Raw genomic sequence first — 57,134 nt, 5'->3', positions numbered from 1 at the left:
TCGCCCCAAGCCACTGGCGTAGTCCAGACCGACACCTTCGGCGGCGCCGCGTACCAGCCCGTTGGCCAATTGCGCCAGCAAAACCCCCACCAACAACACCAGCGCGCCACCGAAAACCTTCGGTAAGTACAGCGCCAACATGTCGAGCGTAGCTGAAACTCGCTCAAGTCCAAGGGATTGCGCCGCAGAAACCAGAAAAATCAGCAGAACGAACCAATAAACAATCTTTCCGATCAAGGTAGAGATCGGCACTTTAAGGCCAACACGACCCAGTAGCTTGGTCAGGCCGGTCCCACCCATGATGCGATCAAGACCCAGCTTGGCCAGCAGCTTGGACAACAAGGTGTCGAGCAACTTGGCCACGACAAAACCCAACAGCACCAGCACCAACGCCCCGAACAGGTTGGGAATGAAATTCGCCACCTTGGTCCACAACGCCGTCATGGCAGTGACCAGACTCTGGGTCCAGAGATCAAGTTCCATATTCAATCAGCCTTATCAGCAGAGCGAGCAATAGGTTTACGACGAGAAACCGGCGAAACGTGAGCCGAACCGTTGTTCACGGCGATCATCAGTGCCGGCAGCCAGCGTCCGAGCAAGCCGAACAGGTCCCCCGCACCGACCTGGCGGTTAGCGGTTTTCAATACGCGGCCCAGGCAAGCATCGTCATCCCGGTTGGATGGCGAAGCATTCAGCATGTCACGTAGCGACTGTTCAAACGGATCGTGCATAGGGACCTCTCGCAAGTGAATTAAAAGACGAGGGCAAAATTCTTTGGGTCACATGACCTTCACGCCCATTCAGGTCATATTCAGGTCAGACCCAGCGTAAACGTCTGAACAACCACCATTGCCCCAGCGCCACCGATATCATTAACAGGCAGGCAATCGCGAACCCGTAGGGGCTTTCAGAAAAAGGAATTCCCCCGACGTTGATCCCCAGAAGTCCCGTGAGAAAACTCATCGGCAGAAAGATCCCGGTAATGATCCCGAAGCGGTACATAGTGCGATTCATGCGTACGCTCAAGCGCCGGTCTTCGGCCTCAAGCACAAGCCCCACGCGCTCGCGAGCCAACTCCAGCTCTTCCAGGTAACGAGTCAGGCTGTTGTTCAATTCGTTCCAATAGTCGGCATCGTCATCGACGAACCAAGGCAATTTTATGCGGGTCAGTTGAGCAAAAATATCACGCTGCGGTGCCAGGAAACGCTTGAGCGCAGCGGCTCGCCGACGGATCTGCAAAACACTGCCGTGCTCTGGAGTATACCGTTCGTCGGCATCCAGTTTTTCTTCTTCAATATCGACGATTTCAGACAGGTCGCTGACCAGGTCCTGCACTTTATTAGTCAGGTACTGAGCCATGTAGAGGATCAGTTCCGAGGCGGTTTTGGGGCCTTTGCCCTCCGCCAACCGCACCAGCAATTCATCAGTGGCGCGCAATGGCCGCAAACGCAGGGAAATGACCCGATCGGCTACAGCGAAGATACGTACCGAGACCATATCTTCCGGTTCAGCGCCGGGATTGAGGTTGATCCCGCGCAAAAACAGCAGCAATTCGGCATCCGCCAACGGCAGCAGGCGTGGACGGGTGTTCTCCTCCAGCAGCAAGTCACAGGCGAACTCGCTCAAACCGCTGGATTTGCGCAACCAGGTCTGGGTCTGGGGATGACTGCGATCCCAATGCAGCCAGAGGCTTTCATGTGGCTGCATCTGCAAGTCGTCAAGCTCAGTCCGGGCAATGGAACGCGCGCCGCCTTTACCGTCCAGCACCAGGGCATGCACCAGCCCCCACTGCGCGTTTTCTTCCTCGAACATCCTCACCCCTGTCGATCAACTGCTGTTATTCGGGCATTTTCAAAGGGCTTGGCGAAACGACAATGCCGTTATTGTCGGCATACACGTACTCACCCGGGCGAAAAGTCACACCGGCAAACGTCACGGGTACGCTCACATCACCAATACCACGCCGCACGCTCTTCAATGGATGGCTGGCCAGGGCCTGTACGCCCAGGTCGGTTTGGGCGAGGACATCCACGTCACGGATACAACCGTAGATCACTATCCCTTCCCAGCCATTTTTCGCGGCTTTCTCGGCGATCATGTCACCCAGCAAGGCGTGACGCAGGGAGCCGCCACCGTCCACTACCATCACTTTGCCGGTGCCATTGAGCTCAGCCTGCTCCTTGACCCGAGAGTTGTCCTCAAAGCACTTGATGGTAACGATTTCACCACCGAAGGAGTCCCGGCCACCGAAATTGCTGAACATAGGTTCGAGTACCTGTACCAGCTCCGGGTAGGCATCGCACAGGTCGGGGGTCACGTAATGGTTCATCGAAAAACTCCTGTCAGTGAAAGAAGGTGTCGAACATCCACGGCTAAGTCTGGAAACGCATCACAACGGACATTATTTAATTCCTGCCCGCTGCGCACCGCAATGATCAGATTCCGATGCGAGCAACGCAATAGCCACTGCGCGACTGAATATGACCAGAACAGCACCATGCGTCATATCTTAGCCGCAACTGACATTAAGCGAAACGCTCTGGCTGGGCCCTTCTCAATCGGTGGCAAGCACTTGCGGATGCGCGCCTGTCACAGGGGTCAGCGGGTCTCTCAACCAACGCTTTACCAACGGCCATACTTCGGCTTGGGCCGCCTTGCTGACCAGCATCTCGACATGCCCGAAATCTCCCGCGAACCCTTGCCGACGGCCCAGGCACAGGTATTGGCGGTGCTCGGAACCCACCTGTTCAAACAGCTTGCGGCAGGCCCAATCCGGGTCTTGGCGATCACCGGCCGCACTCACCGCCAACAACGGTACAGCGACATCGGCCAAACCTTTCCACCAGTCACGCTCGGCATCGCCAAAACGCCCGAACAAGCCATGCCAGCGCATGCTTTCCAGGACCAGGCCGACGGGTTCGTCTTCTGGGCCGCGCTTGAGACGTGCCCCGGAAAGTTGAGCAAAGCGTTTCAAGATGAATCGCCCTCCCCACGCCACCGGTGGGATTTTCAATGGCCAGTAGGTACGGCTGACCTGGCAACCAAACAGTGCCGCGGAAGCGACCGTTGGCCCTGCCAGATATTGGCCACCCAATGCCGCCGCGAGGGTCGTACCGCCCAGAGAGTGGCCGATCCAGTGAGGAACTTGCCCGCTTTGCTCACCCACGAAGGCGGCAATCGCCGGTAGATCGTAACGCACGTAGTCAGCTACGCAGTTGCGGGCGTAATCCTGGTTACGTCGGGAAAGCCCGTGACCACGCATTTCAGGGATCCACACATCAAAGCCCTGGCGTGCCAGATAGGCTCCCAGGCCAATACCTTCAGGCGAGTACCAGAAGCGCCGGTTGGAAAAGCTGCCATGCAACAGGACCACCGGCACGCCCCGGGTTTGCTGGACATCGGCCAGCCCCAGGCGCGTCACTGCCAGCTCAACCGTACCGTCCGGGCTGTTGCCAGGCTTGAGGCGATAGACATCTTCACTCAGGTCGCCACGACGCTCGGCACTGGTCAAGGCGACGGGAAATAAACTGCTGCTGCTTTGCATAGTGTTCTTGCACAAAAAAGGGCGGTGTCCAGATGGAGTTCCGCCCTGTACAGAATGAGAAATGTCGGCCCACCATAGCAGTGGACCGACAAATGGCGTTTACGCCGAGGCTTGACCTTCAGCCAGGAAGAACCAGGTTTCCAGCACGGAATCAGGGTTCAGCGAAACGCTTTCGATACCCTGCTCCATCAGCCACTTGGCCAGGTCCGGGTGATCGGAAGGTCCTTGACCGCAGATACCGATGTACTTGCCCGCCTTGTTGCAAGCCTGGATGGCGTTGGCCAGCAGCTTCTTGACCGCAGGATTACGCTCATCGAACAGATGGGCGATGATCCCCGAATCCCGGTCCAGGCCCAGGGTCAACTGAGTCAGGTCGTTGGAGCCAATCGAGAAGCCGTCGAAGAACTCCAGGAACTCCTCGGCGAGAATCGCATTGGAAGGCAGCTCGCACATCATGATGACGCGAAGACCGTTTTCGCCACGGGACAGACCATTTTCTGCCAGCAGGTCGACAACCTGGCTCGCTTCGCCCAGGGTACGCACGAACGGCACCATGATCTCGACATTGGTCAGGCCCATCTCGTTGCGTACGCGCTTGAGAGCACGACACTCAAGCTCGAAGCAGTCACGGAACGCTTCGCTGATGTAGCGCGACGCGCCACGGAAACCCAGCATCGGGTTTTCCTCTTCCGGCTCGTACAGCTTGCCGCCGATCAGGTTGGCGTATTCGTTGGACTTGAAGTCCGACAGACGCACGATGACCTTTTTCGGGTAGAACGCGGCAGCCAGGGTGCTAATGCCTTCCACCAGTTTCTCGACGTAGAAACCTACCGGATCGTTGTAGCCGGCAATGCGCTTGTCGACGCTTTCCTTGATATCCAGCGGCAGGCCGTCATAGTTCAACAGGGCCTTGGGGTGCACGCCGATCATGCGGTTGATGATGAACTCCAGGCGGGCCAGGCCCACCCCGGCGTTCGGCAACTGTGCAAAATCGAAGGCGCGGTCCGGGTTACCGACGTTCATCATGATCTTGAACGGCAGGTCCGGCATGGCGTCAATGGAGTTTTGCTTGATGTCGAAGCCCAGTTCACCTTCGAAGATGAAGCCGGTGTCGCCTTCGGCGCACGACACGGTCACGCCCTGGCCGTCTTTCAACAGCTGGGTGGCGTTACCGCAACCCACGACCGCTGGAATGCCCAGCTCACGGGCAATGATCGCCGCGTGGCAGGTACGCCCACCACGGTTGGTGACGATGGCACTGGCGCGCTTCATCACCGGCTCCCAATCCGGGTCGGTCATGTCGGAGACCAGTACGTCACCTGGCTGGACCTTGTCCATCTCGGACACGTCCTTGATGATCCGCACCTTGCCGGCGCCGATGCGCTGGCCGATCGCACGGCCTTCCACCAGCACGGTACCGGTTTCTTTCAGCAGGTAGCGTTCCATCACATTGGCCGAAGTACGGCTTTTCACGGTTTCCGGACGAGCCTGCACGATGTACAGCTTGCCGTCGTCACCGTCCTTGGCCCACTCGATGTCCATCGGACACTTGTAGTGCTTCTCGATGATCATCGCTTGTTTGGCCAACTCGCTGACCTCGGCGTCGCTCAGGCAGAAACGCGCGCGCTCGGCCTTGTCGACATCCACGGTTTTCACCGAGCGACCGGCCTTGGCCTCGTCGCCGTAGATCATCTTGATGGCCTTGCTGCCCAGGTTACGACGCAGGATCGCCGGGCGACCAGCTGCAAGGGTGTGTTTGTGCACGTAGAATTCGTCCGGGTTGACCGCACCCTGTACGACAGTTTCGCCAAGACCGTAGGCGCCGGTGATAAACACCACGTCGCGAAAGCCTGACTCCGTATCCAGAGTGAACATCACGCCGGCCGTACCGGTTTCCGAGCGCACCATGCGCTGCACTCCGGCAGACAGAGCCACCAGCTTGTGGTCAAACCCTTGGTGTACGCGATAGGAAATAGCACGGTCGTTGAACAACGAGGCGAACACTTCCTTGGCCGCGCGGATCACGTTTTCCACGCCGCGGATGTTGAGGAAGGTCTCTTGCTGACCGGCGAAGGATGCGTCCGGCAAGTCTTCGGCGGTGGCCGAGGAGCGCACGGCGACGGCCATATCCGGGTTACCGGCGGACAACGTGGCGAAGGCAGTACGAATTTCTTCGTTGAGCTTCTCGGGGAACTCGGCTTCCATGATCCATTGGCGGATCTGGGCGCCGGTCTTGGCCAGGGCGTTGACGTCATCGACGTCCAGGGCGTCCAGCGCGGCGTGGATCTGGGCGTTGAGGCCGCTCAGTTCGAGGAAGTCACGGTAAGCCTGGGCCGTAGTGGCGAAGCCACCGGGTACCGAGACACCGGCGCCTGCAAGATTACTGATCATCTCGCCGAGGGATGCGTTCTTGCCCCCCACATGCTCTACATCATGGACGCCGAGCTTATCGAGGGAAACTACGTACTCTACCAAGGTGATCTCTCCACTAACTGTGTTGGAAAAGCTCAGGACGCCGGCCGCTCAGTAGGAGCGTTAACCGGCGTTTGTGGCCTGGACCTGGAAAATAAGTGAGAATGCGGCCCACTGTGGGACGGCAAAATCGCGCCTATCATATCCAAGATTCGTCATCAGCTTAAGGCCCAAGGCTCAAATGAAACGATCTGCTTTCTTTATTTCCGATGGCACCGGCATCACTGCCGAAACCCTGGGTCAAAGCCTGTTGGCGCAGTTCGAAAATATTACCTTCGCCAAATTCACGCGACCCTATATCGATAGCGTGGATAAAGCGCGGGCCATGGTACAACAAATCAATCTGGCCGCCGAAAAAGACGGTTTCCGCCCGATCATTTTCGACACCATTGTCAATCAGGACATTCGTGAGATCCTTGCAACTTCCAATGGTTTCATGATCGACATCTTCTCGACCTTTCTCGCGCCCCTGGAGCAGGAATTGAGTGAACACTCCTCATACTCTGTGGGCAAGTCCCATTCCATTGGCCACAACTCCAACTATATGGAGCGGATCGAGGCGGTAAACTTCGCGCTGGACAACGACGATGGGGCCCGCACCCATTATTACGACAAGGCTGACCTGATCCTGGTGGGTGTGTCCCGTTGCGGCAAGACGCCGACATGCCTTTATATGGCAATGCAGTTCGGTATTCGCGCAGCCAACTATCCGTTGACCGAAGACGATATGGAGCACTTGACGCTACCGGCCGCCCTACGCTCGCACCAGCACAAGTTGTTCGGCCTGACCATCGACCCGGACCGTCTCACCGCCATCCGCAATGAGCGCAAGCCCAACAGCCGGTATTCCAGCTATGCCCAATGCGAATTCGAAGTACGTGAAGTAGAAAATCTGTTCCGCCGGGAAAATATTGCGCACATCAATTCCACGCATTTTTCGGTGGAGGAAATTTCGGCGAAAATCCTGGTGGAGAAAGGTGTCGAACGGCGGTTTAAGTGAGGCAGCCTCAAGTCTCAAGCTATTAGCGACAAGCTAGAGACACTCGCCTTGAAGCTTGCGGCTTGCAACTTGCGGCTGCAACGCTGCACGCTACAACTGAAACCGCCCCCCGCCCTGCCCCAGCGCGCTGGCCAGCGCGTCAAAACCCTCGCGCAACAATTGATCGTCCCCCGACGTATTGCAGATACTCGCCCGGATAAACTGTGGCACCGCCGTTTGCCCAACGGCAAACGCCTCAGCGGTGGCGATCAGGTAATTGTTCTGCTTGAGTTCGGCCTCGATTTCCGAGGCCCGCCAAGGCTCCGGCACTTCAATCCAGAAATGCGGACTGTTGAGGTGCGTACGGTACTCAAGACCGATCAACAAGTCTTCGACCAGCATTTTGCGCCGGCTGATCTCGTTTATCTGCTGGTGCAGCAAGTACTCCGCCGTACCGTTCTCGATCCATTGCGTGGCCAGCTCCAGCGTGACCGGCGTCGCCATCCAGCAAGTGGAGCGCAATGCTGCCGAAATGCGACTGACCAAGGCCGGCGGCGCATGCACGTAACCGACTCGCAACCCTGCCGACACGGCTTTGCTCAGGCTGCTGATCAAGATGGTACGTTCCGGGGCAAAATGGCTCAAGGGTGGCGGACGATCCGCCACCAGTACGCCGTGGGCTTCATCTTCGAGAATCAGCAAGTTGTGCTCACGACAGACACGCACCAACGCCTCGCGTCGCGTAACGGACAGGACCGACGTCGTCGGGTTCTGGATGGTCGGCGTGCAATAGAGAGCCGACACCCGATGATTGCGACAGACCTCCTCCAACGCCCCCGGCAGGAGCCCCTCGTCATCCATCTCCAGGCCGATCAAGCGGATGCCCAGCATGCGTGCGGCGGTGATCAGCCCCGGGTAGGTCAACTGTTCAGTGACCACGGTATCGCCAGCACGTAATAACGCCATCAGGGCACAGAGCAGCCCATGCTGACCGCCGTTAACGCAGATGACCTGCTCGGGAGTGGGGTGAAAATCCCGTTGGACCAGCCACTGGGCGCCCGCTTCTCGATAGCGGGGCAAACCGGCGTCCGGTGTGTACGCGCTGATCTCCTGCAAAAACTTGGCGTTATTGGCCAGGGTCTGGAAGCTCTGGGCCAGGAATGTCGTTTCCTGCCCCGGAATGTGCATATTGCGGCTCATATCGAAGTACTGACGAGGCTCATCGCTGAAGTTGCGAAAACCTTCGTCACGCTGGCGTTCCATTCCACGCTTGCGCACAAACGTTCCGTCACCGACCCGTGCCACCACCAATCCCAAGCGTTCCAGCTCGCCATAGGCCCGGCTGATGGTACCGATGGTCACCCCCAGGTTGTCGGAAAGAACCCGATGAGGCGGCAGTTTTCGCCCCGGCTCTATCAGGCCTTCCAGGATGCCTCGCTCCATGACATCCGACAGGCGTTTGTACTTCACGCCCTGTCCGCTGGAGAGCCCCTCTCGCATAATTGACACCATGTCAATAATTGTTTTGACAGCCATCATTCGCCCTAATAGTGTGCTTAAACGGGTTCAATCACCGGGTAAAACCTCTAATGACACATTCAATATAGAGTTCAATTCCGGCTCAGGGAAGCAATAAACGATGCCAATGTCTGCCGTTCTCCAAAACGCCGAAAAAACAAAAACACGTAAGCAGTGGTTGGCAGGGCTGATTACCAGTGTGATGTTTCTCATTGTGTGCCTGAGCTGGGGGACGACCTGGCTGGGGATCAAGATCGCGGTGGAAAGCGTTCCGCCGCTGACCTCCGCCGGCCTGCGCTTCCTGATCGCGTTTCCGTTGTTCCTGTGTTTTGCATTGGTGCGTCGCGAGCCGATCCTGTTTCCCCGGGAAAGTCGCTGGTTTTTTGTGTTCGTGACCCTTTCCTACTTCAGCGTTCCTTATTACTTGCTCAATTACGGAGAAATGCATGTCTCCTCCGGCCTCACAGCTTTGCTGTTCAGTTGCATGCCGGTGTTCATCCTGATTTTTTCCGCGCTGTTCCTGCGTGAGCGCATCTACTTTTCCCAGGTGGTCGGTATCGGCATCGGTTTCGGCAGCCTGTACATGATCATCAGGAGCCAGGGCCTGCACCTGGACCATGCCGAGTTCTTTGGGGTGCTGGCCATTTTGACCGCCGCGATCATGCATGCCTTGTGCTACGTCATCACCAAGCAAAAGGGCAGCGCCATCAGTGTCATCACCTACAACACCCTGCCTATCGGCATCGCCGGGCTGATGCTGTTCGTGGCCGGCCTGTGGTTCGAGTCCCCGACCTTCGAAGCGATTACCCTGCGCTCGTGGAGCGCCCTGTTCTACCTGGGGCTGGTGGCTTCGGTCGGCGGTTTCATTGTGTATTTCATGCTGCTCAAGCGCCTGAGCCCGATCATCCTGTCCTTCGTCTTCATCATTTTCCCGGTGTTCGCCGTGATCATCGGCGCCTGGTATGAAGGCCTCGAATTGTCCAGGGACCTGATGCTCTATTCCGCGATCCTGCTGGTTGGGTTCGCAATCACCAAGTTGCCGATCGAAAAACTGCTGGCCAAGACCAATTGACCTTTTTACCCACTGACGCGAGAGAAACATGGACGTGCTCCGCCCTAACGCCCTCAAAGAGATCTACGCCCACGCCAGCCGCAGCTATCCCGAGGAATGCTGTGGCTTCGTCTTCGCCGACGGCAGCGTGTATCTGGGCAGCAATATCCAGAATGAGCTGCACCGCAAGAACCCACAGATGTATCCGCGCCGCGCGGCCAATGGCTACACCTTTTCGGTGGCCGACACACTGATGATGAACAAGGCATTTCGCAGCGATAACCCGGTGACGGTGATCTACCACTCACACCCGGATGTCGGCGCCTATTTCAGCGACGAGGATCAAGACAAGGCCCTGTACATGGGCGAGCCGATCTATCCCGTCAGCTACCTGGTGGTGGACGTCCGCCAGGGCAAGGCCCTTGGGTCAAAACTGTTTGCCTGGGATGGCACGCACTTCGCCCTCAAACCATTCAACGACCTGCAAACGGAGTTGTACATGAACGATGTCTCTTTCCCCGAGATTCTGGTCCGCGTGGCCAAGTTGCCTGCTTCGACCCTCAAGGGTGCCGGAACGACATTGCGCGAAGTCATTGAAAACCTCTGTACCCATCACCCGCAATTGCAAGCGCACTTGTTCCACCAGAACAACCAGCTCAAGGAACACTTCCTGTTCACGGTCGGTGAAGAACAGGTCAACGCCGATGAACCGTTGCCGGAAAAGGCCCGGATAGAAGTGTTGCTCGCCACCTCCGGCGGCATGGATATCGACGCCCTGAGCAACGAGGAAGTGCAGCGCTATGTGCGCCACATCACCCTGCCTGGCGTCGGTCGTGAAGGTCAATTGAACCTGAAAAAAGCCAAGGTATTGATCATCGGCACCGGTGGCCTGGGCTCCCCCATCAGCCTGTACCTGGCTGCGGCCGGCATCGGCACCCTGGGGTTGGTGGATTTCGATGTGGTGGAAAGCAGCAACCTGCAACGCCAGATCGTCCACGGCAACAGCACCCTGGGCATGTCCAAGGTCGAGTCCGCCAAACAACGCCTGCAAGACCTGAACAACCATATCCAGATCAACGCTCACGAGACTGCGCTGAATGCCGACAACGCGCTGGATCTGGTCGGCGCCTACGATCTGGTGATCGATGGTACCGATAATTTTGAAACCCGCTATCTGGTCAACGACGCCTGCGTGCAGCTTGGTAGACCTTTGGTATACGGCGCCATCTACCGTTTTGACGGCCAGATCAGCGTGTTCAACTACAAAGGTGGACCTTGCTATCGCTGCCTGTTCCCCCATGCGCCACCGGCTGAACTGGCGCCCAACTGCAGTGCCGGCGGTGTGATTGGCGTACTGCCCGGCGTAGTCGGCATGATCCAGGCTACCGAGGCGATCAAACTGCTGATTGGCCTCGGCGAATCGTTGTCTGGCCGACTGATGCGCTTCGATGCGCTGGCTATGAAATTCAGTGAGATCCGCTTCAAACGCCGTGCCGATTGCCCGTGCTGCTCCGAGCTACGCGATGAGCAACAACCCGCGGCAGCGGTGTGTGCAGACACGGTGCCCGCCGCTCCGAAACTGGCCAAGGAGCGCTACATCAAGCCGCGCGTTCTCAAGCAATTGCTGGAGCAACAGCGCAGTGCCGACATCCTGCTGGATGTGCGTGACGCCAGCGAACTGGAAGTCTGCAAGCTTCCCGGTGTGGTTCACATCCCGCTGGCCGAACTCGACGAGCAACTCGACACCCTCAGCCGCGACAACACTCACTACCTGATCTGCTACGCCGGTATCCGCGCCGAGCAAGCCGCCAGCACTTTACTGGCAGCCGGTTTTGCCAACACCCGCGTCCTCGAAGGCGGGATGAAACACTGGGTTCGCGACGTCGAACCTGACATGCCTTTGTACTGATCACCGGCCAGGGGTATTTGCTTGATGCTACATAACTCGATACTCGACACGATTGGCCAGACGCCCATCGTACGCCTGGAACAATTCTCCGAAGACCTCGGCATCGAGGTCTTCGCCAAGCTTGAATCGCTGAACCCGGGCGGCAGCCATAAGGCACGCATCGCTCTGGGGATGATCCTCGACGCCGAGCGCCGGGGCATCCTGATTCGTGGCTCAGGGCAAACCATCATCGAGCCCAGCGGGGGCAACACCGGCATTGGCCTGGTGATGGCCGGCAATGTGCTGGGCTACAAGGTGGTGCTGGTGATCCCGGACAACTACAGCCCCGAGAAGCAAAAACTGCTGCGTCTGTACGGTGCCAAAGTAGTGCTTTCGGACAGTTGCCTGGGCAACAATTCCCATGGCGAAAAGTGCATGGAACTGCAACTGGAAAACCCCAGCTACGTCATGCTCAACCAGCAGCGCAACAGCGCCAACCCACAAACCCACCGCGACACTACCGCCCCGGAAATCATCCGTGCGTTTGGCGAGCGCCAGGTGGATTACTTCGTCAGCGGCATCGGCACCGGTGGCCATATCACCGGCATCGGTGAAACCCTCAAGGCGAAATGGCCGCAGATACGCGTGATGGGTGTAGAGCCCGAGGAATGCGACCTGCTTAATGACCGGCACGCCCCGCATCATATCCAAGGCCTGTCCATTGGTCTGATCCCGAGCATTCTCAACCTGAATGTGCTCGACGGCATGCTCAAGGTCTCGCGCCTGGAGTGCCTGGAAATGATGAAACGCATCATGCGTACCGACGCCGTAAGCCTGGGGCTGTCGTCGGCCGCCAATATGGTGGCCATCGCCAGACTTGCACCGGAGCTACCCACCGACACGGTGGTACTGACGATGGTTTATGACAGCGCCGACAGCTATCTGCCGTGCTTCGAATAATGCCAATTGCGGGAGCACCTTCCATGGGCGGCTTTATCGACATGCATCAGCTGCATGAGGAGTTACTGGCGCACCTTGTCAAAACCCTCGCCCCAGCGCAGATGCAACAGTTGCAGGTACACCTGGCCTCGTTGATCCAGGAGGCTGCGCAGGACGTGGCAGAAGATCTGCTCGCCTATGCCTGTCGCGACCCGGCGTCCCGTGGCCGCGGCAAGCTGATCCTGGAGTCCTACGCCTCATTCAAGGCGGTGCTGTATTACCGCCTGGCACATCGGGTCTGGAATTTCTCCGAGCCCTCCAACGGCGTGTTTCCCAGCATCGCCCTGACACTGAGCAACCAGGGCAAACTGCTCTCAGGTGCCGAGATTCATCCCGCCGCACGAATCGGCCGGCGCTTTGTGCTGGATCATGGCTACGGCACGGTGATCGGTGAAACCTGCGAGATCGGCAACGACTGCTACATCCTTTGCGGCGTGACCCTGGGTGCTCGAGGTATCGCCAATAATCCCGATGGCAAGCGCCATCCACGCCTGGGTAACAATGTCGAAGTCGGCGCCGGTGCCAGGGTGCTCGGCTATGTGCAGATCGGCGACAACGTATTTATCAGCCCGTCCTGCGTGATCACCCAGGACGTACCGGCGGGCACCAAGGTCAAGGTAGTCAACCAGATCCAACTGCAGAAAAACGATGAATCGGATCAGAGCAACTATCTCGGTGCCTTCGCCCTTGATGAGCGACTGCACGTGGTGGGTGAGGTCAACGCCAGCCACCGAGTCACGGTGCTCGATGCCGACTTTCACCCATTACCGGGGTTGATGCTCGAACCCACGGTGAAGGAGCGTCACCACTTGCAGTTTCGCCTACACCGCATCGAGTCGGATGAGCGCCTGCCGCGCCTGCCACTGAACCTGAAGGTCAGCGGCCCGGAGTTTGAAATCACCCTGCTCTCCCCCCCTGGCCTGAGCGCGATGGTGCGTCACCTGCTGCAAGCCAGCCCACTGATTGTCGGAGGTTGAACATGTCCGTACACACCATGGAAACCCTGGCGCTGTTCGATAGCGCGCCCTACCAGAACGCCTTCAGCGCCAGGGTGATCGCAGTCAGCGAACACGGCATCGCCCTGGAGCATACGCTGTTCTACCCCACCGGCGGCGGTCAACCGGGGGACACCGGTTACTTCACCTTGCCCGACGATACCCGGATCAACGTGACCGGAACCGTGCGCGACCCGGTGTTGCGCTCGATCATTTGGCATCAGGTTGACCATTACCCCGTGCAACTGAGCGCCGGAGTACAGGTGGACGCGGGCCTTGACTGGGAGCGGCGTTATCAACACATGAAAATGCACACCTGCCTGCACCTGCTGTGTTCAATCATCGACGCCCCCGTGACCGGCTGCAGTATCAGCGCCGACAAGGGGCGCCTGGATTTCGACCTGCCAGAAATGACCCTCGACAAGGAAAGCATCACCCGCGACCTCAATGCGCTGATCAAGCAAGCCCATGAAGTCAAATCCCTATCGATGCCGGCGTCGGAATATTCCACCCTGCTGCAGATCACCCGTACCCAGGCCGTCGCCCCGCCAGTGATCCAGGGCGCAGTGCGCGTGATTGAAATTACCGGCATCGATATCCAGCCATGCGGCGGCACGCACGTGATCAATACCGAGGAAATCGGCCGGGTGTTCTGCGAAAAGATCGAAAAGAAAAGCAAGCACAACCGCAGGGTGATCCTGCGGTTCAAGTGATTGCTTGGGATCAGATCACGAACAGGTCGACAAAGCGGTTTACCGGCGTCGCTTCCAGCCGCGCTTGGTCCTTGCATAGAGCAAAGATTTCGGCGCTGCGCTGGGTGGTAAAGCGCGTGGCGAGGTTGGCCTTGAACTTGTCTTCCAGCAATGGAATGCCCTCTGCGCGACGGCGACGGTGACCAATCGGGTACTCCACCGCTACCTGATCGGTGTGAGTGCCATCCTTGAAGTACACCTGCACGGCATTGGCAATCGAGCGCTTGTCGGCCTCCAGGTATTGCTGGCTGTAACGCGGGTCTTCGAGGATTTCCATCTTGTCGCGCAACTCGTCGATGATCGGGTGAGCGGCGTGGAATTTATCTTCGTAGTGCTCGGCCACCAGGTTTCCAAACGCCAGGGGTACGGCAGTCATGTACTGCAGGCAGTGATCGCGGTCAGCGGCATTGGCCAATGGGCCGACCTTGGAGATGATGCGAATGGCCGACTCGTGGGTGGTGACAACGATTCTTTGAATCTCATGCAGGCGGTTTTTAACCTGCGGATGCAAGGCCACCGCCGCTTCGCACGCCGTCTGCGCATGAAACTCGGCCGGGAAACTGATCTTGAACAGCACGTTCTCCATGACATAGGTGCCATAGCGCTGGGACAAGCTGAACGCCCGCTGGTCCTCGGGCTTGAGGGCCAGATCCTTGTTGGTATGACTGAACAGCACGTCATAGAAGCCCCACTGTGGCGCGCTCAACACTCCTGGGACGCCCATTTCGCCGCGCATCGCGATGTCTGCCAGGCGTACACCACGACTCGAAGCATCACCCGCCGCCCAGGACTTGCGCGACCCGGCGTTGGGCGCATGGCGATAAGTACGCAATGCCTGGCCATCTACAAACGCATGGGACAAGGCCGCCAACATTTGCTCGCGATTGGCGCCCATCAACTTGGCAGTGACGGCGGTGGAGGCGACTTTTACCAGCAGCACATGATCAAGGCCGACGCGGTTGAAGGAGTTTTCCAGGGCAATCACGCCCTGGATCTCATGGGCCATGATCATTGCTTCCAACACCTCGCGCACGGTCAACGGCAGCTCGCCGCTGGCCACGCGTTTTTGCGAAAGATGATCCGCAACAGCAAGGATGGCGCCGAGATTATCGGACGGATGCCCCCATTCCGCGGCGAGCCAAGTGTCGTTGTAATCGAGCCAGCGGACGATGCAACCGATATCCCACGCGGCCTTGACCGGGTCCAGGCGAAACGAGGTGCCGGGAACCCGAGCGCCGAATGGCACCACCGTACCCTCGACGATGGGCCCCAGGTGCTTGGTGCATTCGGGAAAGCGCAAGGCCAGCAGGCCACAGCCAAGGGTATCCATCAGGCAGTTGCGAGCGGTGTCGAGGGCGTCCCGGGATTCGACGCTGAAATTCAGGACGTAGTCAGCGATGTCCTGCAAAACCTGGTCGTAGTCGGGACGGTTGTTTTGGTCGACGTTGCTGGTCATGGCGTTACTCCGCAGTGGGTTGGATTTTTTCCCTCGGGGTCACGGTTTTTTTCAAAAGCAGATCTTGGGTGTCTGCTGGGTTCTGTTTCAGCCCAAGGGCGCCCTCAAACTAAAAAGCGTCTCCGGGTACCCGCACAAACCCTTCCATCAGCACGCGTGCACTGCGGCTCATAATGGCTTTCCTGACGACCCATTCACCGTTGACCTGGCTCGCTTCAGCCCCCACGCGCAACGTACCCGAAGGATGCCCGAACCGCACCGCATTGCGCTCCACACCACCTGCCGCCAGGTTTACCAGCGTCCCGGAAATTGCAGCCGCAGTACCGATCGCCACGGCCGCCGTCCCCATCATCGCGTGGTGCAACTTGCCCATGGACAGCGCTCGCACCAGCAGGTCGATATCCCCTGCCTGGATTGCCTTGCCGCTAGATGCAATGTAATCCGCCGGCCGCGCCACAAATGCGACTTTCGGCGTGTGCTGGCGCTGGGCGGCTTGATCCAGATGCTGGATCAAGCCCATGCGCAACGCGCCGTGGGCACGAATGGTTTCAAACATTGCCAACGCTTTCGGATCGCTATTGATCGCACCTTGCAGTTCGGTGCCGGTGTAGCCCAGGTCTTGAGCATTGATGAAGATCGTCGGGATACCCGCATTGATCAACGTCGCCTTGAAGGTACCAACACCCGGCACATCCAGATCGTCGATCAGCTTACCCGTGGGGAACATCGATCCGCCGCCGCCCTCTTCTTCTGCTGCCGGGTCCATGAATTCCAGTTGCACTTCGGCCGCCGGGAATGTCACACCGTCCAGTTCGAAGTCGCCGGTCTCCTGCACTGCGCCGTTCGTAATGGGCACATGGGCAATGATGGTCTTACCGATATTTGCCTGCCAGACACGCACCACGGCGACGCCGTCGCGGGGAATGCGCGCAGCATCCACCAGCCCGTTGCTTACAGCAAAGGAGCCAACGGCTGCCGACAGGTTGCCGCAGTTGCCGCTCCAATCGACAAAGGGTTTGTCGATGGCGACCTGGCCGAACAGGTAATCCACATCGTGATCGGCGCGGGTGCTTTTGGCCAGGATCACGGTTTTGCTGGTACTGGACGTCGCACCGCCCATGCCGTCGATTTGCTTGTCGTAGGGATCAGGGCTACCGATCACCCGCAGCAACAAGGCATCACGCGCAGCACCTGGAACCTGGGCCGGCCCGGGCAGGTCCTGAAGGCTGAAAAACACCCCCTTACTGGTGCCGCCACGCATATAGGTAGCGGGAATCTTGATTTGCGGTACGTGTGCCATGGTTGTCCTCGTCAGGCGCAGGGAATTCGAGATCCCCTGCGCAAGTTATGTCAGGCGATCGCCGCCGACTCCAGGAAGTCCTGGGCAAAGCGCTGCAACACGCCGCCCGCCTCGTAGATCGACACTTCTTCAGCGGTGTCGAGACGGCATGTCACCGGCACCTCTACGCACTCGCCGTTTTTGCGATGGATCACCAGCGTCAATGTGGCACGCGGGGTGCGCTCGCCGAGCACGTCATAGGTTTCACTGCCATCGATCTGCAACGTCTTGCGGTCAGTACCCGGCAGGAACTCCAGGGGCAACACGCCCATGCCCACCAGGTTGGTACGGTGAATGCGTTCGAAGCCTTCAGCGGCAATCGCTTCCACGCCGGCCAGGCGCACGCCCTTGGCAGCCCAGTCACGGGATGAGCCCTGGCCGTAGTCGGCGCCGGCAATGATGATCAGCGGTTGCTTGCGCTCCATGTAGGTTTCGATGGCTTCCCACATCCGCGTAACCTGCCCTTCCGGCTCGAGACGTGCCAGCGAACCCTGCTTGACCTTGCCGTTTTCGACCACCATTTCATTGAACAGCTTGGGGTTGGCAAAGGTTGCGCGCTGGGCCGTCAAATGGTCGCCGCGATGGGTTGCGTAGGAGTTGAAGTCAACTTCCGGCAAGCCCATTTTCGCCAAGTACTCACCCGCGGCGCTGTCGAGCATGATCGCGTTGGACGGCGACAAGTGGTCGGTGGTGATGTTGTCCGGCAGTACCGCCAGCGGGCGCATGCCCTTGAGCGGACGCGCGCCGGCAAGCGCGCCTTCCCAGTAAGGTGGACGACGGATATAAGTGCTCTGCGGGCGCCAGTCATACAACGGCGCAACTTTCGGGCCGGTGTCTTCATGGATCGCAAACATCGGAATGTACACTTGCCGGAACTGCTCCGGCTTGACCGACGCCTTGACCACCGCGTCGATTTCCTCGTCGCTCGGCCAGATGTCTTTCAGGCGGATTTCCTTGCCACTGGCGTCCAGACCCAGTACGTCCTTTTCGATATCGAAGCGGATAGTGCCGGCTATCGCGTAGGCCACCACCAACGGCGGCGAAGCGAGGAATGCCTGCTTGGCGTACGGATGAATGCGCCCGTCGAAATTGCGGTTACCCGAAAGTACGGCGGTGGCGTACAGGTCGCGGTCGATGATCTCTTGCTGGATCACCGGGTCGAGGGCGCCAGACATGCCGTTGCAGGTGGTGCAGGCGAACGCCACCACGCCAAAACCGAGCTTTTCCAGCTCATGGCCCAGCCCGGCCTCTTCCAGGTACATCGCCACGGTTTTCGAGCCGGGCGCCAGGGACGATTTGACCCATGGCTTGCGTACCAGGCCCAGCTTGTTGGCGTTGCGCGCGAGCAGGCCGGCGGCAATCACGTTGCGCGGGTTGCTGGTGTTGGTGCAACTGGTGATGGCGGCGATGATGACTGCGCCATCGGGCATTTGCCCCGGTACTTCATCCCATTGCCCGGAAATACCTTTGGCCGCCAGGTCGCTGGTGGCGACGCGGGCGTGAGGGTTGCTCGGGCCGGCCATATTGCGCACCACGCTCGACAGATCAAAACTCAGGCCACGCTCGTACTGCGCGCCCTTGAGATCATCGGCCCACAGACCGGCCTGCCGGGCGTACTGCTCGACCAGCGCGACTTGTTCATCTTCGCGCCCGGTAAGCTTGAGGTAGGCGATGGTCTGCGCGTCAATGTAGAACATTGCTGCCGTGGCGCCGTATTCCGGAGCCATGTTGGAAATGGTCGCGCGGTCGCCAAGCGTCAATGCCGAGGCGCCTTCACCAAAGAACTCCAGCCAGGCTCCGACGACTTTCTGTTGGCGCAGGAACTCGGTCAACGCCAGCACCATGTCGGTAGCGGTGATGCCCGGTTGCAGCTTGCCGGTCAACTCCACACCAACGCTTTCCGGCAGGCGCATCCATGAGGCGCGGCCAAGCATCACGCTCTCGGCTTCCAGACCACCAACGCCGATGGCGATCACGCCCAGTGCATCGACATGCGGGGTGTGGCTGTCAGTGCCAACGCAGGTGTCGGGAAACGCCACGCCGTCACGCACCTGGATCACCGGAGACATTTTCTCCAGGTTGATCTGGTGCATGATGCCGTTGCCGGGCGGGATCACGTCGACGTTCTTGAATGCTTTTTTAGTCCACTCGATAAAGTGAAACCGGTCTTCGTTGCGCCGATCTTCAATGGCGCGGTTTTTTTCGAAGGCTTGCGGGTCGGACCCACCGGCTTCGACGGCCAGGGAATGGTCGACGATCAATTGCGTCGGCACCACCGGATTGACCTGGGCCGGATCGCCGCCTTGCAGGGCGATGGCGTCGCGCAAGCCGGCAAGGTCCACCAGCGCGGTCTGGCCGAGAATGTCATGGCACACCACGCGCGCTGGGAACCACGGGAAATCGAGGTCACGCTTGCGCTCGATCAACTGGCTCAGGGAAGCGTTGAGGGTCGCCGGGTCGCAACGGCGCACCAGGTTTTCGGCCAGTACACGAGAGGTGTACGGCAAAGTGGCGTAGGCACCGGGAGTGATTGCCTCGACAGCCGCACGGGCGTCGTAGAAATCCAGGCGGCTGCCGGGGAGCGGTTTACGAAATTCAGTGTTCATCGTCAGGACTCGGTCACGGAAGTTATGAAAGGAAAACCGACGCTGATCCTGCGGTTGATACCCAATCCAGATGTGGGAGCGGGCTTGCTCGCGATTGCGGTGTGTCATGCAACGCACAAGGGGCTGTTACACCGCTATCGCGAGCAAGCCCGCGCCCACATTTTTGATCGAGTTTCCAATCAGAGGATCGCCGGTTTCCCCAGTCAGCGGCGTTCGATTGGCACGAACTTGCGCTGATCAACGCCGGTGTACTCGGCGCTTGGACGGATGATGCGGTTGTTGGCACGCTGCTCGAAAACGTGGGCAGCCCAGCCAGTCAGGCGCGAGCAGACAAAAATCGGCGTGAACAACTTGGTCGGGATACCCATGAAGTGATAGGCCGAGGCATGGTAGAAGTCGGCATTGGGAAAGAGTTTTTTCTGTTCCCACATGGTCTTGTCGATGGCCTCGGATACCGGGAACAGCACAGTGTCGCCCACTTCATCGGCGAGTTTTCTCGACCAGCCCTTGATCACTTCATTACGCGGATCGTTGTCCTTATAGATAGCGTGGCCGAAGCCCATGATCTTGTCCTTGCGCGCCAGCATACCCAGGGTGCCCTCGACGGCCTCCTCGGCCGAAGTGAAGCGCTCGATCATTTCCATCGCCGCCTCGTTGGCACCACCGTGCAACGGACCGCGCAAAGAGCCGATGGCAGCGGTGACACAGGAGTACAGGTCCGAAAGGGTCGAGGCACACACCCTGGCGGTGAAGGTCGAAGCATTGAATTCGTGTTCGGCGTAGAGAATCAGCGACACGTTCATGACTTTGACGTGCAGCTCGCTCGGTTTCCTGTCGTGCAAAAGATGCAGGAAGTGACCACCGATGGAAGGCTCGTCGGTCACGCAATTGATGCGCTGGCCGTCGTGACTGAAGCGGTACCAGTAGCACATGATCGCCGGGAAGGCGGCGAGCAGGCGGTCGGTGATGTCGCGCTGGACGCTGAAATCCTTCTCCGGCTCGATATTCCCCAAAAACGAACAACCGGTACGCATCACGTCCATCGGATGGGCATCGGCAGGGATGCGTTCCAGTACTTCCTTGAGCGCCTGAGGCAGATCACGCAGCTTGCTCAGTTTGGTGCTGTAGGCATCCAGTTCGGCTTTGCTTGGCAGTTCGCCGTACAACAGCAGGTAGGCAACTTCTTCAAATTGCGCATCAGCGGCCAGTTCGCGCACATCGTAGCCACGATAGGTCAGCCCGGCGCCTTCCTGGCCCACGGTGGACAACGCAGTCTGCCCGGCAACCTGGCCACGCAGGCCAGCGCCACTCAATACTTTTGCTTCAGCCATGTCTGTTCTCCAATTTTGTATTTATCAGGGAGGCGCTGCGCTTACTTCTTGGCGGCGAACAGCGCGTCGAGCTTTTGCTCGAAGGTGTGATAGTCAATGCGATCGTAAAGCTCCATGCGGGTTTGCATGGTGTCGATCACGTTCTGCTGGGTACCGTCACGACGAATCGCGGTATAGACATTTTCCGCAGCCTTGTTCATGGCCCGGAATGCCGACAGCGGGTACAGCACCAGTGCAACATCGGCAGATTTCAACTGTTCGACGGTATACAGCGGGGTCGCACCGAACTCGGTAATGTTGGCAAGAATCGGGGCTTTCACGCGTGCCGCGAACAGCTTGTACATGTCCAGCTCGGTGATGGCTTCCGGGAACACCATGTCGGCACCGGCCTCGATACAAGCAGCGGCGCGCTCCAGCGCAGACTCCAGGCCTTCGACCGCCAGGGCATCGGTGCGGGCCATGATCACGAAACTGTCGTCGGTACGCGCATCAACTGCCGCCTTGATGCGGTCAACCATTTCCTGCTGGGACACGATCTCTTTGTTCGGACGATGACCGCAACGCTTGGCGCCCACCTGGTCTTCAATATGGATCGCCGCCGCGCCGAACTTGATCATCGATTTGACGGTACGTGCCACATTGAAGGCCGAGGAGCCGAAACCGGTATCCACATCCACCAGCAGCGGCAAGTCGCAGACGTCGGTGATACGGCGCACGTCAGTCAGCACGTCGTCCAGGCCGGTGATGCCCAGGTCCGGCACACCCAGGGAGCCGGCAGCGACGCCGCCACCGGACAGGTAGATCGCCTTGAAGCCTGCCCGCTTGGCCAGCAATGCGTGATTGGCATTGATCGCGCCAACGACCTGCAGTGGCTGTTCACTGGCCACTGCATCGCGAAAACGTTGGCCTGGAGTGCTGTTGTTATGGGAACTCATGACTCACCTCGTGGAGTGGTTGTCTGGGGTGCGCCATCCTGGAAATGGCGGGCGATATTGCGCTTTGATGCGCCGATATGACGGCGCATCAACAACTCGGCCAGCTCACCGTCGCGATCGGCAATCGCGTCGAGAATCCGGTGATGCTCGGCAAAAGCCTGGCGTGGACGATTGGGAGTGGCAGAGAACTGGATGCGGTACATGCGCACCAATTGATACAACTCACCGCACAACATTTGAGTCAGGGTGCGGTTACGGGCACCTTGAATAATCCGGTAATGAAAGTCGAAGTCGCCTTCTTGTTGGTAGTAACCCACACCGGCCTGGAACGCCGCATCACGCTCATGAGTGTGCAGCACCTGGCGCAACTCTTCGATTTCCTCTTCAGTCATGCGCTCGGCGGCCAGACGGCAGGCCATCCCTTCAAGAGATTCACGGATCTCATAGAGTTCCACCAGCTCAGCCTGGTTCAGGGACACCACCCGGGCGCCCACGTGGGGCACGCGCACCAGCAGGCGCTGGCCTTCCAGGCGGTGGATCGCCTCACGCAGCGGCCCCCGGCTGATACCGTAGGTGCGCGCCAGCTCCGGCTCGGAAATCTTGCTGCCAGGGGCGATCTCACCCTTGACGATAGCGGCCTGGATACGTCGGAAGACGTTCTCGGACATTGTTTGGGAATCGTCCTGCCCAACCACCGGAGTTTCCAGTTGACCCAGCATATTGTCGACACCTTTAAAAGCAATGCGGCAAAAACTAGCCAATTACACCGTAACAGTCAAAGAATAAATGAATATTGTCGACAATCGTCTAATAACCCTCGTCATATCCCTGGAGGATATGGCCGGCTGCCAGCGCTGGCGCCAGAGAACCTTCATGCTAGAATGCCCGTCGCATTTGCCTGACATCGCTTGATGAAAAGGCGCACGAGGGAGCTTGCGCAGCAATGCCAGTCGCCTTGAACCAAACATCGCACTGCACCGCCTCAGGACTTATGAGACTCAAGCCCTTCCCCCTATTGCTTTGCCTACTCTGTGTACCGGCCCTTGGCGTCGCCGCCGAAAAGACCGTGTATGGCCTCAATGAATACGCCAAACTGGCGGGCATTGACCTTGAAGTTGCCGCCAAGCTCGATACCGGTGCCAAGACGGCGTCCCTAAGCGCCCGGGATATCAAGCGCTTCAAGCGCAACGGTGAATCTTGGGTGCGCTTCTACCTGGCCATCGACACCGCTCACTCCCACCCCATCGAGCGCCCCCTGGCCCGCGTCAGCAAGATCAAGCGCCGCGCCGGGGATTACGACCCTGATGAGGACAAGAACTACACCGCCCGTCCGGTTATCGCCCTGAACATTTGTATGGGCACCGCTTTACGCAGCATCGAAGTGAACCTGACGGACCGCAGCGCTTTCCAATACCCGCTGCTGATCGGCTCCGAAGCTTTGAAACGCTTTGATGCGCTGGTCGACCCCAGTCTTAAATACGCAGCGGGCAAACCTGCCTGCGCCACCGACGCTCACACCGCCGAGTAATTCCAATGCGCTCTCTTACGATACACCTGAAGATTTTGATCGCCGTCCTGGTGGTACTGGGCATTTCGGTCACGGCTTATCAGATTTTCGTCCTGGGGATTCCGGTGACGGAAGACGCCACTGACGACCTGTGGAACATCGACGCCAAGGTGGAGTTCGTCGCCAACGCCAAGGATCCGGTAAAGATCCAGATGTTCGTACCGCCCCTGAGCAGCGACTTCGTCAGCCTCAACGAAAGCTTCATTTCCAATAACTACGGCGTAAGCGTCAATCGCATCGACGGCAACCGCAAGGTCACCTGGTCTGCCCGGCGCGCAAAGGGCAACCAGACGCTCTACTACCGTCTGGTGCTGACCAAGCGTTACGCCGGCGATAAAACCAAGGTCAAGGGCCCGACCTTTCGCGACAGCATCGCCGTGGAAGGTCCGGAAAAAGTAGCTGCCGAAGCCCTGCTTGCGCCAATCCGCCAGCACTCGGCCGACGTCGAGACCTTTATCAGCGAAGCCATCAAGCGCACCAACAACCTCAACGATGACAACGTCAAGCTGCTGTTGGCGGGCGACCCCTCGACACCGCACAAGGCCAAGATCGTCGAGCTTCTGCTGTCTATCGCCCACGTTCCGGTAGAAAAAGTCCACACCCTGCGCCTGGCGGCCGACCTGCCGCAGACGCCGGAGCTATGGCTGCGCAGTTTCAACGGTAACGAGTGGTTGTATTTCAACCCGGAAACCGGCGAACAGGGCCTGCCCTCCGACCGCCTGCTGTGGTGGACCGGTGACGAAAACCTGATCACGGTCGACGGTGGCAAAAAAGCCATGGTGACCTTCAGCCTGAACAACAGCGAAATGAACGCCATTCGCCTGGCCAAGCTGACGGACGAAAACACCGACGCCAACTTCCTCGAGTACTCGCTATACGGCCTGCCACTGCAAACCCAGCAGACCTTCATGATCATGGTGATGATCCCGATCGGCGTACTGGTGATCCTGATCCTGCGCAACCTGATCGGCCTGCAGACTCTGGGTACTTTTACGCCGGTGCTGATCGCCCTGGCATTCCGGGAAACGCAGCTGGGCTTCGGCATCGTGCTGTTTACGGTGATTACCGCACTCGGCCTGTCCCTGAGGTCCTACCTTGAACACTTGAAACTGCAGATGCTGCCAAGACTGTCGGTAGTACTGACGTTTGTCGTGGTGCTGATCGCGGCCATCAGCCTGTTCAGCCATAAACTTGGGCTTGAGCGAGGCCTGTCGGTGGCGCTGTTCCCGATGGTGATCCTGACCATGACCATCGAACGCCTGTCCATTACCTGGGAAGAGCGCGGTGGTGGCCATGCGATGAAGGTAGCGATCGGTACGCTGTTCGCCGCTTCCCTGGCACACCTGATCATGAGCGTGCCAGAACTGATCTACTTCGTGTTCACCTTCCCGGCGATCCTGTTGATCCTGGTGGGCTTCATGCTGGCCATGGGTCGCTATCGCGGCTATCGCCTGACCGAGCTGGTGCGTTTCAAGGCCTTCCTCAAGGCTGATTCGTAATGTTCGGGTTCTGGAAGACCTGGAAAGCCCTGCAGGCGCGGGGAATCATGGGCATCAACCGGCGTAACGCCGACTATGTGCTCAAGTACAACAAGCGCAGCCTGTATCCGATCGTCGATGACAAGATCATCACCAAGGAGCGGGCCATCGCCGCCGGCATCCATGTACCGCAAATGTACGGGATCATTTCCACCGAGAAGGAAATCGACAAGCTCGACGAGATCATCGGCGGGCGCAGCGACTTCGTGATCAAGCCGGCCCAGGGCGCTGGCGGCGATGGCATCCTGGTGATTGCCGACCGCTTTGAAGGGCGCTATCGCACGGTGTCCGGCAAGATCATCAGCCACGAGGAAATCGAACACCAGATTTCCAGCATCCTCACGGGCTTGTACTCCCTGGGTGGCCACCGTGACCGAGCCCTGATCGAATACCGAGTGGTGCCTGACCAGATCTTCAAAAGCATCAGCTACGAAGGCGTGCCGGATATTCGCATCATCGTACTGATGGGCTACCCGGTGATGGCGATGTTGCGCCTGCCTACCCGTCAATCGGGTGGTAAGGCCAACCTGCACCAAGGCGCGATTGGCGTCGGTGTGGACCTGGCCACCGGCCTGACTTTGCGGGGCACCTGGCTGAACAACATCATCACCAAGCACCCGGACACCACCAACGCGGTAGACGGCGTACAACTGCCCAACTGGGACGGCTTCATGAAGCTCGCGGCCAGTTGCTATGAGCTGTGCGGCCTGGGCTACATCGGCGTGGACATGGTGCTGGACCAGGAAAAGGGCCCGCTGATCCTGGAGCTCAATGCACGGCCGGGGCTCAATATCCAGATTGCCAATGACTGCGGCCTGACCTTGCGTACCCACGCAGTGGAGGCGCGCCTGGAAGAGTTGAGGGCTGCCGGCGTGATGGAAACAGCGGAAGAACGCGTGAAATTTGCCCAGGAGATGTTTGGGCATATTCCACCGGTCGAAGGCTGACAGTGCTCTGCTGATCGTTCCGTCACCGCTTAGGAACGATCAGCAACTGCCAATCTCCGACATCCCCACTAGGAGCAAATCCTACAGGGGACTACAATCCATCCCCCGCGCCAATGGCTGATCCACCCCGCATGTTGACCTGCTCCGTTCACCCGCTGCCCTACCGGGAAAACCCGGCCGAGTATTTCACGTCCATTCGCCACGCCCCCGGCGCGGTGTTGCTCGACAGTGGTCGACCGGCTGCCGAGCGCGGCCGCTATGACTTGCTCAGCGCCTGGCCGCAAGCAACGCTGACCGTGTGGCCGGATGAAAGCGGTAGCGACTTCCTGCAACGGTTGCGGGAAAACCTCACACTGCTGGGTGACGCGACCATACCGTCGCCCTATGAGCTGCCATTTGCCGGTGGCTTGATCGGTTACCTGAGCTACGACTTCGGCCGGCACCTGGAACAACTGCCGCAGCAGGCGGTAGACGACCTGCGCCTGCCCGACGCGCGTTTTGGCCTGTACGCCTGGGCGTTGATCAGCGATCACCAGGCGCGTACCAGCCAACTGGTGTTTCACCCAAAACTGGCGCAAAGCGAACGGCAACGACTGACGGCACTGTTCGATCATCCAACACCAGACGCTCGCGCCAGCTTCAAACTGCATACCCCGATGATCCCGGACCTGAGCGCCGGCGCCTATGAACAGGCCATCGTGCGCATTCAAGACTACATTCAGGCCGGTGACTGCTATCAGGTGAATTTTGCCCAACGCTTTCGCGCCGGGTGCAGTGGCGATCCGTGGGCGGCCTACTGCGCCTTGCGTGCCGCCTGCCCGACACCGTTTTCCGGCTTCCAGAGCTTGCCGGACAATGGCGCGGTGTTGAGCTTGTCACCGGAGCGATTTGTCAAAATCAGCCAGCGCCAGGTGGAAACCCGACCGATCAAGGGCACGCGCGCGCGCGGAACAAACCCCGACGAAGACGCGGCCAACGCCGCCGAACTCCTGGCCAGCCCCAAGGATCGCGCGGAAAACCTGATGATTGTCGACCTGCTGCGCAACGATCTCGGCCGCACCTGCCGCACCGGCTCGGTCAAGGTGCCGGAGTTGTTCAGCCTGGAAAGCTACCCAAATGTGCATCACCTGGTCAGCAGCGTTACGGGTGAGCTGGCAGACAACAAGGACGCTCTGGACCTGATCGCCGGCAGCTTCCCGGGGGGCTCGATCACCGGCGCACCGAAAATTCGCGCCATGCAGATCATCGATGAACTGGAGCCGACCCGACGCGGCTTGTACTGCGGCTCGCTGCTGTACCTGGACGTACGCGGCGAGATGGACAGTTCCATCGCTATTCGCAGCCTCCTGGTCAAGGATGGGCACGTCAGTTGCTGGGGCGGCGGTGGGATCGTTGCCGACTCTGAGTGGCAGGCGGAATATCAGGAATCGATGACCAAGGTGCGGGTGCTGCTGGAGACACTGGAAGGCTTGTAAGGCTGTACCGGCCCTATCGCGAGCAAGCCCGCGATAGGGCCATCAGCCTCAATCAATAACCTACAGACTCAACGCCCGATTCGAGGCCTTGATGAACTCTTTCTTCAAGTCCTCAAAGGTATGCACCGCAGGAAACTGCGGAAACTCGCGAATCACGTTTTCCGGCGCGTGGAACAGAATCCCGCGATCCGCCTCGCCGAGCATGGTGGTGTCATTGTAGGAATCGCCGGCGGCGATCACCCGGTAGTACAAGGTCTTGAAGGCCAGCACCGACTGGCGCTTGGGATCTTTCTGGCGCAGTTGATAGCTCACCACCCGGTCATTTTCATCGGTAATCAAACGGTGGCAGAGCAGGGTCGGGAAGCCCAGTTGACGCATCAATGGCTGGGAGAACTCATAGAACGTGTCCGACAGAATCACTACCTGAAACCGCTCGCGCAGCCAGTCGACGAACTCGACAGCGCCGTCCAGTGGCTTGAGGGTGGCGATCACTTCCTGGATATCCGCCAGCTTGAGGCCGTGCTCGTCCAGAATCCGCAGGCGTTGCTTCATCAACACGTCGTAGTCGGGAATGTCCCGGGTGGTGGCCCGCAGGGATTCAATCCCGGTTTTTTCGGCAAAGGCGATCCAGATTTCCGGAACCAATACCCCTTCCAGGTCGAGACAGGCAATTTCCACAAGACACCCCTATTCGTATTATTCAAGTTGAGCGAGCAAAAGGACTGCCGAACTCTAGCGATTCGCGCGGGCCGCCGCAACGCAGGGCGGATTTTGTTACCATCGCCCTCCTATAGAGCGCTCAGCGCCACTGACCTGTAGGAACCGTCCTGATGAACCAAACCTTTGACGTCGTTGAACTCGCCACGACCTATGCCAACAAGTCCGCCCAGGACATCCTCAAACTGGCATTCAGCCAGTTCGGTGATGACCTGTGGATTTCCTTCAGTGGTGCCGAGGACGTGGTGCTGGTGGATATGGCCTGGAAGCTGAATAAGAACGTCAAGGTCTTCAGCCTCGACACCGGCCGCCTGCACCCGGAAACCTATCGGTTTATCGAGCAGGTGCGAGAGTTCTACAAGATCGATATCGAGTTGATTTCGCCGGACCAGAGCAAACTGGAACCCTTCGTCAAGGAAAAAGGCCTGTTCAGTTTCTACAAGGACGGCCATGGCGAGTGCTGCGGTGTGCGCAAGATCGAGCCATTGCGGCGCAAATTGTCCGGTGTCAGCGCTTGGGCCACCGGCCAGCGTCGCGACCAGAGCCCCGGCACGCGCAGCCAGGTGGCGGTGCTGGAAATCGATACCGCGTTTTCGACACCGGAGCGCACGCTGTACAAGTTCAACCCACTGGCGCAAATGACCAGCGAAGAGATCTGGGGCTACATTCGCATGCTGGAGTTGCCGTACAACAGCCTGCATGAACGTGGGTTCATCAGCATCGGCTGCGAGCCGTGCACCCGTCCGGTCCTGCCGAACCAGCATGAGCGTGAAGGTCGTTGGTGGTGGGAAGAGGCAACCCAGAAGGAGTGTGGGTTGCATGCGGGGAATATCATCAGCAAAGCTTGAGAGTCTTCACCCGCATCGAGTCGCTGACGATCAGTTCAAGACATCATTCAGCACTTCATAAATGATCCCGGTGGCGATGGTCACCAGGATCAGATCGGTACCCGCCTGCTGCCATTCGTAACCGTCGTAATGCGGCAAGCGCCCGAGTAGTCGCCCATCGAGCTTCTTGGCGATACCTGGCGGCAGCGGCTTGCCACGGGCAAGGTTCTTCTGGATGCCCGGCGGCAGGGAGGTCCCCCCGCGCCAGTAATCACGGTTATCGCCGAGAATCACACGTACCCCGCCGACATCGATCTGCGGGCCGCGGTAATAGGCACCACCCCCCTTTTTAGCGCCACCTTGCCCCTGATTGCCCTGGTTGCCCTGGCCACCCTTGTTGCCATGGGCGCTGCCCTTGTCCTTGCCATTCCCATTACCGGGGTCGGCCAGCAGCGCCGGGGAACCTGCGATCAACGCCAGACTGGTAAACACTAATAACGCACGTGATTTGGTCATGATTCGTTTCTCGTTCACAAGCCCCATCGGCTTATATCAGCTTAGAACGTAACAAGACGATAGGTTCAGTCAATGCCAACACTTAAACTGCACTGAACCTTTGCGCCAATTGCTGCTGGGTAAACTGTTCGATAATGAAATCGACAAATGCCCGGGTCTTTCCGGGAAGCAGTTTATGCTCGGCGTAATACAGAGAAATATTGCCATCGTCGACATACCAGTCAGGCAACACCCGTTGCAATTGATTGCTCTCAAGAAACGGCACGGCCATCGGCATGCTCACCAGCGCAATACCCAGCCCCTGAGTACAGGCACAGCAAGCGGCTTCGGAATCCCCCATCGTCATGCGCGGTTTGAGCATCAAAGGGCGCTGTTCACGGGTCCGACTGGTGAGTTGCCAGGAGCGTACGCGTCCGGTTTGCGGCGAGCGAATCAAGATACCGTTGCAAAGCGCCAAGTCCTCGGGCTCGTGCACGGGCGGGCGTTTGGCCAGGTAGCCTGCGCAAGCCACCAGAATCCGGTGCGCCGGGGCCAACTTACGTGCAACCACCCCTTGAGGCAGCTCGAAACCACCACCGATAGCCGCGTCAAAGCCCTGGCCGATAAGATCTACCTGGCGGTTATCAAAATGCCAATCGGGGCTGATATCGGGAAATCTGTTTAAAAACTCCGCCAACAGAGGCACCACATAACGATTGCCGAACACGGTGCCCATACTCACCTTGAGCGTTCCTACCGGCCGCCCTTCGGCGCTGGCAAGGTTAGCCATGGCATTCTGGATGGTGGTGAGACTGGTACTGACCTCTTCAAGAAACAGCTTGCCGGCTTCCGTCAACGCAAGACGTCGGGTGCTGCGCTGAAACAAGCGCACGCCCAGGCGCAATTCGAGCTTGGCCACACTTTTACCGACCGCCGCCGGCGTCAGGCTAAGGTGCCGGGCCGCCTCGGCAAAGCTGCCGCCTTCGGCACTGCGCACGAAACATTCGATACCACCGAAGCTTTCCATAACCCCCCACTCTAAACTTTTGGTTTACACAGACTATAGCAATCCCGGTCTACCGGGGCGTTGCGACGAGGTCGATACTCGATCCCACACCAAGGCTCACAGGCCTTGAACAACTTGGAGATCGACATGACCACACCTACTCTCAGCGGCAAAGTTGCATTGATTCAAGGCGGCTCGCGCGGCATTGGCGCCGCTATCGTCAAGCGTCTGGCTGCACAGGGTGCGGCCGTTGCCTTTACTTACGTCAGTTCTGCGGCCAAGGCTCAAGCCTTGCAGAACAGCGTTATCAGCGAAGGCGGCCAAGCCCTGGCGATTCAGGCCGACAGTGCCGATGCCAGGGCCATCCGCAACGCAGTCAGCACCACCGTCGAGGCATTCGGGCGATTGGATATTCTGGTGAACAACGCGGGAGTATTGGCGGTCGGCCCGCTGGAAGACTTCAAACTGGAGGATTTTGACCAGACCCTGGCGATCAACGTGCGCAGCGTATTTATCGCCACACAGGAAGCCGCCAGACATATGGGCGAAGGTGGTCGAATCATCAATATCGGCAGCACCAATGCCGAGCGCATGCCGTTTGCAGGGGGTGGCCCGTACGCCATGAGCAAGTCGGCGCTGGTGGGTCTGACCAAAGGCCTGGCGCGGGATCTGGGGCCGCGGGGGATCACCATCAATAACGTGCAACCTGGGCCGGTAGACACCGATATGAACCCGGCCAACGGGGAATTCGCCGACAGCCTGATTGCGCTGATGGCGGTCGGCCGGTATGGCCAGGCCGAGGAAATTGCCAGTTTCGTCGCGTATCTGGCGGGCCCGGAGGCCGGATATATCACCGGGGCTAGCTTGAGTATCGATGGTGGGTTCAGTGCCTGATCGCTACAACCGTCATCAGCGCATGGGCGGCAAACCATAAGCGGCCAGGTCGAAGTCCGCGAGTTTGCGGATGATCTGGTCGGCATGGTGGTACTTGCTGTCGGCCATCGCTTCATCAGGCACGGCAATGGCCGTCATGTGTGCGGCTTTGGCGGCGGTCACGCCAAACGGTGAGTCCTCGAACACCAGGCAGTCCTGGGGTGCAACTTCCAGGCGCCGCGCGGCGGTGAGGAAAATGTCCGGCGCAGGCTTGGCTGCACCGACCTCTGGATCATCCGCCGTGACAATGGCCCCGAACAGGCTAAACCACTCGCGGTGCAACGTGGTCTTGTGCACAAAAGAGTTACGCGACGAACTGGTGCCCACTGCAATCGGAATATTGTGTGCATTCAAATGCCGCACCAGGGCTTCGGCCCCCGGCATGCCCAGGGCCCTGGGAAAACGCTCGCTCATCAACGGCTCGCGAATCTCCAGGAACTCGGCCGGGGTGATGGGCAAGTCCAGGGCCTTCACTACATAGTCAGCCAAGTCCTGAGCGCCACGACCAATAATGTGCTGCTTGATGCTCCAGTCATAGGTACGGCCGTAGCGTTCGGCAATGATTTGCGTGACTTCGGTGTAGATGCCTTCGGTGTCCAGCAGCAAACCGTCCATATCAAAAATCACAGCCTTGATCGGGCCGACAGCAGTACGCGGTGCACTCATCGCAAAAGATCCGTGGCAAAGGACTAAAAGGATTCAGCACAATAACGGTCAGGCTTGCCTGCAAGCAACCCATTCTCCCTTAGACTGGTTGCCCACCCATTCAAGCGACGCCAACATGCTTTTTCGCATTGCTGCCGACAGCCTGGTGCTGTTTCACCTGAGCTTCATCCTGTTCGTGCTGTTCGGCGGCCTGTTCGCCCTGCGTTGGCGCCCGGTCATCTGGTTGCACCTGCCCGCAGCAGCCTGGGGGGTTGCGGTCGAGTTTTTCCACCTACCCTGCCCCCTGACGCGTTGGGAAAACCTGCTGCGTCACCTCGCCGGACAGGAAGGTTATGACGCGGGCTTTATCGAACACTACGTGCTTGCGCTGATTTACCCCGCCGGGCTGACGCCGCAGATCCAGTTGGGTCTTGGCACGCTGGTGTTACTGATCAACCTGGCGGTGTACGGGTGGATTATCTGGCGGCGGAACCGGAGGGTGTAGGCACCAGAAATTCAACGATCAATGACACGACCTGCTGCTGGATCACCTCACGCGAGCGAGCGCCTTCACCATCGCGGCAAATGATGCCGTCGCCTGGTGCGTCTTCTTCCAATAACGCCTCTGCGCCGGGCTTGCACACCGACGCAAAACTGAAATGGCTGGCGTCGCTGATCTCGACGTAGCGTGTCGATGCTTGCGGCAGGCGCCTGGCCAAGTCCGCGGACTCCAATTGCGCAGGTAGATCTTTAGATGGCGCACCTGCAGCGATCACTAATGTCGGCACCGGCACTGCGGCAAGGCTGGCATCGGGAAATCCGCGAGACAGGCCAAGATCGAGTGAAACGATGGCGCTGACACGCTCATCGCGCAAATCTGCAGCCAGACGGGCCTTCGATTCCCGCGTGCTTGCGGGATTGATTTGCTGGTAAACCCTGCAAGCAGCCAATTGTGGATGGATGCTGCAATCTTGCTCGAAACGCTCTGGATCGAAACGCGCGCCGACAATTTCCAGGGCCGTCCATCCTCCAAGCGAATGTCCCGCCACGGCAATTCGTTGCTTGGCAACCGCACCAAATTGCTTCGGCTGAGCGATCACCCCATCAATCGCCCGACTGAGGTCCACAGGCCGTTGCCACAACGCTGCCGCAGCGTCAGGACTCCGGTCATGAGTGGTTGTACCGGGATGGTTCACCGCCGCGACAATGTAGCCTTTGTGGGCCAATGCGCTGGCCAGCCACGCCTGATTGCTCCAGTTGCCCCTGTATCCATGGGAGAGCACTACCAGCGGATGCTCACCGGCAACTGGTGGCGCGTCGCGCACAGCAGAGGCGCTGACGAATACTGGATTGTCGGCGATCAATTGCGCCGTGGCGGTGGTTGCAGCCGGATACCAGACGACCATTTCTACAGGTCGTCCGCCGTGCGGGTCTGACAGTGTCGAGGCCCGGAAGCCGATTGGCATATCGTCAGCAAGTGCGGTGGTGGTCAGGCAGATTAGAAGCAGTGACCCGAGAGATTTTTTCACTATCTGTATCGTCCTTGATAAGGGTTTCGAGCAGTACCTGCTCCAGGAGGCTAAAAAAACATTTGATGTGGGCTTGCTTCAATGCCTGGGGCCGGGTCACCAGATAGACCTCCATATCTGGAAGTTCAAGATCCTGGAACAGCTCGGTCAAGTCCTGCGCCAGAATCCGGGGCAGTATAGCCACGCCCATCCCTCGCCTGACCGATTCGAGCTGTGCGCTGAAGGAGTTCACGCTGATCTGCGCACGCTCCAGGCCCGCCGCCTTCGCAGCACGCATTTGCGGCAGACTGTCGAGCGGTGGAAGCAAACCAATATTGACCGCAGTGGCGGGGGTCAGCCCGGAAAACTGCTTGAGGTATCCGGCATCAGCGAAGATGCCGTAGGCAAGCCGGCCTATGGGTCGATAAATCAGCGATGGCTCGCCCAAATGGGTCGTGCGTACGGCGATATCTGCCACGCCGCGGACGATCTTGTGAAAGTCCGGGGTTACCAGCAACTCCACCGAGCAACGCGGATGCAAGGCCGTGAAACGACGCGCAGCCTCCAGCACCCAGGAAGAAAATCCCTCGCCCGCACTGACCAGGACACTGCCGGTCAGCTCTGTCGGCAACCCCGAGGTGTCTGCCATGGTTTGCCGCCTCAAGCCCGCTTCCGCAGCCTGCGCAACCTCCACCAGGGATTGACCCCTTGAGGTCAACCAACACCCTTCAACACCCCGCTCGACAAGTGGCTCGCCAAGGGCCGCCTCCAACTGGGTCATGCGCCGGGAAACAGTAGATGCCGCAACCCCCAGCAACTGGCCAGCTTGCAGAAAGCTGCCACGCCGCGAGACTGCCAACAACAAACGAAGATCATCCCAATTTGCTTGCAACGCCATACTACTCAGCCTTCCTGGTCCGCATATGTGCAAATCCATTATGCAGCAGTGGCTGTTCTTCAAGAGCGTCCTCACCGGTATATCTACAGGCCTTCGAAACGACGGGAATGGAATGTATGACTACTGGCTCCATGCGCAGCACTTTCGTCACTGGCGCAACCGGACTGCTGGGCAATAACCTGGTACGGGAACTAGTCGCACGAGGCTACACGGTCAAAGCTCTGGTCCGTTCGAGAACCAAGGGCGAACAGCAGCTCGGCGATTTGCCGAACGTCGAACTGGTGGTTGGCGATATGGCCGATGTCAGCGCTTTCTCGGAATCGTTGCAAGGCTGCGATACGGTGTTTCATACCGCAGCGTTTTTCCGCGATAACTACAAGGGCGGCAGCCACTGGGCAGAACTGGAAAAGGTCAACGTCACCGGTACCCGAGACCTGCTTCACCAAGCCTATAGCGCGGGAATACGTCGATTCGTCCATACATCGTCAATTGCCGTACTCGACGGCGAACCTGGCACCGCTATCGATGAAACATGTCTGCGGGCGCAGGCCGACGCGGATGACTACTATCGCAGCAAGATTCTCGCTGACGGTGTCGTCCTGACGTTCCTTGAAACTCATCCCCAGATGCATGCCTGCATGGTTCTGCCTGGCTGGATGTGGGGGCCTGGCGACATCGGCCCGACGTCCTCGGGACAACTGGTCAAGGATGTGGTGAGCGGCAAGCTGCCAGGGTTGATCCCAGGCACCTTCTCGGTGGTCGATGCCCGTGATGTGGCATTGGCCCTGGTAGCGGCAGCCAAGTACGGTCGTCGGGCAGAGCGCTACCTGGCAGCTGGCCGGAACCTGAACATGCGCCAGTTGGTGCCCCTTCTGGGACGAATCGCAGGCGTCAAGACACCTGCTCGACAACTACCGCTGCCCGTTCTATACATTTTGGCGGCGGTGCAGGAGACTTATGCGCGCCTTACTGGAAAACCCATTTTATTGAGCATGGCGACACTGCGTCTCTTGATACGAGAAGAACACCGCACCTGCTTTGATCATCGCAAGAGTGAACAAGAGCTTGGCCTGAGTTTTCGGGCTCTGGAACAGACCATTACGGACACTGTGGCGTGGTATCGCACACATGGCGGTTTTTAATAAGGACAAAACAAACAGTGGGCAAGACAATCACCCTAATGCGCCACGGCCAGCCAAGGCTGGCCACCACCGGGAAAATCTCGCTGTTCGAGATGAAAGACTGGATCGAGCACTACAATCGATCCGAAATCACCGATCACCCTGCTCCGGACGCCAGCCTGCAACTCGCGGCAGCTGCCACGGTGATTGTCTCAAGCAATGCACCCCGTGCGCTGACCTCCGTCCAGGCGCTCGGGCTGAAGCCCGTTGTCGTCGATAGGCTTTTCAGCGAAGCGCAACTGCCTTCCGGCCATTGGCGATTTCCCCGGCTATCACCGTTTACTTGGGCATTTATCCTTCGAATCCTATGGCTGTGCGGCTACTCACGCAGCGTCGAATCCGCTGGCACGGCAAGGCTGCGAGCCAACACAGCAGCTCAACGACTGCAAAACCTTGCCTGTGAAGGACCGGTTCTGCTGCTCGGGCACGGCGTGATGAATCGAATGATCGCCAAACAACTGCTCGCAGACGGATGGACCCGCCAACAGCGCAACGGCAGTCAATATTGGAGTGCAACGGTGTATCGATATGGGGATATTCAAGCCGTGAGCGCGCGATAGCACAACGCCGTCTGCGCACAGGTCAAGAGACTGGCTTTTTGAAACTCGCGGGAAGGAACAGAAACGGCAGAATGCAAAAAGGCCCCATAAAATGGGGCCTTTTGGCTGGTATTTGGCGGTGAAGGAGAGATTCGAACTCTCGATACAGTTTCCTGTATACACACTTTCCAGGCGTGCTCCTTAAGCCACTCGGACACTTCACCGTATCTCATCAAACTGATTCAGTCTGTCGAGGCGCGCTAATGTAGTCGAAAGCTTTTCTTATGGCAAAGGTTTTTTTCAGAATTTTCATGTGCTTAGACGGTTATCCCGGGCGCAGCGTCTTTGTCGCTGCAGGAATGATGGGGTTTCTGCCATTTTCAAGGCTTTACACTCTGTGCCTATCGTGGCTGCTGTGCCCTGCCACAGGCTGCTCTGGGCCGGGCGTGTGGCAAAAGTCTGACTGGGCAGTCAGTCATGGCGCTTTACCGGGGCGGGCAGGCTGGGTAACGTCTGTTGCCTGCACTTCTATTACACGTATTACAAGGAATCGCGTCATGAGTGAGTTGATTGCCTACCACCTCGAAGACGGTATCGCGACCCTGACCTTGAACAACGGCAAGGTCAATGCCATTTCCCCTGCGGTGGTCAGTGCGTTTAATGAAGCGCTGGATCAGGCGGTGACGGATCGGGCAGTAGTGATCATTACCGGCCAACCAGGAATTTTGTCGGGCGGGTATGATTTGAAGGTGATGACGGCCGGCCCGAAAGAAGCGGTCAGCCTAGTGACTTCCGGCTCTACTCTGGCGCGACGCCTGTTGTCGCACCCGTTCCCGGTGATCGTTGCTTGCCCTGGGCATGCCGTGGCCAAAGGCGCGTTCCTGTTGTTGTCGGCGGATTATCGAATCGGCGTCGAGGGGCCATTCAGCATCGGTCTGAATGAAGTGATGATTGGCATGACCATGCACCACGCCGGGATCGAACTGGCGCGGGACCGCCTGCGCAATTCGGCGTTTCATCGCTCGGTGATCAATGCCGAAATGTTTAACCCACAAGATGCCTTGAGTGCCGGCTTCCTCGATAAGGTGGTGGCGCCAGAAGAGTTGCAGGCAGCGGCGCTGGAAGCAGCGCGGCAATTGAAGAAGATCAATATGAACGCCCACAAGCACACCAAGCTCAAGGTGCGTAAAGCACTGCTGGAGGCATTGGATAACGCGATCATTCAGGATCAGGAACACTTGGGTTAACTTGCCCACTCCTGCATCAACGGAAGCCCGACCCAGTGTCGGGCTTTTTTCTTACCCACCCACCTGAACTGTCCTACAGCCGCTCTAAATAGCGGCTGTCGCCCCATGTTGAAACATGCGCTTAAACATCGCCCATCTCCTACCTCTACAGGGGTAATTGCCGAAAACAGTGCACATCCGTACACTGCGCCACCTTTTTTCCCGATGGGCCGTGTCGATGCTCTTCTGCTTACGTATGTTATTGATGGGCCTTCACTTTATGGTGGCAGGCGTGCTCGGTGTGCTGCTTGGAATCTGCCGGCCGTTCAATCCGGACAATAGCCGTCTCTGCGCCCGCCTCTACGCCCTGCCGGCCATGTGGATGTTGCGCCTGCGGGTCAAGACGCACGTAGACTCGTTGCGGGACAAGCCCCAAAGCTGCGTGATCATTGCCAACCATCAGTCCAACTATGATTTGTTCGTATTCGGCACCGTGGTGCCCTACCGCACCGTGTGCATCGGTAAAAAAAGCCTGAAATGGGTGCCGCTGTTCGGCCAGTTGTTCTGGCTGGCGGGCAATGTACTGATCGACCGCGGCAATGCACAAAAGGCGCGGCGCTCGATGCTGAAAACCACTCACACCTTGCAACACGAAGACACGTCCATTTGGGTATTCCCGGAAGGCACGCGCAACATGGGCGAGTCCTTGCTGCCCTTCAAGAAGGGCGCGTTCCAGATGGCAATTGCCGCGGGCGTGCCGATTGTGCCGGTCTGCGTGAGCACTTATGTGAAGCAGATGAAGCTCAACCGCTGGGACAGTGGCGACATTCTGATTCGCTCATTGGCACCTATTCCTACAGCTGGATTGACGCAGGATGACATGCCTGCGCTGATGGCCAACTGTCGCGAGCAGATGATCACCTGTATCGAAGACATGGATCGAGTGTTGAACGCCGCTTCTTAAGCCCAATTAGCCTGGCAACCCTGATTGCCAGCAGCGTTCTTTGTTTTTCGCAAGCAAGCTCACTCCTACAGCGGCCTGGTTCAGGCTAAGCTGCCCGCTTACTGCCACTTCTCAAGAAGCGATCAGCACTATGGGTAGAGTTGTTGCGGCAGCCGTCTACAGCGCCGGAAAAAAAGTCACTGACATCACCCTTGATGAAGGCGCTGCCTGGGCAGCCAAACCTGGTCACTTTGTGTGGATTGGCCTGGAAGAACCCGACGCCCAGGAACTGGCCAACCTGCAACGCCAGTTCAATTTGCATGAACTGGCTATCGAAGACGCCCTGGAAAAACATAGCCGGCCCAAACTGGAAACCTTTGGCGACGCGCTGTTTATCGTGACGTATTCGCCGGTTCGCCAGGAAGGCAAACTGGCGTTTATCGAGACCCATATATTCGCTGGCAATGGCTACATCATCACCGCCCGTAACGGTCACTCGGCGTCCTACGGCTATGTCCGCCAACGTTGCGAGGCGCGGCCTCTGCTGCTGGAGCACGGCGAGGACTTCGTGCTCTATGCGCTGCTGGACTTTGTCACCGAGAACTACCAGCCGGTGAGCGAGGCGATTCACGCCGAGATCGATGCACTGGAGCACAACGTGCTGTGCAATTCACTCAGTGAACGGGACATCCAGCACCTTCACAGCCTGCGCCGCGACGTGCTGCGACTGCGACGTCATGTGGCGCCGATGGTGGAGATCAGCGAGGAACTGCAGAAACTGAGCTTCCCGTTTATCGACAAGAACATGCGCCCGTACTTTCGCGACGTGGAGATCCACGTCACGCGGCAAATGGAAGACCTCTCCACCCTGCGCGACATCGCCAGCCAGACCATCGAAATCGGCGTGCTGCTGGAGGCCTCGCGCCAGAGCGTGGTACAGCGCAAATTTGCAGCCTGGGCGGCAATTCTCGCGTTCCCCACGGCGGTGGCCGGGATCTACGGGATGAACTTCCAGAACATGCCGGAGCTGCAATGGCACTACGGTTATTTTGCGGTGCTGGGTTTTATTGCCGTGGGGTGTACAGGGCTGTGGGCCAGCTTCAAGCGTTCGGGATGGCTCTAAAAGCCCACCCCGCCGAGGCAGGTCAGGCCTGCTGAGGCTTGTTGGCCACAAAGCGCATCATCCATTCCGCCACCGTGGCGCCGTGGTGATCGCGCTCCAGGCTTGCCACACCATTGGTGTAGACCTTTTCCCCCAGAGTTGTCTGAAGAATCTGCAGCAACTCGCGGGAATAATCGTGGATAAATTCCGGGTGCCCCTGGAAGCACAGCACTTGGTCTTCGATGTGGTACGCCGCAAACGGACAGAAATCGCTGGAAGCAATCACCGTGGCGTTTTCCGGCAAGGCGGTGACCTGATCCTGGTGGCTGATCAACAGCGTCAGTTCTTCCACCATCGGGCTCATCCACGGAGCCTTGGCGTTGAGCTTGTAGTCGTGGATCCCCATGCCCCAGCCTTTGCTTGCACGCTCGGCCTTGCCACCCAACAGCAGCGCCAGCAATTGATGACCGAAGCAGATGCCGAGCAGTTTGTCGCCGCGCTCGTAGCGTTGCAGCAAGTAGGTCTTGAGGGTCTGGATCCACGGATCGCTGCCGAACGAATCGGCCTTGCTGCCGGTCACCAGATACGCGTCAAACACTTCGTCATCTGATGGATATTCGCCCTGCACCACGTTGTAGACCACGAACTCGGCCACAATCGGCTGCTTGGAGAACAGGTGCTTGAACATCTGCCCGTAACCCTGGTACTGATCAATCAGTCCGGGACGCAGGATATCGGTTTCCAGAATGCAGACGCGTAGCGACATAAAAAATACCTGACACGGCGATGGGAATAATGAACACCCCAGAGCCTGCCTTGAAATACCCCCTCAAGGCAAGCCCCGCACATGCCCAAAAACGTCAGAAGGTCGCGTTCCGCGCAGCTTTCTCCAACAGCAACGCCGGTGGCGTGAACCGCTCACCATATTGCTCGGCCAGATAGCGGGCCCGGGCAACAAAGTCGTTGAGGCCGTATTGATTGATAAATTGCAACGCGCCACCACTCCACGCCGCAAACCCAATGCCAAAAATCGATCCTACGTTGGCATCGGCGGTGGACATCAATACGCCCTCTTCCACACAGCGCACGGTTTCGATGGCCTGGATAAACAACAGCCGGTCGCGCACGTCCTGCGGCGAAATGCGCTGGTCAGGCTTTTCAAAACGACTTTTGAGCTGCGGCCATAAATGTTTTTGTGCTCCGACCGGGTACTCATAAAAACCTCCCCCCGCAGCCTTGCCCGCACGCTTGTATTCATTGAGCAGCAACTCGATCACCGCGAACGCCGGATGCTCGGGCGATGGCTTGCCTTCGGCCAGCAGATCCTTGGCGGTCTGCTGGCGGATATGGCTCATCAGGCTGAGGGAAACTTCGTCGGAAACCGCCAACGGACCGACCGGCATACCGGCCTTGCGCGCTTCGGTCTCGATCATCGCTGCGGCTACGCCTTCGCCGAGCATGGCGATGCCTTCGTTGGTGAAGGTACCGAACACCCGTGAGGTGAAGAACCCGCGACTGTCATTCACCACGATCGGGGTTTTCTTGATTTGCAGTACAAAGTCAAACCCCCGGGCCAGAGTTGCGTCGCTGGTACGGGTCCCCTTGATGATCTCCACCAATGGCATTTTGTCTACCGGACTGAAGAAATGCAGGCCGATGTATTTGCTCTGGTCCGGCACGGCGGTAGCCAGGCCACTGATAGGCAGGGTCGAGGTATTGGAGGCAATGACCGCGTCAGCACCGACCACGCTTTGCGCAGCCGCCGAGACCCGGCCCTTGAGTTCGCGGTCTTCGAACACGGCCTCGATAATCAGGTCGCAATCCGCCAGGTCACCATCGGATTCGGTCGCAAGGATGCGCGCCAGAATGGCTTCCCGCTGCTCGGAGGGCAACTGCCCACGGCTGACTTTCTTGTCCAGTAGCGCCGCCGAATGCGCCTTGCCCTTCTGTGCGGTGGCCAACGTTACGTCCTTGAGGACCACGTCGATGCCCGCCGACGCACTGGCGTAGGCAATGCCCGCCCCCATCATCCCGGCGCCAAGAATACCGACCTTGCGGGTCACATAGGGCTCAAAACCTTGGGGCCGCGAACCGCCAGCGTTGATTTCGTTGAGCTGGAACCAGAAGGTGCCGATCATGTTCTTCGCCACCTGGCCGGTGGTCAGCTCGGTGAAGTAGCGGGTTTCAATCAGGTGGGCGGTGTCAAAGTCGACCTGGGCGCCCTCCACGGCAGCACAGAGGATTTTCTCCGGTGCGGGAAAACAGCCATGGGTTCTGGCGCGCAGAATCGACGGTGCAATGGCGAGCATCTGTGCCACTTTAGGGCTCGACGGCGTGCCACCAGGAATCTGATGCCCCTTGATATCCCAAGGTTGCCTCGCGGATGGATTGGCTAGAATCCAGGCCCGGGACTTGGCCAGCAACTCGTCGCGATCCGCCGCCAGTTCATCGACCAGACCCGCTTGCAGGGCCTTTTGCGACGAGACTTTCTTGCCTTCAAGCAAGTAAGGCAAGGCCTTTTCCAGGCCCAACAGGCGCACCATCCGCACCACCCCGCCGCCGCCCGGCAGCAGGCCGAGGGTGACTTCCGGCAAGCCGATCTGGACTGCTGCGTGATCCAGTGCCACACGGTGGTGGCACGCCAGGCAAATTTCCCAGCCTCCGCCCAGGGCCGTGCCATTGATGGCCGCCACTACGGGTTTGCCGAGGGTTTCCAGGCGGCGCAGCTGTGCCTTAAGACCCAGGACCATGTCGTAAAACTCTTTGGCGTGGGCCTTGTCGACTTTGATCAGTTCGTTCAGGTCGCCACCGGCGAAAAAGGTTTTTTTCGCCGAGGTGATGATGACTCCGGCAATCGAATCCTGTTGCGCCTCAAGGCGTGCAACGGTGGCCGCCATGGCTTCGCGATACACCGCGTTCATGGTGTTGGCGCTCTGTCCGGGCATGTCGAGGGTCAGCACCACAATCTGGTCCTGGCCTTTTTCGTAACGAATGGCATCGGTCATGACAAATTCCTTAGGCTCAGAGACGTTCGATAATGGTTGCGATGCCCATGCCACCGCCCACACACAAAGTGGCCAGGCCGTAACGCTGGCGCCGAGCGTCCAATTCATCGAGCAGCGTGCCAAGGATCGCGCAACCCGTTGCGCCCAGGGGATGGCCCATGGCAATCGAGCCACCGTTGACGTTGACCCTGGCAGCGTCGATACCCATGTCCTTGATGAACTTGAGCACCACGGAAGCAAAAGCCTCGTTGACTTCAAACAAGTCGATGTCCTCGACCCGCAAGCCGGCCTTGGCCAGGGCTTTACGAGTAGCCGGAGCCGGACCGGTGAGCATGATGGTCGGATCCGTGCTGGTCACCGCCGTGGCAACGATCCGTGCCCGCGGTTGCAGGCCCAGCTCCCGGCCTTTGGACTCGGAGCCGATCAGCATCAGTGCCGCACCGTCGACAATCCCGGAACTGTTGCCCGGCGTATGGACATGATGGATACGTTCGACATGGCTGTAGACCCGCAGCGCCGTCGCATCAAAGCCCATTTGGCCGATCATTTCAAAGCTGGGCTTGAGCTTGCCCAGGCCTTCGAGAGTAGAGTCAGCGCGAATGAACTCGTCTTGATCCAGCAGCACGATGCCGTTCTGGTCCCGCACCGGGATCAGCGATTTAGTGAACGAACCGTCTGATCTCGCCCTCGCCGCTTTCTGCTGTGAGTGCAAGGCAAAGGCATCGACATCTTCACGACTGAAGCCTTCCAGGGTGGCAATCAGGTCGGCGCCGATGCCCTGGGGAGTGAAGTGACTGTGCATATTGGTTTGCGGGTCCAGCACCCAGGCGCCGCCATCGCTGCCCATGGGTACGCGGGACATGGATTCCACGCCGCCGACCACCACAAGGTCCTCAAAGCCGGAACGCACTTTCATCGCCCCGAGGTTGACCGCCTCCAGGCCCGAGGCACAGAACCGGTTGATTTGCACACCGGCAACGCTGATATCCCAGTCGGCCACCAGCGCCGCCGTCTTGGCGATATCGGCCCCCTGGTCACCGACTGGCGTGACACAGCCGAGCACAATGTCATCCACCTGCCGGGTATCCAAGCCGCTACGTTGTTGCAACGCCGTCAGCAAGCCGGCCAGCAGATTTACCGGTTTGACGCTGTGCAAGGCACCATCGGCCTTGCCTTTGCCCCTGGGCGTGCGTATCGCATCAAAGATCAAAGCTTGGGTCATGACGTCCTCGAACCATTGCGCAAAGGAGCTCTCAAGGGGAGAGCCGACCGTGCCCTTACATTAAGCGCCGGGGGGCTGGATTCAATGACCGAAGCGCTCATTGACCTTGACTACCACGCTCAGACGAACGGTAGGAGCCTACCGGAAGTTGTTGATTAATCGTTTTAGCTGTCTAGCCAAGGGCCTGCCACGGAGATGGCTATATGCCTCATAACTTTTCAAAAAGATTTCGATCTAAGTTGATATGAAATGGATCTAAGCCACGAAGCACAAGGGCTCTAAGGTTGAAATTGTAAGAGCAGTAAGAAGCTGCTGCCGGGTCTTGCTGGAGCAGCCGTAAGAAAAGTGCCATGTATTGTCTTTAACGTGGCTACTTGATGGGGAATGCACCGGCGCATTTGACGCTCAGGAATAACAACAAAAGGCAGTCAGCCATGTTCAAACAATCGAAAGTACGCCAGGCGGGGCTCATTCTTTTCGCCACCACCGTAATTCTGATTCTGCCCAATCTGACCAAGATCATCGGGTAACTCGTCCATTCTGTGCCGGTGCTACTGTCGCATCTGCCGCGCAGCCTTTGGCAGCACCTGCCGGGATATGCCTTGAGCATCCCCGTAGCAGGGGCTGTCTTTTTGCGTGACGTTTTTTTGTGATTTTCCGGTATGGTTAGCCCCCTCCCCCCTTTTACATGGGCTTTTCCTTGAAGCAAATCATTGTGCTCGTTGCCTTGATTCTGGCCTTGCCGGCCGGCGCCGCGCAGTTGATCGTCGAGCTGGAGCACACACGCAAAAGCTGGCAGACGGACGAGTTGCTCAAACACCCGAGCGCGCAAACAGTGCACATCGAATCTGATGTTTCCTACAAGCGTGACATGACGTATCGCGCGGTTCCTCTGGCTGACCTACTGCCCGGTATCACTGCGCAAAATCACCTCCAGGCGATCGCCCTCGATGGCTTTGCCGCCGAGCTTGCGGCGGCGCCCCTGCTTGAAAAACATGGTTCACGAGCCTGGCTGGCAGTAGAGGACCCGGCTCACCCGTGGCCTGCGCTGGGCAACAGCCAGCACAGCGCAGGGCCGTTCTATCTGGTCTGGACCAACCCGCAAGCGGGCCAGATCAGCCCCGAACAGTGGCCATTCCAGATATCGGCAATCAAGCAGATGAAAACCGTTTCCGAGCGCTTTCCCGCGTTATTGCCAGACCCGACGTTGGCACCTAACGATCCGGTAAACCGGGGGTTTGCGCTGTTTCAGAAAAACTGCCTGGCGTGCCATCGATTAAATGGTGCGGGAGATGCCCTGGTAGGCCCGGACCTGAATATTCCCTATAGCCCGACCGAGTATTTTCACAGCGACTTCCTCAAACGCTACATCCGCGATCCGCAGAGCCTGCGGCATTGGCCGCAGGCAAAGATGCCGGCCTTTGCCGCCAGTGTGCTGCCGGACACTGACCTGGAACTGCTGGTGGGATACCTCAAGCACATGGCGGGCCGCAAGCAACCCTGAATGCGCTATTGCTGCTGCGCCATAATCACCTGCGCCAGAGCGACAGGTACCTTGGCGTGCATCGGACCATGCCCTCCCCCGCGATGCATATCCTCCTGATAGTCCAGGCCCATCGCCCGCCTTATATCGCGTTCAGGAAGAGCTGGCTGGTTGACCCTGCCGGTCACCCAGGAGTCTTTGGCTCCGCCGCCTTGAGAAGCGTTGACCAGCGAACCTTCACACAGCGCCACTCGGGCCAACCCACCCGGCGCCACACACGCTTCTCGACCGGACAAAAGAAACGCGTCGCCACCGAGAGGGCTATAGATCACATCAACCGCTTTCGGCCCATCGATGGTGTGCATGAACACTCGGTCGTCGCGCACAAACAGATCGGCGCCCTCCACCAGTTCCACTCCCATGGCCTGGGCAATAAATGCGTGTTCGAGGAACGCGCTGTCGAAGCGTCCGGGCGTCAAAAACACCACACAGGGGTTCGCCAGCGGGCTGGAGCGTTTAAGGGTGTCGAGCAGCATGTGGGGATAGTGCTCAATATCGTACATTTCATCGTCACAAGCCCGGGTCATGCCGTACTCCTTGTCGCAAAGCTCTTGCGCAGGTCTATCGCAAGGCCCGTGCCAGCGGCATTCACACCGAGACATCGGTCAGTTGGCTTTAGTCCAGGTCGCCAACGCACCGTCCCGGTGCATTAATCGCCCCAGCGGCTTCCTGCAGGCGCCAATCAGATGCGGGCTGCACCTATCACCTGCATAGCCAGAGTTGATTTCACCGCGTGGCAACAGTTGCGGATAATTGCCCTCATTCGCTGAACAGGATTAGTCCTACAGCATTAGCAATCCAGTTGCCGTTAAATTGGAACAACTGTACCGACCGGTTCTCCTTCTCGACGGTCTTCCCTTCGGCCACCCTGTCTGGGTGGCTTTTTTTTGCGAAATTTTCGCATTGAGTGATGAAATTTACCCGTGCCAGAAACAAAAACGGCCAACCCAAGGGTCAGCCGATACGCTGTGTTTTTCAATGCACAACTACATGGGTAGGCCACGTACCTCCTGCTTCACGCCCCAGCCTTCAATGATCCCGCCCAAGGGCTCGACCACTGCCTCAAAGTCCTGTTCAAAGTCTCCTATGCCGTCGTAGGTCGCGAACATCACTTTGCTCAACTCCAGGAACCATGCACCGTCATCCCGTGCGCTGACCTGGGCATTGATCGACTCTCCACGAAATCGACCCGCGGCCCTGCGCGCCCGCTCCTCATCCGGGAAAATGGCGTAGAACTCAATGGGGTGAAAACGTGAAAAATCAAAGCCGCCCTCTTTCATGCGGCGTAACACGTTGGTGCTGATGTCTTCTTGATAGGCTGTGCTCATGAAACGTCCTCCTAAAACCGATGGATAGACTTTCCGTGCTTCCCAGGACCCGCACATGAACAGCGCGGAATAACGGCAATGACATCGCCGCAGGAAAACAAGCATGTAGCTGACAAGACCAGACCTTAGCGATTCATTCGCTGATCTCTCCTGCAGAGTAGCGCGAAGCTATCACCTCCACCAGAGGCGCTTTAAGGTCGTACAGGAAATATTCAGGAGACAGAGGTAATGCTGAGGATTTGAATGCTGTTCTGGGTTTTCAGACTCTTGACCGTGGGTTCGTCAGCGCGCCCCTCCAGGTCATTGAGGTCCAGTTGGGCGGCTATCGGCAGCAGCTTGGCGCGAATCATTTGCGCAGCTTCTTCGAGGCTGGGCTGTTGTTCGCAGGTGAACTGCTCCACGGACTGATCGCCGTGATCATCAACAAAGGTAACCTGCCACTTTTGCATCAGTGCCTCCTCGATAAAACCCATGGATGGGCTTACCGATATTCGGACCCTGAGGGCTCATGAATCGTTCCGCTCAGGGCCGGAGGCACCGCCTTGACCGTGTTTACTTCTCGGCGCGTTCTTTGAGGGCTTTCAAGGTATTGAAAGGCGCCTCTACCACGAACTTGTTGGCCAACCAGGAAGGTACGCTGCCGCCTGGCTCGGTATGAACCTGATAGGTCACTTCGGTCTGATCGGCGCCTTTGGGCACCAGTGTCCAGAAGCCTTCGACCTGGGCCACACGTACATAGCCTTTTTCTTCCGGTTTGTAGGTGGGGACACCTTTCAGTTTCCGGCTCAGGCTCCCATCGGCGCCTTGGGTCGTGGTGACGTGAATGTAGGAATCACGATCCGTTACCGGGAACGGGGCCTTGAATTGGGTGTAGGTCCAACTCTCGTTACCCTTTTGATCAACCAGCTTCTGTGACTTGCACTCATGAATCCAGGCACAGGCGCCGGCGACGTCTTCCTGCAAAGCCTGGATCTTGGCTAACGGCGCCTTGATTACGGTTACGCCGCGGTAAGCCTTGTACTTGGAGCCCGCCACTTCACTCAAGGAAACCTTGATACCTTCTTCATCCTTGGCAACCTGCCAATCTTCAGCCTGGGCCGCACCAGCAAACAAAACAGTAAAACCGCACAACACAGCCATTCGTTTCAGCGAACTCATTGTTGTCTTCCTTTATTGTTGAAGTTCTGACCTTAAAGCCACTAAGCCGCCGTCATCTGCTCCCACCAGCCGATCAACTTGATCGCTTCTTCCTGGCTGTTGCCACAGACCTCGATATCCGCCGCAAACGCACCACACACAGCAGGCCGCTCAGGCTGGCCAAACAGCTGGCACAGCTGTTCGACAGACAGATGCAGGCACCGTTCGCCCGCAGGCTTGCCATTGGGCATACCGGGTAACGGCGAACTGATGGAGGGGGCAATGCAGCATGCGCCACAGCCTTCACGGCATTTCATGACCAAGAGGTCCTCGACGACAAAGTGTTGATGCAAAGCTAGAGTACGCCCTTAAACATCTGTTTAAAATTGGTCTAACAGGGATTTTTCGCAGAAAACAAAAGTAACCGACCAGTCTGCGACAGATGGTCAGTGGCTCACGTCACAAGGTGAAGAAAATCAATTCCTGAATTCAAAATCCAGCGCCGCACCTTCAACATCGCGTCGCTCTTCGTTGCGCATCTGCAACTGCATTTCGTTGCTGAGCAAACGTCCGTTGATCTGGAACGCGCTGTTATCAATAGGCTTCTCATCAAACATCGGCGGCAATAATGGAACATTGCGCGGCTTTGGCATCGTGCCAAGGGGTTGCAAATGCCTGACCATGTCCTGAGGCAGACTGAGGTCCAACTGCGCAGGCGGCAGTTTGGTGCGGGCCACTTCACGGGCCGACTTGGATTTACTGGCGATCGGTGGCCGCTTCTTCACCGGCTTGGCTTTCCTGACCGGGGCGGCCTTTTTGGGCTGGACGGTTTTTTTCGCGGGTGCCGTTTTTTGCCCGGCATTTGCCGCCACCACACGCTCACTGGCGGGCGCCGCAGACACAGGCGCTGCGTTGCACAGGCTCGCCAGGCAGAACAAAAGCACGGCAGGAAAAATAGAAGTCATATCGCCAACAGCGTTAACGGCAGAAGGCCATATGCTCGCTTGTTGAGCACGGCATGACAAGCGCGGCGATTACCCCCACCTGTACATGCTCGCTTTTATCGGGCATCAAAAACCGCTCGCTGCCTCCTGACATAACTGGCTGGCCAACATTCCCAGAGTCATCAACGCCCGTTCTGCCTCGCGATTCCACGGTGTACCGCAGTTGAGGCGAACACAGTGGTTGAACTGTTCCGTATTACTGAAAATCAGCCCCGGTGCAATGCTGATACCTTGCTGTAAGGCCCGTACATGCAGCTCCTGGGCATTGACCCGCCCCGGCAGGCTGACCCATAGGATAAATCCACCGGTCGGCCGGCTCATCTGGGTACCTTCCGGAAAATACTGCTGTACCGCCAACTGAAAGGCACTGAGATTCTTACGGTACTCCTGGCGGATGTAGCGCAGATGCCGGTCGTAACCACCGTTTTCCAGATACGCCGCCACGCCCATCTGCGTAACGCTGCACGCCGAATGGGTACTGAACATTTGCAGGCGCTGGATCTCCTGCTGGTATTTTCCGGCAATCATCCAGCCAATCCGCACGCCGGGGGACAGCGTCTTGGAAAAGCTGGAGCAATAGATCACACGGTCCAGGCGATCATAAGCTTTCAGCGCCTTGGTACGGCCCAGTTCAAACATCAATTCGCCGTAGATATCGTCTTCGACAATCTGGATGTCGAAGTCCGAAGCCAGGCGCAGCAGCTGTTTCTGCCGCTCTTCGGGCATGGTGCCGCCCAGGGGATTACTCAGGCGCGTGGTCAGTACCAGGGCCTTGATCGACCATTGGTTGGCCGCCAATTGCAGGGCTTCCAGGCTCATCCCCGTGGCCGGATCACTGGGAATTTCGATGACCTTGAGCCCCAGGAGATCGGCCAGTTGCAACAAACCGTAATAGGTCGGCGACTCGGCCGCGATCAGGTCACCGGGACGGGTCAGCACCCGCAACGACATCTGCAGGGCATCGACACAACCGTGGGTAATCACCACTTCAGAAGGGTCTACCACCACTCCGGCATCGCGCATGCGGATCGCCACCTGACGGCGCAACGGCTCGAACCCCGGACTGAACATATAGCTGAACGCCCGCGGGCTCTGGAAGCGCGTAACCTTGGCCAGTTGCTGGTGCAGCGCCCTGACCGGCAGGTAGTCAACGCTTGGCACGGCAGCTCCCAGTGGGAACACCCCCTCGCGGCGAGACTCCACCAATACCTGCTGAATAATGCTGCTGCGGGTTACCAGGCCCGGACGCTCAACGCGGGCGATGTCCGGCGTTGGTGCGGTCAGGGCTGGAGTCTGGTGTACGTAGTACCCGGACTGTGGCCGTGCGCGAATCAGCCCCTGATCCTCGAGATTGGCGTAGGCCTGCAATACCGTGGCGTGGCTGACGTTAAGCTGGGAACTCATCTTGCGCACCGACGGCACGCGCTCACCCGGTTGGTAGACACCACGCCGGATATCCTCAGCCAGTTGCTGAGCGATACGTTGGTACAGCAAGAGGTTGGTCATGACGCAGCACTCGATTTCACGGATATTTTGTTTTTGTGTGAAACATACCGGCACAGTTGAGAAGTGTACGGGGACAGTCGTCACAATAATCGAGGACGAGCGACAGTGATAGAAAAAACTGTAGGGGTTGAGAACTCAATCGCAGGCATTAAAAAACCCGATCAGTGATCGGGTTATAGGCGGCGATGTCCGTGCACAGGAGCGCTTGCACGCGCCTATCCGGTTGGCAAGTGGTTATCCACGGGCGGCGCCCAATTGGCCCTTTTCGTCGGAGAATACAATTTCGACCCGGCGATTCTGGGCGCGCCCTCGCTCCGAGGCGTTCGCCTCCACCGGATACTGATCACCGTAGCCTTCCACCTGGATGCGTTTTTCATCGATCCCAAGGTCTACCAGTACATCTGCGACCGCCTGGGCACGATCCCGGGACAGCTTGAGGTTTTCCTGCTCGCCACCGGTACTGTCGGTGTAACCCTCGATACGTACCACGCGCTTGGGGTTCAGTTGCAGAAACTGGACGATTTTCAAGACAGCTCGATTGGCGGAGTTTTTCAGTTCCACTTCGCCGGTGTCGAACAGCACGTCGCCCAGCGTCATCACCAGGCCGCGATCCGTCTGGGTGGTCAGGCTGGCAATCTGTTCTTCGAGCCACTTGCCCTGTTGCTGTACGCTCAGCAGCTTGGTTTCACGCAGGGCCAGTTGCAGACGCAGGCGCTCCAGTTCGAGCTTGGCACCGCGCTCCTCATTGAGCACCAGATCGGTATGTTCCCGGGCAATCGCGCTGTAGCGCTGGCTCAGGTAAGCATAGTGCTCAACGTCGGCGCCACTGCCCCAGTAGCTGGAAAGACGGTCGGCCCGGGCCAGGGACTCACCCGCACGGATCACATCCTTGGGGGCGATACGCAATACATTGGAATCTTCCTTGACCTTCTGGAAGTCATTGCTGGCCTGTTGCAACGCATTGGCGCGGTCGGGATGGCTGGCACAACCGCCGAGCGCCACGCTGCCCAGCAACAGCCCGCAGCCCAAGCCTCGAATCAGCAGGCTCATTGGGCATCTCCCAACTGTTTGCGCAAGCGCGTGATGCGCGTGTCGAGCACGTTCAATTGTTCCTGGCTCTTTTGCGTCAGTACCCGTGCTTCAGCCAAACGGGCATCCAGCTCGGCTTGTTCAGCCTGCATGCGCGCATCCTTGTAGGACTCATCCGCCATGTCAGCCTTGGCCTGGGCGTATTTGCCCTCGGCCAGTTTCAGCTCCGGCGTTTCATCGGCGGCGGCGCCGACAGCCATGGCTTGTTCCAGCGCCTGCTGGGTCAGGCGCATCTGTTCATTCGGCGCAGGATCTGCGGCACAGCCCGCCAGCGTTACAACGGCGAGGGCCGCGAAAAGAGGTCGAATAGTCACTAAAAATCCCTACTTTGTTGGGGTACCGACGGGTTGCTGCAATTGCAGTTTCCAGCGTTCGATATTGCGCTGCAGCGCAGCTTCCGTCAGGTCGGACGAAGACAATTCTGTCATCTTTTTAGCAAGCTGTCCGCGCAACCACGGATCATTGCAGGCCGAGTTGTGGGAAATGGCCAGGTACAGACCCGGTTGATCCACAGGCAATTCACGCGCTATCAGGTCATTGCTCATGCCCAGGGTCTGGGCCAAGGCTGCACCGGAATAACGTCCGGCGAGCACGTAGTCGACCTCACTCAACAACAGTTTTTGAAAAGCCTGGGTCAGGGTGGGCGTGCGCTCCAACGTCAATTGCCCGGTGGCGAAAGCTTCGAAGCCAGCAGTCAAGCGCGCTCTTTGCGATACGGCGCCCTTGTGTCCCTGCAAGTCGTCGGCGACGTTGTAGGCTAACTCCGAATCCTTGCGAGTCCAGACCTGATACTGCGCCTGTATCAGCGCCGGGTGAATATAGTCCAGGGCTTCCAGCTCGCTCACACTCAGCGGGGCATCGGCGAGCAGGTCCATGCGCCCGCTGCGTACCTCATCCAGGGCCTGGGATCGTTTGCCACCGTACAGCAGATCGATTTTCAACCCCAACTCCTTGGCCACTTGCTGCAGCACATCGGCATTGGCGCCGATCAAACGGGTTGGGTCCTGGGGATCACGCCACAGATAGGGTGGCGCATCCGGGCTGCCGGTCACCACCAGGCGCTCGCACTTGCCGGCGGCCACAGACAAGGTCGGTAGCAGCGTCAGGCCCAGCAATACAGTCCAGGTGCGCAGTTCCATGGCAGGGTTCTCCGATCAAAAAATGGCGTGCAAAAAAAGCCCGGTCAAGGACCGGGCTCTTTATAAGTGAAGCGGCTGGATTAGACCAGCTTCTCCAACTCTGGTACGGCTTCGAACAAGTCGGCCACCAGGCCGTAATCGGCCACCTGGAAGATCGGCGCTTCTTCGTCCTTGTTGATCGCAACGATCACTTTGGAGTCTTTCATACCGGCCAGGTGCTGGATCGCGCCGGAGATACCGACGGCGATGTACAGCTGTGGCGCAACAATCTTGCCGGTCTGACCGACCTGCATGTCGTTGGGTACAAAACCTGCGTCGACGGCAGCGCGGGAAGCGCCGACCGCAGCTCCCAGCTTGTCGGCCAGGGCGTACAGGTGCTTGAAGTTGTCACCGTTCTGCATGCCACGGCCGCCCGAAACGACGATCTTGGCAGCGGTCAGCTCGGGACGGTCGGACTTGGCCAGCTCTTCACCAACAAAGCTGGACGTACCTGCGTCATGGGCAGCCGCGACAGCTTCAACAGCCGCCGAACCACCTTCGCCAGCAACCGGGTCGAACCCGGTGGCACGTACGGTGATGACTTTTACCGAAGCGGTCGATTGCACGGTGGCAATGGCGTTACCGGCGTAGATCGGGCGCTTGAAGGTATCGGCGCTTTCTACCGAGATGATCTCGGAGATCTGGTCAACGTCCAACAGCGCAGCAACGCGTGGCAGGATGTTCTTGCCGTTGGAGGTGGCGGCAGCCAGGATGTGGCTGTAGCCCTTGCCCAACTCGGCAACCAGAGGCGCAACGTTTTCCGGTAACTGATGCGCGTAAGCGGCATTGTCAGCGTTCAGGATTTTGCTCACGCCTGCGATTTTCGCAGCGGCTTCAGCCACGGCGCCAGCGCCTTGGCCTGCAACCAGCACGTGGATATCGCCACCGATTTTGGCGGCAGCAGCCACGGTGTTCAGGGTGGCCGGGGCCAGCACCTTGTTATCGTGTTCGGCGATTACGAGGATAGTCATGATCAGATCACCTTCGCTTCGTTTTTCAGTTTCTCGACCAGTTCAGCCACCGACTTGACCTTGATGCCCGCGCTGCGTGCAGCCGGTGCTTCAACCTTGACGGTCTTGTTGGTGGAGGCGGTGGAAACGCCCAAAGCGTCCGGAGTCAGCACTTCAAGAGGCTTCTTCTTGGCTTTCATGATGTTTGGCAGGGACGCGTAGCGCGGCTCGTTCAAACGCAGGTCGGTGGTGACGATCGCCGGCAGTTTCAGGGAAACCGTCTGCGCGCCGCCGTCGATTTCGCGGATCACGGCAACGCTGTCGCCGCTCACTTCCACCTTGGAGGCGAAGGTGCCCTGGCCGTAACCAGTCAGTGCAGCCAGCATCTGGCCAGTCTGGTTGTTGTCGCTGTCGATGGCCTGTTTGCCCAGGATCACCAACTGAGGTTGTTCCTTGTCGACAACGGCTTTCAACAGCTTGGCAACGGCCAGCGAGGTCAGCTCTTCAGCGGATTCGACGAGAACGGCACGATCAGCACCCAGCGCCAAGGCAGTACGCAACTGCTCTTGAGCTGTGGTCGGACCGATGGAAACCACGACGATTTCAGTCGCAACGCCTTTCTCTTTCAGGCGTACGGCTTCTTCCACGGCGATTTCGCAGAACGGGTTCATCGACATTTTGACGTTAGCGAGATCGACGCCGGAATTGTCCGCCTTGACGCGAACTTTCACGTTGTAATCGACAACGCGTTTGACAGCTACAAGAACCTTCATGGATTCCTCGTTACTCTCCGGTGAAAAGGAAGCCGCCCGGATAAACCTGGCGGTAGATACTCAACGGCACACAAGGGCACCTCTAAAAACGCAGGCGGTCATGACAGGTAACGTTGCATGCCTTGAATAATAAAGACCGTTCGTCAGGGGTGACCGACAAGTCATTTATCGTCGCAACGTGTAAACTGCACGCCAGCATTACGTGCGCGTCAACCTGCATGGCTATTACCTTGCCTTTGGAGGTGGCCTTGAAACCGGCAGTCCGCCTACGGGAAGCGCAAAACCGACCGTATATTGACCGGAACACCTATTCCGGTCAATACGGCAAAATGGTCAGTCATAAGCCGCGCTGCTTTGATTTATCTAGCTTGCAGGCAATTCAAACAAACGTTTGTATTGGACGCTGAGAGTGGTGTAGATATAATGCGCCGCCTAGAGAGAAAGGTGGGTCGCCTTGCGCTATTGCATAAGATTCATGCAGGCAATGAGGGCTGAAACACCGAACCTCCACCCATTAGAAAAAAAACTGTAGAGCCTTGAGTAGGAGATAGCCTGTGGAACGCGAATACATGGAATTCGACGTGGTCATCGTCGGCGCTGGCCCGGCTGGCCTGTCTGCCGCCTGCCGCCTGAAGCAGAAGGCCGCCGAAGCCGGTAAGGAAATCAGCGTCTGCGTGGTCGAAAAAGGCTCCGAAGTCGGCGCTCACATCCTGTCCGGCGCCGTGTTCGAGCCACGGGCCCTGAACGAACTGTTCCCTGACTGGAAAGAACTCGGCGCCCCGCTCAACACCCCGGTGGTGCGCGATGACATCTATGTGCTGCGCAACGAAGAAGCCTCTACCAAGGTGCCGGACTTCTTTGTGCCCAAGACCATGCACAACGAAGGCAACTACATTATCTCCCTGGGTAACCTGTGCCGCTGGCTGGCCCAGCAGGCCGAGAACCTGGGCGTGGAAATCTACCCGGGTTTTGCCGCCCAGGAAGCCCTGTTCGACGAAAATGGCGTAGTGCGCGGGATCATCACCGGTGATCTTGGCGTCGACCGTGAAGGTCAGCCTAAAGAAGGCCTCTACACCCCGGGCATGGAATTGCGTGGCAAGTACACACTGTTCGCCGAAGGTTGCCGTGGCCACATCGGCAAGCAACTGATCCAACGCTTCAACCTGGACAGCGACGCCGACGCCCAACACTACGGTATCGGTTTGAAAGAAATCTGGGAAATCGACCCGGCCAAGCATCAGCCAGGCCTGGTGGTCCACACCGCCGGCTGGCCGTTGGACATCATGAGCAGCGAGAACACCGGCGGATCGTTCCTCTACCATTTGGAAAACAACCAAGTAGTCGTCGGCCTGATCGTTGACCTGTCTTACAGCAACACGTTCCTGTCGCCGTTCGATGAGTTCCAGCGCCTCAAGCATCACCCGGTGCTCAAGCAATATCTGGAAGGCGGCAAGCGCATCAGCTACGGCGCGCGCGCCATCTGCAAAGGTGGCCTGAACTCCCTGCCCAAGATGGTATTCAAGGGCGGCGCGCTGATCGGTTGCGATCTCGGCACCTTGAACTTCGCCAAGATCAAGGGCAGCCACACCGCCATGAAGTCCGGCATGCTCGCCGCTGACGCCGTGGCTGATCGCTTGTTCGCCGAGTCCGAAGGCGGCGACGAACTGACCGCTTACGTCGACAGCTTCAAGTCCAGCTGGCTCTACGAAGAACTGTTCGCCACCCGTAACTTCGGTCCGGCAATGCACAAGTTCGGTCCGATCGTCGGTGCCGGTTTCAACTGGTTCGACCAGAACATCCTCGGCGGCAAGATGCCGTTCACCCTGCACGACACCAAGCCGGACTACGCCTGCCTCAAGTTGGCCAAGGACAGCAAGAAAATCGACTATCCGAAACCTGACGGCAAGCTGAGCTTCGACAAGCTGAGCTCGGTGTTCCTCTCCAGCACCAACCACGAAGAGGAACAGCCGTGCCACTTGAAGCTCAAGGACCCAAGCATCCCGATCGGCACCAACTTGCCGCTCTACGATGAACCGGCGCAGCGCTACTGCCCTGCCGGCGTGTATGAAGTGATCACCAAGGAAGACGGCGAGAAGCGCTTCCAGATCAACGCCCAGAACTGCGTGCACTGCAAGACCTGTGACATCAAGGATCCTTCGCAGAACATTACCTGGGTAACTCCCGAGGGCGCGGGCGGGCCGACGTACCCGAACATGTAAGTCTGCTGCTTAAAAAGGCCCGAAACAGGGCCTTTTTTTCGGCCAACATAAATCAAATGTGGGAACGGGCTTGCTCGCTCCCACATTTCTGGGTTGTGTTTTGCCTGGATAACTATGCCGCTCGCTCCTCTCCCGGGTTACGCAGGAAGTAGCGTTTGTATTCGCGACTGAACTGCGACGTACTCTGATACCCCACGTTATGTGCCGCCTGTGCCACTCCCATCCCATCTACCAACAGCAACTGCTGGGCCTTGAGCAGCCGTAGACGCTTGAGGTACTGCACCGGCGACAACAGCGTGCAGCGCTTGAAGTGCTCATGAAAGGTGGACGCGCTCATGTTGGCGTAACCGGCGAGGGTCTCGATATTAAGTGGCTCGGCGTAATGGGCATGCAGGTGACTCAACGACGTGGCGATCCGCGAGAACTGCCCCTGTTGCTCGACAAGCGCCCGCAACACGTCCGCCTGGGGCCCGCGTAAAGCGGTGAACAGCAACTCGCGCACCCGTGCCGGGCCCAATATCCGGCTTTCCAGCGGATCGTGCAGGCACTGCAACAAACGTTCGACGCAGCCACGCATGGCGTCATCCAGCACCACCGAACTCATCGACGCCAACGTCTGCGCCGCCGGCGGCGGGCCCGGTTGAATCCCCATGGCCATGACCAACTCACCCAGAACCACCCGATCAATGCCCACGGTCACACCCAACAGCGGCGCATTCGCCAAGGCAAAAGTCTCGCATTCAAAAGGCACGGGCATCGCCTGGATCA

At 58.4% G+C, this 57,134-nt stretch carries 54 protein-coding genes, 1 tRNA gene and 1 pseudogene (2 of these 56 only partly in view); 20 read left to right on the top strand and 36 right to left on the bottom strand.

Annotated elements, in window-relative coordinates; genetic code table 11:
• The 6 genes from OQ460_RS07425 to ppsA all read right to left on the bottom strand — a co-directional run.
• A protein-coding gene (locus OQ460_RS07425; protein WP_410021200.1) for a mechanosensitive ion channel family protein crosses the window boundary here: on the bottom strand, window positions 1–483 show its 5' portion. Its footprint begins 342 nt before the window's first position; the window shows 483 of its 825 coding nt (coding positions 1–483); its start codon is at window positions 481–483; its stop codon lies off the left edge, out of view.
• A gap of 2 nt (window positions 484–485) precedes the next feature.
• The gene (locus tag OQ460_RS07420; RefSeq protein ID WP_410021199.1) at window positions 486–731 is read right to left on the bottom strand and encodes a CrfX protein; all 246 of its coding nucleotides are present in this window, start codon (window positions 729–731) and stop codon (window positions 486–488) included.
• Between the two features lie 85 nt (window positions 732–816).
• Complete coding sequence (locus tag OQ460_RS07415; RefSeq protein ID WP_410021198.1) at window positions 817–1,812, bottom strand: zinc transporter ZntB; 996 nt, start codon at window positions 1,810–1,812, stop codon at window positions 817–819.
• Between the two features lie 25 nt (window positions 1,813–1,837).
• Window positions 1,838–2,329 carry a ribonuclease E activity regulator RraA gene (rraA, locus tag OQ460_RS07410; RefSeq protein ID WP_410021197.1) on the bottom strand — a complete coding sequence of 164 codons (492 nt, stop codon included), beginning with the start codon at window positions 2,327–2,329 and terminating at the stop codon, window positions 1,838–1,840.
• A gap of 225 nt (window positions 2,330–2,554) precedes the next feature.
• The gene (locus OQ460_RS07405; protein WP_410021196.1) at window positions 2,555–3,544 is read right to left on the bottom strand and encodes an alpha/beta fold hydrolase; all 990 of its coding nucleotides are present in this window, start codon (window positions 3,542–3,544) and stop codon (window positions 2,555–2,557) included.
• Window positions 3,545–3,643: 99 nt separating this feature from the next.
• Entirely contained in the window at window positions 3,644–6,019 is a 2,376-nt protein-coding gene (gene ppsA, locus OQ460_RS07400) for a phosphoenolpyruvate synthase (protein WP_410021195.1), read from the bottom strand.
• 178 nt (window positions 6,020–6,197) lie between these two features.
• Here ppsA and ppsR point away from each other — a divergent pair, with 178 nt between their 5' ends.
• A complete protein-coding gene (gene ppsR, locus OQ460_RS07395; RefSeq protein WP_048720549.1) occupies window positions 6,198–7,016 on the top strand; it encodes a posphoenolpyruvate synthetase regulatory kinase/phosphorylase PpsR in 819 nt (272 codons plus the stop codon).
• Between the two features lie 90 nt (window positions 7,017–7,106).
• On the opposite strand, the gene OQ460_RS07390 is transcribed toward ppsR, so the two are convergent.
• Window positions 7,107–8,531, bottom strand: a complete 1,425-nt coding sequence (locus tag OQ460_RS07390; protein ID WP_410021194.1) for a PLP-dependent aminotransferase family protein — start codon at window positions 8,529–8,531, stop codon at window positions 7,107–7,109.
• Between the two features lie 160 nt (window positions 8,532–8,691).
• Here OQ460_RS07390 and OQ460_RS07385 point away from each other — a divergent pair, with 160 nt between their 5' ends.
• The 5 genes from OQ460_RS07385 to OQ460_RS07365 are packed head-to-tail and all read left to right on the top strand — an operon-like array spanning window position 8,692 to window position 14,159.
• Entirely contained in the window at window positions 8,692–9,585 is an 894-nt protein-coding gene (locus OQ460_RS07385; RefSeq protein WP_410021947.1) for a DMT family transporter, read from the top strand.
• 28 nt (window positions 9,586–9,613) lie between these two features.
• Complete coding sequence (gene moeB / locus OQ460_RS07380) at window positions 9,614–11,473, top strand: molybdopterin-synthase adenylyltransferase MoeB (RefSeq protein WP_410021193.1); 1,860 nt, start codon at window positions 9,614–9,616, stop codon at window positions 11,471–11,473.
• A gap of 24 nt (window positions 11,474–11,497) precedes the next feature.
• Window positions 11,498–12,412, top strand: coding sequence for a PLP-dependent cysteine synthase family protein (locus OQ460_RS07375; RefSeq protein WP_410021946.1), 915 nt, complete (start codon window positions 11,498–11,500; stop codon window positions 12,410–12,412).
• A gap of 23 nt (window positions 12,413–12,435) precedes the next feature.
• On the top strand, window positions 12,436–13,428 hold the full coding sequence (locus OQ460_RS07370) for a serine O-acetyltransferase (RefSeq protein WP_410021192.1): 993 nt from the start codon (window positions 12,436–12,438) through the stop codon (window positions 13,426–13,428).
• 2 nt (window positions 13,429–13,430) lie between these two features.
• Entirely contained in the window at window positions 13,431–14,159 is a 729-nt protein-coding gene (locus OQ460_RS07365) for an alanyl-tRNA editing protein (RefSeq protein WP_410021191.1), read from the top strand.
• Window positions 14,160–14,169: 10 nt separating this feature from the next.
• Here OQ460_RS07365 and prpD read toward each other — a convergent pair whose 3' ends face one another.
• The 6 genes from prpD to OQ460_RS07335 form a co-directional block, all read right to left on the bottom strand.
• A complete protein-coding gene (gene prpD / locus OQ460_RS07360; RefSeq protein WP_410021190.1) occupies window positions 14,170–15,654 on the bottom strand; it encodes a 2-methylcitrate dehydratase in 1,485 nt (494 codons plus the stop codon).
• Window positions 15,655–15,763: 109 nt separating this feature from the next.
• On the bottom strand, window positions 15,764–16,954 hold the full coding sequence (gene prpF / locus OQ460_RS07355; protein ID WP_410021189.1) for a 2-methylaconitate cis-trans isomerase PrpF: 1,191 nt from the start codon (window positions 16,952–16,954) through the stop codon (window positions 15,764–15,766).
• A gap of 50 nt (window positions 16,955–17,004) precedes the next feature.
• Window positions 17,005–19,599: a Fe/S-dependent 2-methylisocitrate dehydratase AcnD gene (gene acnD, locus OQ460_RS07350; protein ID WP_410021188.1), complete on the bottom strand. Its 2,595-nt coding sequence runs from the start codon at window positions 19,597–19,599 to the stop codon at window positions 17,005–17,007.
• Between the two features lie 203 nt (window positions 19,600–19,802).
• Window positions 19,803–20,930: a bifunctional 2-methylcitrate synthase/citrate synthase gene (gene prpC / locus OQ460_RS07345; protein ID WP_410021187.1), complete on the bottom strand. Its 1,128-nt coding sequence runs from the start codon at window positions 20,928–20,930 to the stop codon at window positions 19,803–19,805.
• Between the two features lie 41 nt (window positions 20,931–20,971).
• Entirely contained in the window at window positions 20,972–21,865 is an 894-nt protein-coding gene (gene prpB / locus OQ460_RS07340) for a methylisocitrate lyase (protein ID WP_410021186.1), read from the bottom strand.
• On the bottom strand, window positions 21,862–22,584 hold the full coding sequence (locus OQ460_RS07335; RefSeq protein WP_410021185.1) for a GntR family transcriptional regulator: 723 nt from the start codon (window positions 22,582–22,584) through the stop codon (window positions 21,862–21,864). The genes prpB and OQ460_RS07335 overlap by 4 nt, the downstream gene beginning before the upstream one ends.
• 272 nt (window positions 22,585–22,856) lie before the next feature.
• On the opposite strand from OQ460_RS07335, the gene OQ460_RS07330 reads away from it, so the two are divergent.
• The 4 genes from OQ460_RS07330 (at window position 22,857) to pabB (ending at window position 27,392) form a co-directional block, all read left to right on the top strand.
• Window positions 22,857–23,393: an ATP-dependent zinc protease gene (locus tag OQ460_RS07330; RefSeq protein WP_410021184.1), complete on the top strand. Its 537-nt coding sequence runs from the start codon at window positions 22,857–22,859 to the stop codon at window positions 23,391–23,393.
• Between the two features lie 5 nt (window positions 23,394–23,398).
• The gene (locus OQ460_RS07325; RefSeq protein WP_410021183.1) at window positions 23,399–24,931 is read left to right on the top strand and encodes an inactive transglutaminase family protein; all 1,533 of its coding nucleotides are present in this window, start codon (window positions 23,399–23,401) and stop codon (window positions 24,929–24,931) included.
• Window positions 24,931–25,917, top strand: a complete 987-nt coding sequence (locus OQ460_RS07320) for an alpha-L-glutamate ligase-like protein (RefSeq protein WP_410021182.1) — start codon at window positions 24,931–24,933, stop codon at window positions 25,915–25,917. The genes OQ460_RS07325 and OQ460_RS07320 overlap by 1 nt, the downstream gene beginning before the upstream one ends.
• Before the next feature lie 131 nt (window positions 25,918–26,048).
• Window positions 26,049–27,392, top strand: a complete 1,344-nt coding sequence (gene pabB / locus OQ460_RS07315) for an aminodeoxychorismate synthase component I (RefSeq protein WP_410021181.1) — start codon at window positions 26,049–26,051, stop codon at window positions 27,390–27,392.
• Window positions 27,393–27,452: 60 nt separating this feature from the next.
• On the opposite strand, the gene thrH is transcribed toward pabB, so the two are convergent.
• Window positions 27,453–28,070, bottom strand: a complete 618-nt coding sequence (thrH, locus tag OQ460_RS07310) for a bifunctional phosphoserine phosphatase/homoserine phosphotransferase ThrH (RefSeq protein ID WP_410021180.1) — start codon at window positions 28,068–28,070, stop codon at window positions 27,453–27,455.
• Window positions 28,071–28,222: 152 nt separating this feature from the next.
• On the opposite strand from thrH, the gene OQ460_RS07305 reads away from it, so the two are divergent.
• A complete protein-coding gene (locus OQ460_RS07305; RefSeq protein WP_410021179.1) occupies window positions 28,223–28,957 on the top strand; it encodes a phosphoadenylyl-sulfate reductase in 735 nt (244 codons plus the stop codon).
• Window positions 28,958–28,987: 30 nt separating this feature from the next.
• Here the strand turns inward: OQ460_RS07305 and OQ460_RS07300 are convergent, their stop codons facing one another.
• Both OQ460_RS07300 and OQ460_RS07295 read right to left on the bottom strand, forming a co-directional pair.
• Window positions 28,988–29,452 (bottom strand): anti-virulence regulator CigR family protein, encoded by a 465-nt coding sequence (locus OQ460_RS07300; protein WP_410021178.1) that lies wholly within the window; start codon window positions 29,450–29,452, stop codon window positions 28,988–28,990.
• 82 nt (window positions 29,453–29,534) lie between these two features.
• On the bottom strand, window positions 29,535–30,458 hold the full coding sequence (locus tag OQ460_RS07295; protein WP_410021177.1) for a LysR family transcriptional regulator: 924 nt from the start codon (window positions 30,456–30,458) through the stop codon (window positions 29,535–29,537).
• Between the two features lie 126 nt (window positions 30,459–30,584).
• Between OQ460_RS07295 and OQ460_RS07290 the strand changes: the two genes are divergently transcribed.
• Window positions 30,585–31,331 (top strand): 3-oxoacyl-ACP reductase family protein, encoded by a 747-nt coding sequence (locus tag OQ460_RS07290; RefSeq protein ID WP_410021176.1) that lies wholly within the window; start codon window positions 30,585–30,587, stop codon window positions 31,329–31,331.
• A gap of 15 nt (window positions 31,332–31,346) precedes the next feature.
• Here OQ460_RS07290 and OQ460_RS07285 read toward each other — a convergent pair whose 3' ends face one another.
• Window positions 31,347–32,036 carry an HAD-IA family hydrolase gene (locus OQ460_RS07285; RefSeq protein WP_410021175.1) on the bottom strand — a complete coding sequence of 230 codons (690 nt, stop codon included), beginning with the start codon at window positions 32,034–32,036 and terminating at the stop codon, window positions 31,347–31,349.
• A gap of 115 nt (window positions 32,037–32,151) precedes the next feature.
• Here OQ460_RS07285 and OQ460_RS07280 point away from each other — a divergent pair, with 115 nt between their 5' ends.
• A complete protein-coding gene (locus tag OQ460_RS07280; RefSeq protein ID WP_410021174.1) occupies window positions 32,152–32,520 on the top strand; it encodes a DUF2784 domain-containing protein in 369 nt (122 codons plus the stop codon).
• Here OQ460_RS07280 and OQ460_RS07275 read toward each other — a convergent pair.
• Both OQ460_RS07275 and OQ460_RS07270 read right to left on the bottom strand, forming a co-directional pair.
• Window positions 32,492–33,481, bottom strand: coding sequence for an alpha/beta hydrolase family protein (locus OQ460_RS07275; RefSeq protein ID WP_410021945.1), 990 nt, complete (start codon window positions 33,479–33,481; stop codon window positions 32,492–32,494). The genes OQ460_RS07280 and OQ460_RS07275 overlap by 29 nt on opposite strands.
• Before the next feature lie 4 nt (window positions 33,482–33,485).
• The gene (locus tag OQ460_RS07270) at window positions 33,486–34,421 is read right to left on the bottom strand and encodes a LysR family transcriptional regulator (protein ID WP_410021173.1); all 936 of its coding nucleotides are present in this window, start codon (window positions 34,419–34,421) and stop codon (window positions 33,486–33,488) included.
• Between the two features lie 131 nt (window positions 34,422–34,552).
• Here OQ460_RS07270 and OQ460_RS07265 point away from each other — a divergent pair, with 131 nt between their 5' ends.
• The gene (locus tag OQ460_RS07265) at window positions 34,553–35,563 is read left to right on the top strand and encodes an SDR family oxidoreductase (RefSeq protein WP_410021944.1); all 1,011 of its coding nucleotides are present in this window, start codon (window positions 34,553–34,555) and stop codon (window positions 35,561–35,563) included.
• Window positions 35,564–35,601: 38 nt separating this feature from the next.
• On the top strand, window positions 35,602–36,162 hold the full coding sequence (locus tag OQ460_RS07260; RefSeq protein WP_410021943.1) for a histidine phosphatase family protein: 561 nt from the start codon (window positions 35,602–35,604) through the stop codon (window positions 36,160–36,162).
• Between the two features lie 113 nt (window positions 36,163–36,275).
• Here the strand turns inward: OQ460_RS07260 and OQ460_RS07255 are convergent.
• A tRNA-Ser gene (locus OQ460_RS07255) sits at window positions 36,276–36,365 on the bottom strand.
• A 333-nt stretch (window positions 36,366–36,698) separates the two neighbouring features.
• Between OQ460_RS07255 and OQ460_RS07250 the strand changes: the two genes are divergently transcribed.
• From OQ460_RS07250 to OQ460_RS07240, 3 genes are all read left to right on the top strand, one after another.
• On the top strand, window positions 36,699–37,388 hold the full coding sequence (locus OQ460_RS07250) for a crotonase/enoyl-CoA hydratase family protein (protein ID WP_410021172.1): 690 nt from the start codon (window positions 36,699–36,701) through the stop codon (window positions 37,386–37,388).
• Between the two features lie 217 nt (window positions 37,389–37,605).
• Window positions 37,606–38,331, top strand: a complete 726-nt coding sequence (locus OQ460_RS07245) for a lysophospholipid acyltransferase family protein (protein ID WP_410021171.1) — start codon at window positions 37,606–37,608, stop codon at window positions 38,329–38,331.
• Between the two features lie 130 nt (window positions 38,332–38,461).
• Window positions 38,462–39,433 carry a magnesium and cobalt transport protein CorA gene (locus OQ460_RS07240; protein ID WP_410021170.1) on the top strand — a complete coding sequence of 324 codons (972 nt, stop codon included), beginning with the start codon at window positions 38,462–38,464 and terminating at the stop codon, window positions 39,431–39,433.
• A gap of 22 nt (window positions 39,434–39,455) precedes the next feature.
• Here OQ460_RS07240 and OQ460_RS07235 read toward each other — a convergent pair whose 3' ends face one another.
• From OQ460_RS07235 to OQ460_RS07225, 3 genes are all read right to left on the bottom strand, one after another.
• A complete protein-coding gene (locus OQ460_RS07235; protein ID WP_410021169.1) occupies window positions 39,456–40,178 on the bottom strand; it encodes an amidotransferase in 723 nt (240 codons plus the stop codon).
• Window positions 40,179–40,272: 94 nt separating this feature from the next.
• Entirely contained in the window at window positions 40,273–42,417 is a 2,145-nt protein-coding gene (locus tag OQ460_RS07230) for a 3-hydroxyacyl-CoA dehydrogenase NAD-binding domain-containing protein (protein ID WP_410021168.1), read from the bottom strand.
• Window positions 42,418–42,433: 16 nt separating this feature from the next.
• Window positions 42,434–43,639: an acetyl-CoA C-acetyltransferase gene (locus OQ460_RS07225; protein ID WP_410021167.1), complete on the bottom strand. Its 1,206-nt coding sequence runs from the start codon at window positions 43,637–43,639 to the stop codon at window positions 42,434–42,436.
• A gap of 688 nt (window positions 43,640–44,327) precedes the next feature.
• Here OQ460_RS07225 and OQ460_RS07220 point away from each other — a divergent pair.
• Complete coding sequence (locus tag OQ460_RS07220; RefSeq protein WP_410021166.1) at window positions 44,328–45,143, top strand: c-type cytochrome; 816 nt, start codon at window positions 44,328–44,330, stop codon at window positions 45,141–45,143.
• 131 nt (window positions 45,144–45,274) lie between these two features.
• Here the strand turns inward: OQ460_RS07220 and OQ460_RS07215 are convergent.
• The 12 genes and pseudogenes from OQ460_RS07215 to OQ460_RS07160 all read right to left on the bottom strand — a co-directional run.
• Window positions 45,275–45,676: pseudogene (locus tag OQ460_RS07215) on the bottom strand (circularly permuted type 2 ATP-grasp protein); the annotation flags it as partial.
• A gap of 492 nt (window positions 45,677–46,168) precedes the next feature.
• Window positions 46,169–46,510 (bottom strand): ribonuclease E inhibitor RraB, encoded by a 342-nt coding sequence (locus OQ460_RS07210; protein WP_410021165.1) that lies wholly within the window; start codon window positions 46,508–46,510, stop codon window positions 46,169–46,171.
• Between the two features lie 212 nt (window positions 46,511–46,722).
• A complete protein-coding gene (locus OQ460_RS07205) occupies window positions 46,723–46,983 on the bottom strand; it encodes a hypothetical protein (protein ID WP_410021164.1) in 261 nt (86 codons plus the stop codon).
• Between the two features lie 79 nt (window positions 46,984–47,062).
• Entirely contained in the window at window positions 47,063–47,668 is a 606-nt protein-coding gene (locus tag OQ460_RS07200) for an START domain-containing protein (protein ID WP_410021163.1), read from the bottom strand.
• Window positions 47,669–47,709: 41 nt separating this feature from the next.
• Window positions 47,710–47,964, bottom strand: a complete 255-nt coding sequence (locus tag OQ460_RS07195; protein WP_410021162.1) for a YkgJ family cysteine cluster protein — start codon at window positions 47,962–47,964, stop codon at window positions 47,710–47,712.
• 159 nt (window positions 47,965–48,123) lie between these two features.
• The gene (locus OQ460_RS07190; RefSeq protein ID WP_410021161.1) at window positions 48,124–48,612 is read right to left on the bottom strand and encodes a translation initiation factor 2; all 489 of its coding nucleotides are present in this window, start codon (window positions 48,610–48,612) and stop codon (window positions 48,124–48,126) included.
• Between the two features lie 105 nt (window positions 48,613–48,717).
• Window positions 48,718–50,157: a PLP-dependent aminotransferase family protein gene (locus OQ460_RS07185; protein ID WP_410021160.1), complete on the bottom strand. Its 1,440-nt coding sequence runs from the start codon at window positions 50,155–50,157 to the stop codon at window positions 48,718–48,720.
• A 234-nt stretch (window positions 50,158–50,391) separates the two neighbouring features.
• On the bottom strand, window positions 50,392–51,207 hold the full coding sequence (locus tag OQ460_RS07180) for an OmpA family protein (RefSeq protein WP_410021159.1): 816 nt from the start codon (window positions 51,205–51,207) through the stop codon (window positions 50,392–50,394).
• Entirely contained in the window at window positions 51,204–51,560 is a 357-nt protein-coding gene (locus tag OQ460_RS07175) for a DUF4398 domain-containing protein (RefSeq protein WP_410021158.1), read from the bottom strand. Before OQ460_RS07175 ends, OQ460_RS07180 begins: the two co-directional genes overlap by 4 nt.
• Before the next feature lie 9 nt (window positions 51,561–51,569).
• Window positions 51,570–52,385 carry a substrate-binding periplasmic protein gene (locus OQ460_RS07170; protein ID WP_410021157.1) on the bottom strand — a complete coding sequence of 272 codons (816 nt, stop codon included), beginning with the start codon at window positions 52,383–52,385 and terminating at the stop codon, window positions 51,570–51,572.
• 80 nt (window positions 52,386–52,465) lie between these two features.
• A complete protein-coding gene (locus OQ460_RS07165) occupies window positions 52,466–53,395 on the bottom strand; it encodes an electron transfer flavoprotein subunit alpha/FixB family protein (protein WP_410021156.1) in 930 nt (309 codons plus the stop codon).
• 2 nt (window positions 53,396–53,397) lie between these two features.
• A complete protein-coding gene (locus OQ460_RS07160) occupies window positions 53,398–54,147 on the bottom strand; it encodes an electron transfer flavoprotein subunit beta/FixA family protein (protein ID WP_410021155.1) in 750 nt (249 codons plus the stop codon).
• 554 nt (window positions 54,148–54,701) lie between these two features.
• On the opposite strand from OQ460_RS07160, the gene OQ460_RS07155 reads away from it, so the two are divergent.
• Window positions 54,702–56,366, top strand: coding sequence for an electron transfer flavoprotein-ubiquinone oxidoreductase (locus tag OQ460_RS07155; RefSeq protein ID WP_410021154.1), 1,665 nt, complete (start codon window positions 54,702–54,704; stop codon window positions 56,364–56,366).
• A 112-nt stretch (window positions 56,367–56,478) separates the two neighbouring features.
• Here the strand turns inward: OQ460_RS07155 and OQ460_RS07150 are convergent, their stop codons facing one another.
• On the bottom strand, window positions 56,479–57,134 hold the 3' portion of the coding sequence (locus OQ460_RS07150; protein WP_410021153.1) for an AraC family transcriptional regulator. The gene runs 235 nt beyond the window's last position; the window shows 656 of its 891 coding nt (coding positions 236–891); its start codon lies off the right edge, out of view; it ends in the stop codon at window positions 56,479–56,481.

This window comes from Pseudomonas imrae, from assembly GCF_046352735.2.
GTDB lineage: Bacteria > Pseudomonadota > Gammaproteobacteria > Pseudomonadales > Pseudomonadaceae > Aquipseudomonas > Aquipseudomonas imrae.
The sequence above is the reverse complement of the archived record's forward strand: the minus strand, read 5'-3'. Positions and strand labels throughout refer to the sequence as shown.

Coding starts and splice junctions, on each gene's coding strand:
- OQ460_RS07420 (WP_410021199.1), bottom strand. CDS start 731: ATGCACGATCCGTTTGAACAGTCGCTACGTGACATGCTGAATGCTTCG.
- OQ460_RS07415 (WP_410021198.1), bottom strand. CDS start 1,812: ATGTTCGAGGAAGAAAACGCGCAGTGGGGGCTGGTGCATGCCCTGGTG.
- rraA (WP_410021197.1), bottom strand. CDS start 2,329: ATGAACCATTACGTGACCCCCGACCTGTGCGATGCCTACCCGGAGCTG.
- OQ460_RS07405 (WP_410021196.1), bottom strand. CDS start 3,544: ATGCAAAGCAGCAGCAGTTTATTTCCCGTCGCCTTGACCAGTGCCGAG.
- ppsR (WP_048720549.1), top strand. CDS start 6,198: ATGAAACGATCTGCTTTCTTTATTTCCGATGGCACCGGCATCACTGCC.
- OQ460_RS07390 (WP_410021194.1), bottom strand. CDS start 8,531: ATGGCTGTCAAAACAATTATTGACATGGTGTCAATTATGCGAGAGGGG.
- moeB (WP_410021193.1), top strand. CDS start 9,614: ATGGACGTGCTCCGCCCTAACGCCCTCAAAGAGATCTACGCCCACGCC.
- OQ460_RS07375 (WP_410021946.1), top strand. CDS start 11,498: ATGCTACATAACTCGATACTCGACACGATTGGCCAGACGCCCATCGTA.
- OQ460_RS07370 (WP_410021192.1), top strand. CDS start 12,436: ATGGGCGGCTTTATCGACATGCATCAGCTGCATGAGGAGTTACTGGCG.
- OQ460_RS07365 (WP_410021191.1), top strand. CDS start 13,431: ATGTCCGTACACACCATGGAAACCCTGGCGCTGTTCGATAGCGCGCCC.
- prpD (WP_410021190.1), bottom strand. CDS start 15,654: ATGACCAGCAACGTCGACCAAAACAACCGTCCCGACTACGACCAGGTT.
- prpF (WP_410021189.1), bottom strand. CDS start 16,954: ATGGCACACGTACCGCAAATCAAGATTCCCGCTACCTATATGCGTGGC.
- acnD (WP_410021188.1), bottom strand. CDS start 19,599: ATGAACACTGAATTTCGTAAACCGCTCCCCGGCAGCCGCCTGGATTTC.
- prpC (WP_410021187.1), bottom strand. CDS start 20,930: ATGGCTGAAGCAAAAGTATTGAGTGGCGCTGGCCTGCGTGGCCAGGTT.
- prpB (WP_410021186.1), bottom strand. CDS start 21,865: ATGAGTTCCCATAACAACAGCACTCCAGGCCAACGTTTTCGCGATGCA.
- OQ460_RS07335 (WP_410021185.1), bottom strand. CDS start 22,584: ATGCTGGGTCAACTGGAAACTCCGGTGGTTGGGCAGGACGATTCCCAA.
- OQ460_RS07330 (WP_410021184.1), top strand. CDS start 22,857: ATGAGACTCAAGCCCTTCCCCCTATTGCTTTGCCTACTCTGTGTACCG.
- OQ460_RS07325 (WP_410021183.1), top strand. CDS start 23,399: ATGCGCTCTCTTACGATACACCTGAAGATTTTGATCGCCGTCCTGGTG.
- OQ460_RS07320 (WP_410021182.1), top strand. CDS start 24,931: ATGTTCGGGTTCTGGAAGACCTGGAAAGCCCTGCAGGCGCGGGGAATC.
- pabB (WP_410021181.1), top strand. CDS start 26,049: ATGTTGACCTGCTCCGTTCACCCGCTGCCCTACCGGGAAAACCCGGCC.
- OQ460_RS07305 (WP_410021179.1), top strand. CDS start 28,223: ATGAACCAAACCTTTGACGTCGTTGAACTCGCCACGACCTATGCCAAC.
- OQ460_RS07300 (WP_410021178.1), bottom strand. CDS start 29,452: ATGACCAAATCACGTGCGTTATTAGTGTTTACCAGTCTGGCGTTGATC.
- OQ460_RS07295 (WP_410021177.1), bottom strand. CDS start 30,458: ATGGAAAGCTTCGGTGGTATCGAATGTTTCGTGCGCAGTGCCGAAGGC.
- OQ460_RS07290 (WP_410021176.1), top strand. CDS start 30,585: ATGACCACACCTACTCTCAGCGGCAAAGTTGCATTGATTCAAGGCGGC.
- OQ460_RS07285 (WP_410021175.1), bottom strand. CDS start 32,036: ATGAGTGCACCGCGTACTGCTGTCGGCCCGATCAAGGCTGTGATTTTT.
- OQ460_RS07280 (WP_410021174.1), top strand. CDS start 32,152: ATGCTTTTTCGCATTGCTGCCGACAGCCTGGTGCTGTTTCACCTGAGC.
- OQ460_RS07275 (WP_410021945.1), bottom strand. CDS start 33,481: ATGCCAATCGGCTTCCGGGCCTCGACACTGTCAGACCCGCACGGCGGA.
- OQ460_RS07270 (WP_410021173.1), bottom strand. CDS start 34,421: ATGGCGTTGCAAGCAAATTGGGATGATCTTCGTTTGTTGTTGGCAGTC.
- OQ460_RS07265 (WP_410021944.1), top strand. CDS start 34,553: ATGCGCAGCACTTTCGTCACTGGCGCAACCGGACTGCTGGGCAATAAC.
- OQ460_RS07260 (WP_410021943.1), top strand. CDS start 35,602: ATGCGCCACGGCCAGCCAAGGCTGGCCACCACCGGGAAAATCTCGCTG.
- OQ460_RS07250 (WP_410021172.1), top strand. CDS start 36,699: ATGAGTGAGTTGATTGCCTACCACCTCGAAGACGGTATCGCGACCCTG.
- OQ460_RS07245 (WP_410021171.1), top strand. CDS start 37,606: ATGCTCTTCTGCTTACGTATGTTATTGATGGGCCTTCACTTTATGGTG.
- OQ460_RS07240 (WP_410021170.1), top strand. CDS start 38,462: ATGGGTAGAGTTGTTGCGGCAGCCGTCTACAGCGCCGGAAAAAAAGTC.
- OQ460_RS07235 (WP_410021169.1), bottom strand. CDS start 40,178: ATGTCGCTACGCGTCTGCATTCTGGAAACCGATATCCTGCGTCCCGGA.
- OQ460_RS07230 (WP_410021168.1), bottom strand. CDS start 42,417: ATGACCGATGCCATTCGTTACGAAAAAGGCCAGGACCAGATTGTGGTG.
- OQ460_RS07225 (WP_410021167.1), bottom strand. CDS start 43,639: ATGACCCAAGCTTTGATCTTTGATGCGATACGCACGCCCAGGGGCAAA.
- OQ460_RS07220 (WP_410021166.1), top strand. CDS start 44,328: ATGGGCTTTTCCTTGAAGCAAATCATTGTGCTCGTTGCCTTGATTCTG.
- OQ460_RS07210 (WP_410021165.1), bottom strand. CDS start 46,510: ATGAGCACAGCCTATCAAGAAGACATCAGCACCAACGTGTTACGCCGC.
- OQ460_RS07205 (WP_410021164.1), bottom strand. CDS start 46,983: ATGGGTTTTATCGAGGAGGCACTGATGCAAAAGTGGCAGGTTACCTTT.
- OQ460_RS07200 (WP_410021163.1), bottom strand. CDS start 47,668: ATGAGTTCGCTGAAACGAATGGCTGTGTTGTGCGGTTTTACTGTTTTG.
- OQ460_RS07195 (WP_410021162.1), bottom strand. CDS start 47,964: ATGAAATGCCGTGAAGGCTGTGGCGCATGCTGCATTGCCCCCTCCATC.
- OQ460_RS07190 (WP_410021161.1), bottom strand. CDS start 48,612: ATGACTTCTATTTTTCCTGCCGTGCTTTTGTTCTGCCTGGCGAGCCTG.
- OQ460_RS07185 (WP_410021160.1), bottom strand. CDS start 50,157: ATGACCAACCTCTTGCTGTACCAACGTATCGCTCAGCAACTGGCTGAG.
- OQ460_RS07180 (WP_410021159.1), bottom strand. CDS start 51,207: ATGAGCCTGCTGATTCGAGGCTTGGGCTGCGGGCTGTTGCTGGGCAGC.
- OQ460_RS07170 (WP_410021157.1), bottom strand. CDS start 52,385: ATGGAACTGCGCACCTGGACTGTATTGCTGGGCCTGACGCTGCTACCG.
- OQ460_RS07165 (WP_410021156.1), bottom strand. CDS start 53,395: ATGACTATCCTCGTAATCGCCGAACACGATAACAAGGTGCTGGCCCCG.
- OQ460_RS07160 (WP_410021155.1), bottom strand. CDS start 54,147: ATGAAGGTTCTTGTAGCTGTCAAACGCGTTGTCGATTACAACGTGAAA.